The sequence below is a fragment of the Arthrobacter sp. NA-172 genome, from assembly GCF_043952055.1.
In the GTDB taxonomy this organism is placed as follows: Bacteria; Actinomycetota; Actinomycetes; order Actinomycetales; family Micrococcaceae; genus Arthrobacter.
The window spans coordinates 906,168-963,838 of record NZ_JBINOT010000003.1; the positions used below are offsets into that span (position 1 = coordinate 906,168).

At 63.2% G+C, this 57,671-nt stretch carries 48 protein-coding genes, 1 tRNA gene and 10 pseudogenes (2 of these 59 cut by a window edge); 48 read left to right on the top strand and 11 right to left on the bottom strand.

Annotated features, from left to right (window positions below; translation table 11 throughout):
- Positions 1-262: pseudogene (purU, locus tag ACF0H6_RS18340) on the bottom strand (formyltetrahydrofolate deformylase) (it extends 600 nt beyond the left edge of the window).
- Between the two features lie 212 nt (positions 263-474).
- On the opposite strand from purU, the gene glyA reads away from it, so the two are divergent.
- The 13 genes and pseudogenes from glyA (at position 475) to ACF0H6_RS18405 (ending at position 12,344) form a co-directional block, all read left to right on the top strand.
- Positions 475-1,794 (top strand): serine hydroxymethyltransferase, encoded by a 1,320-nt coding sequence (gene glyA, locus ACF0H6_RS18345; RefSeq protein ID WP_395251356.1) that lies wholly within the window; start codon positions 475-477, stop codon positions 1,792-1,794.
- Positions 1,795-1,796: 2 nt separating this feature from the next.
- The gene (locus ACF0H6_RS18350; protein ID WP_395250916.1) at positions 1,797-2,705 is read left to right on the top strand and encodes a bifunctional methylenetetrahydrofolate dehydrogenase/methenyltetrahydrofolate cyclohydrolase; all 909 of its coding nucleotides are present in this window, start codon (positions 1,797-1,799) and stop codon (positions 2,703-2,705) included.
- A 156-nt stretch (positions 2,706-2,861) separates the two neighbouring features.
- Positions 2,862-3,992 carry a histidine kinase gene (locus ACF0H6_RS18355; RefSeq protein ID WP_395250917.1) on the top strand — a complete coding sequence of 377 codons (1,131 nt, stop codon included), beginning with the start codon at positions 2,862-2,864 and terminating at the stop codon, positions 3,990-3,992.
- Positions 3,989-4,654: a response regulator gene (locus ACF0H6_RS18360; protein ID WP_395250918.1), complete on the top strand. Its 666-nt coding sequence runs from the start codon at positions 3,989-3,991 to the stop codon at positions 4,652-4,654. Before ACF0H6_RS18355 ends, ACF0H6_RS18360 begins: the two co-directional genes overlap by 4 nt.
- Positions 4,655-4,787: 133 nt before the next feature.
- The gene (locus ACF0H6_RS18365) at positions 4,788-5,087 is read left to right on the top strand and encodes an SHOCT domain-containing protein (protein WP_395250919.1); all 300 of its coding nucleotides are present in this window, start codon (positions 4,788-4,790) and stop codon (positions 5,085-5,087) included.
- A 248-nt stretch (positions 5,088-5,335) separates the two neighbouring features.
- Positions 5,336-6,265 carry an ABC transporter ATP-binding protein gene (locus ACF0H6_RS18370; RefSeq protein WP_395250920.1) on the top strand — a complete coding sequence of 310 codons (930 nt, stop codon included), beginning with the start codon at positions 5,336-5,338 and terminating at the stop codon, positions 6,263-6,265.
- Positions 6,266-6,275: 10 nt separating this feature from the next.
- Positions 6,276-7,130, top strand: a complete 855-nt coding sequence (locus ACF0H6_RS18375) for an ABC transporter permease (protein ID WP_395250921.1) — start codon at positions 6,276-6,278, stop codon at positions 7,128-7,130.
- Entirely contained in the window at positions 7,127-7,960 is an 834-nt protein-coding gene (locus tag ACF0H6_RS18380) for an ABC transporter permease (RefSeq protein WP_395250922.1), read from the top strand. Before ACF0H6_RS18375 ends, ACF0H6_RS18380 begins: the two co-directional genes overlap by 4 nt.
- Before the next feature lie 139 nt (positions 7,961-8,099).
- The gene (locus ACF0H6_RS18385) at positions 8,100-8,672 is read left to right on the top strand and encodes a hypothetical protein (protein WP_395250923.1); all 573 of its coding nucleotides are present in this window, start codon (positions 8,100-8,102) and stop codon (positions 8,670-8,672) included.
- Between the two features lie 10 nt (positions 8,673-8,682).
- Positions 8,683-9,517: pseudogene (locus tag ACF0H6_RS18390) on the top strand (exodeoxyribonuclease III).
- 114 nt (positions 9,518-9,631) lie between these two features.
- Positions 9,632-10,629, top strand: a pseudogene (gene trpS / locus ACF0H6_RS18395) (tryptophan--tRNA ligase).
- A 4-nt stretch (positions 10,630-10,633) separates the two neighbouring features.
- Entirely contained in the window at positions 10,634-11,302 is a 669-nt protein-coding gene (locus ACF0H6_RS18400) for a 2'-5' RNA ligase family protein (RefSeq protein WP_395250924.1), read from the top strand.
- Positions 11,247-12,344, top strand: a complete 1,098-nt coding sequence (locus ACF0H6_RS18405; protein WP_395250925.1) for a YihY/virulence factor BrkB family protein — start codon at positions 11,247-11,249, stop codon at positions 12,342-12,344. Before ACF0H6_RS18400 ends, ACF0H6_RS18405 begins: the two co-directional genes overlap by 56 nt.
- A gap of 9 nt (positions 12,345-12,353) precedes the next feature.
- Here ACF0H6_RS18405 and ACF0H6_RS18410 read toward each other — a convergent pair whose 3' ends face one another.
- The 5 genes and pseudogenes from ACF0H6_RS18410 to sdhC all read right to left on the bottom strand — a co-directional run bounded on the left by ACF0H6_RS18410 (position 12,354) and on the right by sdhC (position 16,799).
- On the bottom strand, positions 12,354-13,118 hold the full coding sequence (locus ACF0H6_RS18410; protein ID WP_395251357.1) for an alpha/beta hydrolase family protein: 765 nt from the start codon (positions 13,116-13,118) through the stop codon (positions 12,354-12,356).
- Between the two features lie 114 nt (positions 13,119-13,232).
- Positions 13,233-14,016 (bottom strand): annotated as a pseudogene (locus ACF0H6_RS18415) (succinate dehydrogenase iron-sulfur subunit).
- A 1-nt stretch (position 14,017) separates the two neighbouring features.
- The gene (gene sdhA, locus ACF0H6_RS18420) at positions 14,018-15,817 is read right to left on the bottom strand and encodes a succinate dehydrogenase flavoprotein subunit (RefSeq protein WP_395250926.1); all 1,800 of its coding nucleotides are present in this window, start codon (positions 15,815-15,817) and stop codon (positions 14,018-14,020) included.
- Positions 15,818-15,911: 94 nt separating this feature from the next.
- A complete protein-coding gene (locus tag ACF0H6_RS18425) occupies positions 15,912-16,415 on the bottom strand; it encodes a succinate dehydrogenase hydrophobic membrane anchor subunit (RefSeq protein ID WP_395250927.1) in 504 nt (167 codons plus the stop codon).
- Positions 16,416-16,418: 3 nt separating this feature from the next.
- Positions 16,419-16,799: a succinate dehydrogenase, cytochrome b556 subunit gene (gene sdhC / locus ACF0H6_RS18430; RefSeq protein ID WP_395250928.1), complete on the bottom strand. Its 381-nt coding sequence runs from the start codon at positions 16,797-16,799 to the stop codon at positions 16,419-16,421.
- A gap of 273 nt (positions 16,800-17,072) precedes the next feature.
- On the opposite strand from sdhC, the gene ACF0H6_RS18435 reads away from it, so the two are divergent.
- The 29 genes and pseudogenes from ACF0H6_RS18435 to ACF0H6_RS18575 all read left to right on the top strand — a co-directional run bounded on the left by ACF0H6_RS18435 (position 17,073) and on the right by ACF0H6_RS18575 (position 47,201).
- Positions 17,073-18,170 (top strand): mannose-1-phosphate guanylyltransferase, encoded by a 1,098-nt coding sequence (locus ACF0H6_RS18435; RefSeq protein WP_395251358.1) that lies wholly within the window; start codon positions 17,073-17,075, stop codon positions 18,168-18,170.
- Positions 18,171-18,248: 78 nt separating this feature from the next.
- On the top strand, positions 18,249-19,448 hold the full coding sequence (locus tag ACF0H6_RS18440) for an amidohydrolase (protein ID WP_395250929.1): 1,200 nt from the start codon (positions 18,249-18,251) through the stop codon (positions 19,446-19,448).
- A gap of 125 nt (positions 19,449-19,573) precedes the next feature.
- Positions 19,574-20,008, top strand: a complete 435-nt coding sequence (locus ACF0H6_RS18445) for a MarR family winged helix-turn-helix transcriptional regulator (protein WP_395250930.1) — start codon at positions 19,574-19,576, stop codon at positions 20,006-20,008.
- A 38-nt stretch (positions 20,009-20,046) separates the two neighbouring features.
- Complete coding sequence (locus ACF0H6_RS18450) at positions 20,047-20,478, top strand: organic hydroperoxide resistance protein (protein ID WP_395250931.1); 432 nt, start codon at positions 20,047-20,049, stop codon at positions 20,476-20,478.
- Positions 20,475-21,494 (top strand): NADP-dependent oxidoreductase, encoded by a 1,020-nt coding sequence (locus ACF0H6_RS18455; RefSeq protein ID WP_395250932.1) that lies wholly within the window; start codon positions 20,475-20,477, stop codon positions 21,492-21,494. The genes ACF0H6_RS18450 and ACF0H6_RS18455 overlap by 4 nt, the downstream gene beginning before the upstream one ends.
- A gap of 321 nt (positions 21,495-21,815) precedes the next feature.
- Positions 21,816-22,922, top strand: a complete 1,107-nt coding sequence (locus ACF0H6_RS18460; RefSeq protein WP_395250933.1) for a BMP family protein — start codon at positions 21,816-21,818, stop codon at positions 22,920-22,922.
- 163 nt (positions 22,923-23,085) lie between these two features.
- Positions 23,086-24,635, top strand: a pseudogene (locus ACF0H6_RS18465) (ABC transporter ATP-binding protein).
- On the top strand, positions 24,628-25,998 hold the full coding sequence (locus ACF0H6_RS18470) for an ABC transporter permease (protein WP_395250934.1): 1,371 nt from the start codon (positions 24,628-24,630) through the stop codon (positions 25,996-25,998). Before ACF0H6_RS18465 ends, ACF0H6_RS18470 begins: the two are co-directional and overlap by 8 nt.
- Before the next feature lie 235 nt (positions 25,999-26,233).
- Complete coding sequence (locus ACF0H6_RS18475; protein ID WP_395251359.1) at positions 26,234-27,487, top strand: ABC transporter permease; 1,254 nt, start codon at positions 26,234-26,236, stop codon at positions 27,485-27,487.
- Positions 27,488-27,489: 2 nt separating this feature from the next.
- Positions 27,490-27,900, top strand: coding sequence for a cytidine deaminase (locus ACF0H6_RS18480; RefSeq protein WP_395250935.1), 411 nt, complete (start codon positions 27,490-27,492; stop codon positions 27,898-27,900).
- Positions 27,897-29,207 carry a thymidine phosphorylase gene (locus ACF0H6_RS18485; RefSeq protein WP_395250936.1) on the top strand — a complete coding sequence of 437 codons (1,311 nt, stop codon included), beginning with the start codon at positions 27,897-27,899 and terminating at the stop codon, positions 29,205-29,207. Before ACF0H6_RS18480 ends, ACF0H6_RS18485 begins: the two co-directional genes overlap by 4 nt.
- Positions 29,208-29,271: 64 nt before the next feature.
- Positions 29,272-29,930: pseudogene (locus ACF0H6_RS18490) on the top strand (DedA family protein).
- Between the two features lie 244 nt (positions 29,931-30,174).
- Positions 30,175-30,834 carry a DedA family protein gene (locus tag ACF0H6_RS18495; RefSeq protein WP_395251360.1) on the top strand — a complete coding sequence of 220 codons (660 nt, stop codon included), beginning with the start codon at positions 30,175-30,177 and terminating at the stop codon, positions 30,832-30,834.
- A gap of 43 nt (positions 30,835-30,877) precedes the next feature.
- Positions 30,878-32,033 (top strand): annotated as a pseudogene (locus tag ACF0H6_RS18500) (adenosine deaminase).
- Positions 32,034-32,070: 37 nt separating this feature from the next.
- Entirely contained in the window at positions 32,071-32,730 is a 660-nt protein-coding gene (locus tag ACF0H6_RS18505; RefSeq protein ID WP_395250937.1) for a MazG nucleotide pyrophosphohydrolase domain-containing protein, read from the top strand.
- 121 nt (positions 32,731-32,851) lie between these two features.
- Positions 32,852-34,132 carry a phosphopyruvate hydratase gene (gene eno / locus ACF0H6_RS18510; RefSeq protein ID WP_395250938.1) on the top strand — a complete coding sequence of 427 codons (1,281 nt, stop codon included), beginning with the start codon at positions 32,852-32,854 and terminating at the stop codon, positions 34,130-34,132.
- Between the two features lie 157 nt (positions 34,133-34,289).
- Positions 34,290-35,012: a septum formation initiator family protein gene (locus ACF0H6_RS18515; protein WP_395250939.1), complete on the top strand. Its 723-nt coding sequence runs from the start codon at positions 34,290-34,292 to the stop codon at positions 35,010-35,012.
- Positions 35,013-35,069: 57 nt separating this feature from the next.
- Positions 35,070-35,813 carry a DUF501 domain-containing protein gene (locus ACF0H6_RS18520; RefSeq protein WP_395250940.1) on the top strand — a complete coding sequence of 248 codons (744 nt, stop codon included), beginning with the start codon at positions 35,070-35,072 and terminating at the stop codon, positions 35,811-35,813.
- Positions 35,810-36,757 (top strand): exopolyphosphatase, encoded by a 948-nt coding sequence (locus ACF0H6_RS18525; RefSeq protein ID WP_395250941.1) that lies wholly within the window; start codon positions 35,810-35,812, stop codon positions 36,755-36,757. Before ACF0H6_RS18520 ends, ACF0H6_RS18525 begins: the two co-directional genes overlap by 4 nt.
- Positions 36,757-38,139 carry a S8 family serine peptidase gene (locus tag ACF0H6_RS18530; RefSeq protein ID WP_395250942.1) on the top strand — a complete coding sequence of 461 codons (1,383 nt, stop codon included), beginning with the start codon at positions 36,757-36,759 and terminating at the stop codon, positions 38,137-38,139. The genes ACF0H6_RS18525 and ACF0H6_RS18530 overlap by 1 nt, the downstream gene beginning before the upstream one ends.
- A 72-nt stretch (positions 38,140-38,211) precedes the next feature.
- Complete coding sequence (locus ACF0H6_RS18535; protein ID WP_395250943.1) at positions 38,212-39,657, top strand: NAD(P)/FAD-dependent oxidoreductase; 1,446 nt, start codon at positions 38,212-38,214, stop codon at positions 39,655-39,657.
- Between the two features lie 134 nt (positions 39,658-39,791).
- The gene (locus ACF0H6_RS18540) at positions 39,792-40,712 is read left to right on the top strand and encodes an N-acetyltransferase (protein ID WP_395250944.1); all 921 of its coding nucleotides are present in this window, start codon (positions 39,792-39,794) and stop codon (positions 40,710-40,712) included.
- 42 nt (positions 40,713-40,754) lie between these two features.
- A tRNA-Leu gene (locus ACF0H6_RS18545) sits at positions 40,755-40,828 on the top strand.
- Between the two features lie 243 nt (positions 40,829-41,071).
- Positions 41,072-42,301 carry a branched-chain amino acid ABC transporter substrate-binding protein gene (locus tag ACF0H6_RS18550; protein WP_395250945.1) on the top strand — a complete coding sequence of 410 codons (1,230 nt, stop codon included), beginning with the start codon at positions 41,072-41,074 and terminating at the stop codon, positions 42,299-42,301.
- Between the two features lie 81 nt (positions 42,302-42,382).
- Positions 42,383-43,402, top strand: a complete 1,020-nt coding sequence (locus ACF0H6_RS18555; protein WP_395250946.1) for a branched-chain amino acid ABC transporter permease — start codon at positions 42,383-42,385, stop codon at positions 43,400-43,402.
- Entirely contained in the window at positions 43,399-44,601 is a 1,203-nt protein-coding gene (locus ACF0H6_RS18560; RefSeq protein ID WP_395250947.1) for a branched-chain amino acid ABC transporter permease, read from the top strand. The genes ACF0H6_RS18555 and ACF0H6_RS18560 overlap by 4 nt, the downstream gene beginning before the upstream one ends.
- Entirely contained in the window at positions 44,594-45,481 is an 888-nt protein-coding gene (locus ACF0H6_RS18565; RefSeq protein ID WP_395250948.1) for an ABC transporter ATP-binding protein, read from the top strand. The genes ACF0H6_RS18560 and ACF0H6_RS18565 overlap by 8 nt, the downstream gene beginning before the upstream one ends.
- A pseudogene (locus tag ACF0H6_RS18570) lies at positions 45,474-46,180 on the top strand (ABC transporter ATP-binding protein). The gene ACF0H6_RS18565 and the pseudogene ACF0H6_RS18570 overlap by 8 nt, the downstream one beginning before the upstream one ends.
- A gap of 133 nt (positions 46,181-46,313) precedes the next feature.
- Positions 46,314-47,201, top strand: coding sequence for a Bax inhibitor-1/YccA family protein (locus ACF0H6_RS18575; protein ID WP_395250949.1), 888 nt, complete (start codon positions 46,314-46,316; stop codon positions 47,199-47,201).
- An 82-nt stretch (positions 47,202-47,283) separates the two neighbouring features.
- Here ACF0H6_RS18575 and ACF0H6_RS18580 read toward each other — a convergent pair.
- From ACF0H6_RS18580 to galT, 3 genes and pseudogenes are all read right to left on the bottom strand, one after another.
- Positions 47,284-48,523: pseudogene (locus ACF0H6_RS18580) on the bottom strand (acetyl-CoA C-acetyltransferase).
- Between the two features lie 62 nt (positions 48,524-48,585).
- Entirely contained in the window at positions 48,586-49,755 is a 1,170-nt protein-coding gene (galK, locus tag ACF0H6_RS18585) for a galactokinase (RefSeq protein ID WP_395250950.1), read from the bottom strand.
- On the bottom strand, positions 49,752-50,885 hold the full coding sequence (gene galT, locus ACF0H6_RS18590; RefSeq protein WP_395250951.1) for a galactose-1-phosphate uridylyltransferase: 1,134 nt from the start codon (positions 50,883-50,885) through the stop codon (positions 49,752-49,754). Before galT ends, galK begins: the two co-directional genes overlap by 4 nt.
- Positions 50,886-51,010: 125 nt before the next feature.
- On the opposite strand from galT, the gene ACF0H6_RS18595 reads away from it, so the two are divergent.
- The 3 genes from ACF0H6_RS18595 (at position 51,011) to ilvA (ending at position 54,568) form a co-directional block, all read left to right on the top strand.
- Complete coding sequence (locus ACF0H6_RS18595) at positions 51,011-51,961, top strand: aldose 1-epimerase family protein (RefSeq protein ID WP_395250952.1); 951 nt, start codon at positions 51,011-51,013, stop codon at positions 51,959-51,961.
- Between the two features lie 41 nt (positions 51,962-52,002).
- Positions 52,003-53,079, top strand: coding sequence for an AI-2E family transporter (locus tag ACF0H6_RS18600; protein WP_395250953.1), 1,077 nt, complete (start codon positions 52,003-52,005; stop codon positions 53,077-53,079).
- 250 nt (positions 53,080-53,329) lie between these two features.
- Entirely contained in the window at positions 53,330-54,568 is a 1,239-nt protein-coding gene (ilvA, locus tag ACF0H6_RS18605) for a threonine ammonia-lyase (protein ID WP_395250954.1), read from the top strand.
- Between the two features lie 79 nt (positions 54,569-54,647).
- On the opposite strand, the gene greA is transcribed toward ilvA, so the two are convergent.
- The gene (gene greA / locus ACF0H6_RS18610; protein WP_395250955.1) at positions 54,648-55,142 is read right to left on the bottom strand and encodes a transcription elongation factor GreA; all 495 of its coding nucleotides are present in this window, start codon (positions 55,140-55,142) and stop codon (positions 54,648-54,650) included.
- Between the two features lie 153 nt (positions 55,143-55,295).
- Entirely contained in the window at positions 55,296-55,754 is a 459-nt protein-coding gene (locus ACF0H6_RS18615; protein WP_395250956.1) for a DUF4307 domain-containing protein, read from the bottom strand.
- 126 nt (positions 55,755-55,880) lie between these two features.
- On the opposite strand from ACF0H6_RS18615, the pseudogene mca reads away from it, so the two are divergent.
- The 3 genes and pseudogenes from mca to ACF0H6_RS18630 form a co-directional block, all read left to right on the top strand.
- Positions 55,881-56,788: pseudogene (mca, locus tag ACF0H6_RS18620) on the top strand (mycothiol conjugate amidase Mca).
- A gap of 70 nt (positions 56,789-56,858) precedes the next feature.
- On the top strand, positions 56,859-57,161 hold the full coding sequence (locus ACF0H6_RS18625) for a hypothetical protein (protein WP_395250957.1): 303 nt from the start codon (positions 56,859-56,861) through the stop codon (positions 57,159-57,161).
- Positions 57,133-57,671, top strand: partial view of a thioredoxin domain-containing protein gene (locus ACF0H6_RS18630; RefSeq protein WP_395250958.1) — the start only. The gene runs 1,726 nt beyond the window's last position; 539 of the gene's 2,265 nt are visible here — the first part of the coding sequence; the start codon lies at positions 57,133-57,135; the stop codon falls past the right edge of the window. Before ACF0H6_RS18625 ends, ACF0H6_RS18630 begins: the two co-directional genes overlap by 29 nt.

A 57,671-nucleotide genomic window follows, 5' to 3' on the forward strand; every position in this document is an offset into this window, starting at 1 on the left:
GTCCCACCGGGTTGATCTGCCATGTCATGCCGAACGCTTCCGCCACCGGTGCCAGCGCCGAGCTCAGCTCGGACTGGGCCGAGGAGGTAGTGGCTTCCACCCGCATGAAGAAGTTTCCCGTGCTGGGGCTGCCGTATTGCTGGGAATCGGCAATATTGCATCCAGCCTCCAGCAGGGCGCCGGCAACGGCGTGCACAATTCCAGTGCGGTCCGGGCAGGACAGAGTTACAACAAAAGACGTAGGCAGGGTGGAGTCAGTCACACGGTCAAGCCTACCGTCGCGCACCTGTTGTACTGTTTAAGTCGTCGCGACTGGCGTTGGGTGGTGTACCACCAGGGAGCGGCATTGATGAAGACCACGGATCGTACGCCTGGGCCGAGGGTCACGTTTTACTGTCGCTGTGCCATGCCCCGTAATCAAAGGCATGGAAAAAACCCAGCCGGTAGCCTGACCTGTAGAAATACCCGTTGTCTATCCAGGAGATCTTCGTGACCACCACCACCATCACCTCCGCGACCATCAGCAACCAACCGCTCGCCGAGCTCGACCCCGAGATCGCAGCGGTTCTGGACCAGGAACTCGGCCGCCAGCGCGGCACCCTGGAAATGATCGCTTCCGAGAACTTTGCGCCCCGCGCCGTCATGGAGGCGCAGGGGTCGGTCCTGACCAACAAGTACGCCGAAGGCTACCCGGGCCGCCGCTACTACGGTGGCTGCGAATACGTGGACGTCGCCGAGCAGCTCGCCATCGACCGCGTCAAGGCACTCTTCGGCGCCGAGTACGCCAATGTCCAGCCGCACTCGGGTGCGCAGGCCAACGCCGCAGCCCTGTCCGCCATGATCACTCCCGGCGACAAGATCCTCGGCCTTTCCCTGGCCCACGGTGGCCACCTGACCCACGGCATGAAGCTCAACTTCTCCGGAAAGCTCTACAACGTAGCTGCCTACCAGGTCGAAGAAGACAACTTCCGCGTGGACATGGACAAGCTCCGGGAACAGGCCATCGCCGAGAAGCCGCAGGTGATCATCGCCGGCTGGTCCGCCTACCCTCGGCACCTCGACTTCGAGGCCTTCCGTTCCATCGCCGACGAGGTTGGCGCGCTCCTCTGGACGGACATGGCCCACTTTGCGGGCCTCGTCGCAGCAGGCCTGCACCCGAGCCCGGTGCCGCACTCCGACGTCGTCACCTCCACGGTACACAAGACACTGGCGGGACCGCGTTCCGGCGTGATCCTCGCCAAGCAGGAATGGGCTAAGAAGCTCAACTCCAACGTGTTCCCGGGCCAGCAGGGCGGCCCGCTCATGCACGTGATCGCCGCCAAGGCCGTTGCTTTCAAGATCGCTGCCGGCGAGGAATTCAAGGAGCGCCAGGAGCGCGTCCTCGAAGGCGCCAAGATCATCGCGGATCGCCTCAACCAGGCCGATGTCGCTGAAGCCGGCATTTCCGTTTTGACCGGCGGCACCGACGTCCACCTGGTCCTCGTGGACCTGCGCAACTCGCAGCTGGACGGCCAGCAGGCCGAAGACCTCCTGCACTCCGTGGGCATCACCGTCAACCGCAACGCCGTGCCGTTCGACCCCCGTCCGCCGATGGTCACCTCCGGCCTGCGCATCGGTACACCGGCCCTGGCTACCCGCGGCTTCGGTGCTACCGAGTTCACCGAGGTTGCCGAGATCATCGCTTCCGCGCTGAAGTCCGGCTCCGCCGGCAGCGTCGATATTAATGCCCTCCAGGCCCGCGTTGACAAGCTCGCCGCCGACTTCCCGCTGTACCCGCAGCACGAGCAGTGGTAAGCGTGACAGAGGCAGGAACTGCTAAACGCGCGCAGCTACTCGACGGTAGGGCTGCTGCCGCGGAGATCAAGGCTGAGCTGAAAGTGCGTGTGGCTGCCCTTGAGGCCCGGGGTATCACGCCCGGGATTGCGACGGTGCTTGTCGGGGCGGATCCGGCGTCACAGCTGTATGTGTCCATGAAGCACAAGCAGTCGCGGGAGATCGGGATGAACTCGATCCAGCGTGAGCTGCCCGCAGATGCTACGCAGGCCGAGGTTGAGGGTCTCATTGACGAACTCAACGCCGATCCCGCGTGCCACGGTTACATCGTTCAGTTGCCGCTGCCCAAGCACCTTGACACGGACGCGATCCTTGAGCGGATCGATCCCGCCAAGGACGCAGACGGACTTCACCCTACGAACTTGGGCCGACTTGTGCTCAACGTCAACGGCGAGATTACTTCGCCGCTGCCGTGCACGCCCCGCGGCGTCATCGAACTCCTTGAGCGCAACGGTTACAGCCTCGCCGGCAAGCACGTGGTTGTGGTTGGACGTGGAGTCACTATTGGCCGCTCCATTGGTCTGCTTCTTACCCGGCGGGCAGTGAACGCGACCGTGACGCTCACACACACGGGGACGAAAAACCTTTCGGAGCTGCTGCGGCAGGCGGACGTCATTGTGGGGGCCGCTGGTGTGAAGCACATCGTCAAGGCCGCGGACATCAAGCCAGGCGCGGCGGTACTCGACGTCGGCGTTACCCGGGAGACCGATCCGGAAACGGGCAAGAGCACGGTCCACGGCGACATCGACCCGGCGGCTGCGGAGGTGGCCGGTTGGATTTCGCCCAACCCCGGCGGAGTCGGCCCCATGACGGTTGCGCTACTCATGACCAACGTGGTGGAAGCCGCGGAACGCCAAGCGGGCATCGCCTAGAGCATTCAGCTTCCCCATCTGACCGGCAGTAGATGCCGTTATGAGCCCTCAAAGCGACAACAACTGCTAGTAAGTTGGGCACCTACTCCCGCGGGAGTAGGTGCCCTACGCCGTTAACCCGACGACGCCGGAAGCCGCCGCGGCTAGGCTCGGAGCATGCAGCGGCGTTTCCAGGGTCCTCCCACGAGTTTCATCGTCATCGCGGCGGCCCTGATCCAAGTGCTGGGGACGGTCTTTTCAGCAAGCCACCAGGCAGCGCTGCGTCCCTTGGATCCGTTGGCGTTCATTTTGCTGTTGGCAGGACCCGCGGCCCTTGGCTTCCGGACCCGCCGGCCCGTGGTGATGCTGCCGGTTACCCTCGCCGCCACCTTTGGCTATGTGCTCCTCGGCTACCCGGGCGGCCCGATCGTGCTGTCCCTGGCCTTGTCCATCATCCTGACGGCGGCCGCGGGACTGCGCTGGCAGGCGTGGCTTGGAGCCGGGATCTGCGCAGCCGCCGTGATGATGTCCGCTGTGTTGGCCGGTAATGAGATTGGGCTTATCCGGGCCTCCGCCGGCGTCGCATGGGCGGCGATCCTTGTCCTGATCGGGGAAGGCTTCCGGCGGCGCGGCGAGCGGATGGCCGAATATCGGCGCCGGCGCGAAGCTGCGAAGCAGGCCGAACGGGACGAATACCGGCTCACGCTCGCCCGGGATATCCACGACGTGGTGGCCCACTCCCTGTCAATGATCAACGTCCAGGCCTCCGTGGCGCTCCACCTGGGCACCAACGATCCCGACAAGCTCCGCCCGGCACTGGAAGCCATCAAAGCGGCAAGCAAAGAGTCCTTGGCCGAGGTTCGCCAGCTCCTCGGTGTGCTCCGCGAAGACGCGCCGCTGAGTCCCGCACCACCCCCAAGCCTGGTGCGGATCCCGGAACTCGTGGAGGACACGCGGCGAGGCGGGCTGGAGGCGCGGTTCGAAAACGCCGTGGACCCCGAACGAGTGGGCACGCCACAGCAGGAAGCCGCCTACCGGATCGTCCAGGAAGCCCTGAGCAACGTCCGCCGGCACTCGGGCGCGGCGTCCGCCGTCGTACTTCTGGAAGTGGCGGGGAACTCGCTGAAGGTGCGGATCGACGACGACGGCGACGGCCTCCGGGACGCGGCCGACGGCAACGGGCTGCGGGGCATGCGCGAGCGTGTCGAGGCCCTTGGCGGCACGCTCGCCCTGAGACCACTGGACCCGGGCCTGCGCGTGGAAGCGAACCTCCCGTTGAACTTTACCCAGGGAGGACACCAGCCATGATCCGATTGCTGCTTGCTGACGACCAGACCCTTATCCGGGCGGGATTCCGGGCGCTCCTCGATGCCGAACCGGACATGGAAGTGGTGGCCGAAGCCGGTACCGGGAGGGATACAGTCAGGCTGGCCGAGATGGCGGCGCCGGACGTCATCCTGATGGACATCCGGATGCCCGACGGCGACGGGCTGGCCGCAACCCGTCAGATCCTCGCCAACCCGCGCCTCCCGCACACCCGCGTCATCATCCTCACCACGTTTGAGCTGGACGAATACATCGCTGAAGCCGTGCGCGCGGGCGCTGCCGGCTTCCTCGTCAAGGACACCGAACCGGAGGAGCTGATCCGGGCCGTACGTGTAGTGCACGACGGCGATGCCCTGCTTTCGCCGTCAGTGACTCGCCGCATCATGGCCCAGCTCGCCGTGCACAGCAAAGCTGCCTCGAAGGCGGTGCCGCTGGACCAGATCACCGAGCGCGAGCGGGAAGTCCTGGCCCTCGTGGGGGAAGGATTGAACAACGCCGAAATTGCCGAGCGCCTCTTCATCACTCCGCTGACGGCCAAGACCCACGTTTCCCGCATCATGACCAAACTGCTGGTCCGGGACAGGGCGCAATTGGTGGTGCTGGCGTATGAATCCGGCCTGGTCCGGCCGGGCTGGAGCAGCTAGTCCTTCGCCGCAGTCTCCCGCGGGAGTAGGCGGCGGGAGGTAAGTGACTCCTGGTGGCCGATGCGTTGGGAGGGGCCGAAAACCAAACTGGAACCAGAGCCGAGATACGGCCCGTTGAGAGTTTGGACTGGACATGTTGACATCACTGAGCACCACCCTCGGCGCCGCGGCCGCCCAGCTGCCCAACGACGTCGTCCATGGACCGGGAGGCGGGTTCGCCTTCTGGCCGTTTTTCCTCCTGATCCCGTTGTTCTGGTTCCTGGTGATCGGATGCTTCGTCTTTTTCGGCCGGCGGATGTGGCGCCGGAATCACCACTGGGCCGCCACCCAGGGCGCAGAAAGCGTGTTGAGAGAGCGCTACGCACGGGGCGAAATCGACGAGACCGAGTACCGCCAACGCCTGGAAGTGCTGCGGGCACATCCTGACAAGTAAGCGACCAGCGGATTCTGCTGGATCATTCGCCTGGCTAAACCATCAGGCCCTGGAACCGCGCGGGTTCCAGGGCCTGATGCGCGGAATGATCCAGCAGAATGTCACGGACACAGGTTTCTCCAGAAAATTGCGGAATACCTCTTTCACGTATTCCCTGGCTCCACTAGTCTGCTGAGGTGCACAATGAAGCCACTCGCTCTTTCCCCACATCAGCACCCACATCAGCACCCACGTCAGCCAGCATCCAGATGGACCCGTCTATAGTCATCACAGCCGAAAACCTCACCAAGACCTATGGTGACCTCACCGCGGTCGACGGGATCTCCTTCGAAGTTCCGGCAGGGGAGTCCTTCGGGCTGCTGGGGCCAAACGGGGCAGGCAAGTCGACCACCATGAAGATGATCGGCGGGGTCTCGCAGCGGACGTCGGGCAAGCTCAGCATCATGGGCCTTGACCCGGACAGCCACGGGCCAGAAGTCCGTGCGCACCTGGGGGTCGTACCGCAGCAGGACAATCTGGACGAGGAACTCAAGGTCCGCGAGAACCTGATTGTCTACGGCCGCTACTTCGGACTGCCGTTGAGCTACCTACGGCCCAAAGCCGATGAACTACTTGAGTTCGCGCAGCTGACCGACAAAGCCAAATCCAAAGTGGATGCCCTCTCCGGCGGCATGAAACGGCGCCTGACCATCGCGCGCTCGCTGATCAACGAGCCCAAGATTTTGTTGCTGGATGAGCCCACTACGGGATTGGATCCACAGGCCCGCCACATTCTTTGGGATCGGCTGTTCAGGCTTAAGGAACAAGGCGTCACCCTGATCCTGACGACGCATTACATGGACGAAGCCGAGCAGCTGTGCGACCGGCTCATCGTGGTGGACAAGGGCAGGATCATGGCCGAAGGTTCGCCTTCCAGCCTGATCCGCGAATACTCCACGCGCGAGGTCCTTGAACTCCGGTTCGGCTCGGAACGGAACGCGACCATCGGCGTCGAACTCCAAGGCATCGGCGAGCGGACCGAAACCCTGCCGGACCGCGTGTTGATCTACGCCGACGACGGCGAGGCCGCCCTGGAGCAGGTCTCGGCCCGGGGCCTCCGCCCGCTCACATCGCTGGTCCGGCGATCCTCGCTGGAGGACGTCTTCCTCCGGCTGACCGGCCGCAGCCTGGTCGACTAAGGGGGCTTGAATGACTGAAATCCAGAGCCCGACGGCGAAGCCGCCTTTGCGGGCACACTCACCTGCCGTTTCGGCCGCCAGGGCCAGGCGCTGGGGAGCCTTCTTCTACGCCGAGCAAGTGCTGCGGGTGATGCGTGGCTACGGATTGTCCGTCCTGATGTACAGCGTGGGCCAGCCGGTGGCGTATCTGTTCGCCATGGGAGTCGGCCTCGCAACGCTTGTTAACGCCAATGGAGGATCGGCCTTTGGCGGTGTCGGCTACCTGACCTTCATCGCGCCCGCATTGGTGGTGTCAGCCGCCATCATGACGGCTGCGGGAGAGTTTTCCTTCCCGATCATGGATGGTTTCAAATGGCGCCGGGTCTTTTACGGGCCGCATGCCTCGCCGTTGACGCCCCAGCAGATAGCCGCCGGGCACGTCATGGCCACAACCTTCCGCTTTTTCCTGCAGTCAGCGATCTACTTCGCCATAGTGGCGCTGTTTGGGGCCTCGCCGAGTGGCTGGGGTTGGATATCGATCTTCGTTGCGACATTGGCCGGGTTGTCCTTTGGGCTCCCGCTCATGGCGTACGCGGCCAGCGTGACGAAGGATGCCGGTCAATTTGCCTTGGTCCAACGCTTCATCGTCATGCCTCTTTTCCTGTTTTCAGGGACTTTCTTCCCGCTTGAATCCCTGCCCGTTGGCGTCCAGTGGATCGGTTGGATTTCGCCGGTTTGGCACGGGACCCAACTTGGCCGGGACCTGAGCTACGGACTTCAGGAGAACCCGCTGCTGACGATTGCCCATATTGTCTTCCTGACCGCAACGGCCTTGGTGGGTTGGATGCTGGTCCGTCGCCAATTCATCAGGAGGATGGGCCAATGAGCGCGCTTGCCGAAACCCACGGCGTCACGGAAGAAGTCCGGCAGAGGAAGTTCGGACCGCTGTACTCCCGCAACGTCCAAGCCGTTGTAGGCCGCGGGCTCATGGCGACCAAAAGCAGCAGCTGGCTGGTCATCGTGTCCGGGTTCTTTGAACCGGTTCTGTACTTGATTTCGATGGGCGTCGGGCTCGGCGCCATCGTGGGGACAGTCCAAGGACCCGGGGGCCAGGTCATCAGTTACGCCGCCTACATTGCGCCAGCGCTCCTGGCCGTGTCCGCGATGAACGGGGCCGTCTATGACTCCACGTGGAACGTCTTCTTCAAGATGAACTTCGCCAAGCTCTACCAAGCGATGCTCTACACCTCGCTTGGTCCACTCGATGTGGCCATGGGGGAGATCGTCCTGGCCCTGCTGCGAGGCCTGCTCTATGCCACCGGGTTCACGGCAGTCATGGGAATCCTGGGACTCATCACCACTCCCTGGGCCATCCTCATGATTCCGGCCTCACTGCTGATCGCCTTCGGGTTTGCGAGCTTCGGGATGGGCATCACCAGCTTCATGAAGACGTTCCAGCAGATGGACTGGATCAACTTCATCATGCTGCCGATGTTCCTGTTCAGCGCCACCTTCTATCCCCTGAGCGTCTATCCGCAGGACATCCAGTGGCTCATCCAGGCGATGCCGCTTTGGCATGGCGTCGAGCTCTTGCGGCAGATCAGCATTGGCTCGTTCAGCCCCGCCACGGCAGTCCACATCGGCTACTACCTCGTGATGGTCGCCCTCGGGGTCATGCTCACCACCAGGCGATTGCGCAAGCTCTTCCTGAAATAGCGAAAGAGCGGCTTTGAGTTTGTGTACAGATATTGACCCTTAAGCGCTCCCATAAGGGTCAATATCTGTACACAAACTCCGCTGTTCGCCGGCGGTGGAAGCGGCCGGCGGTTCGTCGGGAGTTTGCGACAATGGGTGCATGCAATCTCTCGGCGACTCTCCGTCATCTGTTCCTTCGTCCGCTTCCGCCAAGAGCCCTTTCAAAGGGTTCCGTGTGGGTGGACTCGGCATGACGGTAGTGCTCATCGCTTTCCTGGTAGCCGTGATCTTCGCGGCCAATCATAACGACGTCGTTGGTTGGGTTGTCGCTGTTGTCTCCTTCGGCTGGCTCGCGCTCGCTGCCTTCGTGGTCTTCAGCATCCAGAGGGCTGCCAAGCGGGCCGGGGAAAAGTTCACCGAGGCACAGAATGCGTTCAACGCGGCAACCGGCCGCGCGCCGTCGTCGTCCAGCGCCGACCACGGCGGCACCCGGGTGGTCCCGGAACGCAGTGAGGCGGAAGAAATGCGGGACCTGAAACTGGATCACTCGTTCAAGATTGTCCAAGTTCAGGTACGGGTTGTGGAGGTGGAGCGCGCCAAGGGCGACTCCGCCGATCAGGATACGATCAACCGGGCCCTGGAGACCATTGCAATCACGTCCAGCAATGCCAGGGACATGATCAGGTCTTCCGGCGGCAGCGACGAGCCCGTTTCGGGCACCATCATCGACTAGAGTAGGCGGGGTGAGCTCGGCATTGAAGAAGGACTTCCTTCGTATCGCAACGGTCAACGTCAACGGCATTCGCGCCGCCTATAAGAAGGGCATGGCGGAGTGGCTGGAGCCGCGCGACGTCGATATCCTGTGTCTGCAGGAGGTTCGCGCCCCCGACGAGGTAGTTCATCAGCTCATCGGCGAAGGCTGGCACATCCTGCACGCCGAAGCCGAGGCCAAGGGCCGCGCGGGCGTCGCGATTGCTTCGCGGCAGGAACCCACCGCCACGCGTGTGGGAATCGGCGACGACTACTTCGCCACCACGGGACGGTGGGTCGAGGCGGACTACGCCGTGAAGACCAGCGCAGGCGAGAACACCACACTCACCGTCGTGAGCGCATATGTGCACTCCGGCGAAGCGGACACCCCGAAGCAGGTGGACAAGTACCGTTTCCTCGACGTCATGGCGACCAGGGCTTCCGGAACTCGCCAAGCACAGCGAGCACGCCCTCGTTGTAGGCGACCTCAATGTGGGCCACTCGGAACTCGATATCAAGAATTGGAAGGGCAACACGAAGCGTGCCGGCTTCCTTCCTGAGGAGCGTGCGTACTTCGACCGCTTCTTCGGCGATGAGATCGGATGGAGGGATGTCCACAGGGGCCTGGCAGGAAATGTCGATGGCCCCTACACCTGGTGGTCCCAGCGCGGTAAGGCCTTTGATACAGACACAGGCTGGCGCATCGACTACCACATGGCCACTCCTGGACTCGCGGCTGGCGCTCTGTCGGCCGTCGTTGACCGGGCGCCGTCATGGGACACCCGTTTCTCCGACCACGCACCGCTGGTAGTCGACTACCAGCTCTAGGCTTTCGAAAGTTTCCTCATGACCAGTTCCACAACCACTGAACCTGCTGCGGCCGCAACCGTGGCGTCATCCACCAAACTGGCCGCGGGAGCGAAGCACCGCGTGCTCTCCGGCATGCAGCCGTCTGCTGACTCCCTCCATCTGGGCAACTGCCATGGGTGCCCTGGTCAACTGGGTTCGCATGCAGGACGAATACGACGCCATCTACTTCATCCCGGATTTGCACGCGATCACGGTGCCGCAGGACCCGGCCGTGCTGGCACGCCGCACGCGTGTCACCGCCGCGCAGTACATCGCCGGCGGAGTGGACGTCAACAAGTGCACCCTGTTCGTCCAGTCCCAGGTTCCCGAACACGCCCAGCTCGCCTGGGTCCTGAACTGCATCACGGGCATGGGCGAAGCCGGACGCATGACCCAGTTCAAGGACAAGGCCCAGAAACAAGGCTCGGAGCAGGCCAGCGTTGGCCTCTTCACCTACCCCATCTTGCAGGCGGCGGACATCCTGCTGTACCAGCCCCATGGTGTGCCCGTAGGGGAGGACCAGCGCCAGCACGTGGAGCTCAGCCGGGGCCCTGGCACAGCGCTTCAACAGCCGTTTTGGTGAGACGTTCCAAGTACCGCAGGCCTTCATCCAGAAGGAGTCGGCCAAGATCTACGATCTCCAGAACCCCACGGCCAAGATGTCCAAGTCCGCCGACTCTCCGGCAGGCTTGATCAACATCCTGGATGATCCGAAGGTCACGGCCAAGCGCATCAAATCCGCTGTCACGGATACCGAGACGGAAATCCGCTTCGATCGCGAAACCAAGCCGGGTGTGTCCAACCTGTTGAGCATCTACTCATCCATCAGCGGGCGGTCCGTGGACAAGATCGTGGCGGACTACGAGGGCAAGATGTACGGCCACCTGAAGGTCGATCTCGCCGAACTCGTAGCCGGCCACCTTGGACCCATCCGGGACCGTGCCAACGATTTGCTGGCCGATCCGGCAGAGCTGGACCGGCTCCTCGCCCATGGCGCGGACAAGGCCCGTGAGATTGCCTCGGCCACCCTGGCTGACGTTTACGCCAAGGTGGGCTTCCTGCCGTATGGCGGAGCGCAAGGAATCCGCTAACCACATGTGCGCTGCTGGCAAGCTCAGCGTCCAAGCCGGCTCCCATTCAACGGGAGCCGGCCAGACTGCTGATGCCCGCCGGGCCGCTGCTACGCGCAAGTCCGCAGGCGCCGCCGGGGAAAGCCTGTGCGTGGGGGTCATTCTGGGCTTTCCCCGGGAGGTCGCGCGGGAACTCCAGGAATGGCGGGCCTCCTTCGGCGACCCGATGGCTGACGTTATCCCTGCCCACATCACGCTCGTCACCACCACGCCCGCCCGGGATTGGGAGGCCGCCAGGGAGCATGTCCGGGACGTCGCGCGGCGGCAGGCACCATTCAATATCACCATTTCGGGTACGGGTTCCTTCCGGCCCGTCTCCCCGGTGGTTTTCCTGAACGTCGAAGACGGCTTCACGGAGTGTGTGGAACTGCACGAGCAGCTTCAGGCCGGCCCGCTGGAACGCGATCTTCCTTTCCCGTTCCACCCGCACGTGACAGTCGCCCACGATGTTGCCCCCGAAAGCCTGGACGAGGCCGAAACGGTGCTCAAAAACTACACCGCAACCTTCCCCGTGGTTAGCATGGGACTCTACGAGCACGACAACGACGGCATTTGGCAACTAAGGGAAGAGCTCGATTTTGGCGGGGACACTGACGAAGAACGCAAAGCGGCAGGACCAACGGCAGGCGGATAGGCCACCGCTGCCGACGGATGGCGCGCAGCTGAAGCTGCAGCTCATACAGCGGCAGGTCGAATGGGGCAAGGCGCGCCGCTCGCGCAAGGGCGGCCCGAACATTCCGGCGTTCATCAACCTTGCCATGGCCCGGTTGAACAATTTCCGGCCGATGCGCGCCTTCAGTCTCTACAACCTGCGCCACGGACCACTCATGAGTGCAGGCATCGGCTTCACAATGTTCTTCTCCATCACGGGTTTGCTGACCACGGGTTTCGCCGTGACCGGATTGGTCCTCAGCGGGCAACCCTCGTTGGTGGATTCGATCGTCTCCAGCGTGGCTACCGTCGCCCCCGGGCTGCTGAAGGTCAACGGCGGCAACGGGCTTGTGGATCCGCACGAGCTCCTGAACCCGTCCGGTCTTGGCTGGACGGCGGTGATTGCCGGCGTCGTCACCGTATTTACGGCCCTTGGCTGGATTGCAGGGATCAGGGAGGGCGTCCGCGGCGTTTTCGGGCTGGAACCCGTACAGGAAAACCCCATCCTGATGAAGGCTTTCGACGCCGGCACGCTCCTGCTGCTCGGTGCGGCGCTGGTGGTCAGCGCCGGAGCCTCCCTGGTGTTCGGGACGGCCGCCGGGTGGATCATCGGGAGCCTCGGCTTGACGGACGCCGTCGGAGGACCTGTCACGTGGCTGGTTCGCACGGCGGTCCCGCTCGTGTTGAATTGGGCGACGGCGGCCATCATGTTCCGCTTCGCCGGCCGCCTGAAGCTTGGCCGCCGCGCCTTCGTGGAAGGCACTGTGCTGGCCGCGGTCGGTACTACGATCCTTCAGATCTTCAGCACGCAGCTGCTGGCGAACGCTGGAAGGAATCCCGTCCTGGCCTCGTTCGCCATCATTATCGGCTTGCTCATCTGGTTCAATTTGGTCAGCCAGGTTTACCTGATCACCGCGGCATGGTCCGCCGTGCGGGAAGCCGACGAACACTCGGAAAGCGCCAAGCACAAGACGCTCGGCTCACGCCCGGTGCCGCCCCGGCCGTTCAACGCCAAGGACAGTTAGCGGCGGGTCCTAGTCGCCGAGGTATTGCCCGGCCCAGGCTGAGATGATCCTCGCAACCCTGAGGGCTTCTCCCTTGCCCGTCAACAGGTGATCACTGCCCTCCAGCGAGACGAAGCTGCGTGGATGGCGGGCAGTGCGGAAGATCTCGCTGGCGTTGTCGATGCCCACGGTGTTGTCCGTAGGGGAGTGCAGGACCATGAGGGGCCGGTGCAGGGTCCGGATGCAGTCGCTCAGGTCGGCACGCTCGACGTCTTCCACGAAGTGGCGGCGAATCTCCATCCGCCGTCCGCCCAGATTGACCTCGGCGCTGCCTTCGCTGAGGATCGTGCTCACTTCGGCGTCGAACATGTGTTCCACGTGCTTGGGCTGGAACGGGGCGCCCACGGTTGCAATTGCCCTCACCTCGGGAAGGCTGAGGGCGGCGGCAAGCACGGCCGCGCCGCCAAAGGAGTGACCCACCAGCAGGGAGATCTCCTTGTCATCGGCCCGCATGAAACCCGCGGCGCGGATGGTGTCTGCCACCTTGACGCTGAATGATCCCGCTGACCATTCGCCGGCCGAGTCACCTAGTCCCAGGTTGTCGAAACGAAGCATGCCGACGCCCTGTTCTGCGAGGCCTTTGCAGATGCGCGCGGCGGAGGGGCTGTCCTTGCCGAGGGTAAGGCCATGGGAGAACACGCCCCAGCCCCGGACCGGCCCCTCAGGCACGTCCACGATCCCCGCCAGGAGGTCCCCGGTGCTGCCTTCGAAGGTGATCTTCATGGATTTGGACACCTGTCCGCCTTTCGCTGATGCGAGCTGCCCGGCCATCGCCGGGCGAGTCTTAAACAACGACGACGGCGTGCCCCGCCAAGGGGGGACGCCGTCGTCGAACGCTTACTTCGGAAACTAGATCTTGCGGGCCAGGATGGCCTGCTTGACCTCGGCGATAGCCTGCGGTCACCTGGATGCCACGCGGGCAAGCCTCCGAGCAGTTGAAGGTGGTGCGGCAGCGCCACACGCCTTCCTTGTCGTTGAGGATCTCCAGGCGCATGTCGCCGGCGTCGTCACGGGAATCGAAGATGAAGCGGTGCGCGTTCACGATGGCGGCCGGACCGAAGTACTGGCCGTCCGTCCAGAACACGGGGCAGGACGAGGTGCACGCGGCGCACAGGATGCACTTGGTGGTGTCGTCGAAACGCGCACGCTCCTCAGCCGACTGCAGGCGTTCCTTGGTGGGCTCGTGGCCCTTGTTGATCAGGAACGGCATGACCTCGCGGAAGGACTGGAAGAACGGCTCCATGTCCACGATCAGGTCCTTCTCCACCGGGAGGCCCTTGATCGGCTCAACCGTGATGGGCTTGGACGTGTCCAGGTCCTTCAGCAGGGTCTTGCACGCGAGGCGGTTGCGGCCGTTGATGCGCATGGCATCCGAGCCGCAAACACCGTGTGCACAGGAACGGCGGAAGGACAGCGAACCGTCGATTTCCCACTTGATCTTGTGCAGGGCGTCCAGGATGCGGTCCGTGCCGTACATGGTCAGCTGGTGGTCTTCCCAGGCGGCCTCTTCCGAAACCTCGGGGTTGTAGCGGCGCACGCGCAGGGTGATGTTGAAGGTGGGGATTTCCCCGCCTCCGCCAATGTGTGCGGGCAGTTCGATCTTGGATGCTGGCTCAGCAAGTTCAGCAGACATCTTAGTACTTCCTCACCATCGGCTCGTAGCGCGTAAAGACAACAGGCTTGGTGCCAAGACGGATTCCCGCGATTGCTTCCGCAGATCCGTCCGCCGGGGCGTGCTCATCCTTATACGCCATGGAGTGCTTCATGAATTTTTCGTCGTCGCGTTCGGGGAAGTCCTCCCGGAAGTGGCCTCCACGTGACTCCTCGCGGTGCAGGGCCGCAACAGTCATGACCCTGGCTAGTTCCAGCAGGAAGCCCAGCTCCACTGCTTCAAGCAAGTCAAGGTTGAAGCGCTTGCCCTTGTCCTGGACGCTGATCCGCTGGTAGCGCTCTTCGAGGGACGCGATGTCGGTGAGCACCTGGTTCAGGGTGTCCGCGGTACGGAACACCTGCATGTTGGCATCCATGGTGTCCTGCAGTTCCTTGCGGATCTGTGCAACCCGCTCAGTGCCGGTTCCGCTCAGCAGACCGCCCAGCATGGCCCGCGTGTATGCTTCCGGATCTTCCGGCAGCTCGACGAAATCGGCTGTCTTGGAGTATTCCGCCGCGGCCACGCCGGCACGCTTGCCGAAGACGTTGATGTCCAGGAGCGAGTTCGTGCCGAGGCGGTTGGAGCCGTGTACGGAGACACAGGCAACTTCGCCGGCCGCGTAAAGGCCCGGCACCACGGTGTCGTTGTCCTGCAGCACCTCCGTGGTGATGTTGGTGGGGATGCCGCCCATCGCGTAGTGCGCCGTCGGGAACACCGGAACAGGCTCCGTGAACGGCTCCACACCCAAGTAGGTGCGGGCGAACTCGGTGATGTCCGGCAGCTTGGCCTCGATGTGCGCTGGCTCAAGGTGGGTCAGGTCCAGGAGGACGTAGTCCTTGTTCGGACCGCAACCACGGCCTTCGCGGACTTCGTTGGCCATGGCGCGCGCCACGATGTCCCGGGGGGCGAGGTCCTTGATGGTGGGGGCGTAGCGTTCCATGAAGCGCTCACCCTCGGAGTTACGGAGGATCGCACCTTCGCCGCGTGCAGCTTCCGAAAGGAGGATGCCCAAGCCTGCGAGGCCTGTCGGGTGGAACTGGAAGAACTCCATGTCCTCCAGCGGGATTCCGCGGCGGAAGGCGATGCCCATGCCGTCACCGGTCAGTGTGTGGGCGTTGGAGGTGGTCTTGAAGACCTTGCCTGCGCCGCCGGAAGCGAAGATCACGGACTTGGCCTGGAAAACGTGCAGTTCGCCGGAGGCAAGGTCGTAGGAGACGACGCCGGCAACGCGCTTCTGCTTGTACGGCGTGCCGTCTTCGCGGACGGCGTCTTCCTCGACCGTCAGCAGGTCCAGGACGTAGTACTCGTTGTAGAACTCAACGTTGTGCTTGACGCAGTTTTGGTAGAGCGTCTGCAGGATCATGTGGCCCGTGCGGTCAGCTGCATAGCAGGCGCGGCGGACCGGAGCCTTGCCGTGGTCGCGGGTGTGGCCACCGAAACGGCGCTGGTCAATGCGGCCCTCGGGCGTGCGGTTGAACGGCAGGCCCATCTTTTCCAGGTCCAGCACGGCGTCAATGGCTTCTTTCGCCATGACCTCGGCTGCATCTTGGTCAACGAGGTAGTCGCCGCCCTTGACGGTGTCGAACGTGTGCCACTCCCAGTTGTCCTCTTCGACGTTAGCCAGGGCTGCACACATGCCGCCCTGGGCTGCGCCGGTGTGGGAACGGGTGGGGTAGAGCTTGGTCAGTACTGCGGTGCGTGCGCGCTGGCCGGATTCGATCGCGGCGCGCATGCCGGCGCCGCCGGCACCGACAATAACGACGTCGTACTTATGGACCTGCATACCAGATGCTCTTTCTCTCTAAGTCAGATGGTCGGCGGAGCCTGCTCCGCTGTTTGCGCACCACCCGGGTGTTGCCGGTGGTGCTGCGAAGCGGTTACGCGGGGCAGAAACCGCCCGCGAGCTGGGCGCCGTTGACGACCGGGCACGGGTTGAACGTGAAGATCACGAGTGTGCCGAGGACGACGATGACAATGGTGGCCGCGTACAGGACGACTTTGAGCCAGAAGCGCGTGGCGTCCTTCTCGGCGTAGTCGTTGATGATGGTGCGGACACCGTTGGTGCCGTGAAGCATGGCGAGCCACAGCATTGCAAGGTCCCAGAACTGCCAGAACGGGTCGGCCCATTTGCCGGCCACGAAGCCGAAGTCGATGCCGTGGATGCCTTCGCCCACCATCAGGTTCACGAAGAGGTGGCCGAAGATCAGCACCACCAGCAAGACGCCGGACAGCCGCATGAACAGCCAGGCGAACATCTCGAAGTTACCCTTGGAACCGGCTCCGCGACGGTACTTCGGAGCGATCTTGCCGCTACCGGTTATTCGGCTGCCGTTTTGTCCACTGTTATTTCCGCTACGTGGGCTTTGAATCTCAGTACTCATGGCTTAGTGGCCTCCCAGAGCGAGGGACAAGTGGCGGATGGCGAAGGCTCCGAAAGTAACCAGCCACAATGCCAGGACAGTCCACAGCATTTGACGCTGGTACTTTGCGCCCTTCTTCCAGAAGTCGATGGCAATGACGCGCAGGCCATTGAAGGCGTGGAAGACGATCGCCGCGACGAGGCCCGTTTCGCCCAGGGCCATGAGGGGGTTCTTGTAGGCGCCGATGACGGCCGTGTAGGCCTCCGGGGACACGCGCACCAATGAGGTGTCCAGCACATGGACCAACAAGAAGAAAAAGATCACAACACCGGTAATGCGATGTCCAACCCAGGACCACATGCCTTCACGGCCGCGGTACAAGGTGCCAGCTGGTTTTGTCGGCACTGAATAAACCTTCCTGCAACACAGAGGCGCTGGCACGGGATCCATGCGGGGGAAACGCCAGCTGCGAGAGCACTCGTAGCTCAGCCTAAATCTAGGCTTCGCTCACAGCTTATTCAATTTAGGCGCCCCTTCTTGTAACGAGATTGCGGATGTTCGCCTGAATTCCGGACTTTTCGCCACGATGTGAGACGAAGACCACAAAGTGGGACTTGCGTCGGTGTCAGATAAGGTGTTGCGGTGAGTACAGACAACGCTGCAAGTCCCACATCGCCAATGCGCCACTTCCACGCCGTTATTCCGGCCGGTGGAGTGGGCACGCGCCTATGGCCGCTTTCGCGGGCTGCTGCGCCCAAATTCCTGCACGATCTCACAGGCTCGGGAAGCACTCTCTTGCGGGCCACGTACGATCGGCTGGAACCATTGGCCGGCAATCGCGTCCTCGTGGTCACCGGTGTTGCGCACCGCGCGGCTGTCTGCCGCCAGCTTCCCGAAGTGGGCGACGACGAGCTGGTCCTAGAAAGCGAACCGAAGGATTCGGGAGCGGCCATCGGCCTCGCCGCCGCCATCCTGTATCGCCGGGACCCGGACACCATCATGGGCTCCTTCGCGGCCGACCAGGTGATCAGCCCGGACGACCTCTTCGAGGAGACGGTGCGCGAGGCCATTTACACTGCGGCTGCCGGAAAGATCGTCACCATCGGCATCAAACCCACGCACCCCTCGACTGGATTCGGGTACATCCGCACCGGTGCCTTGCTGAATATCGACGAGGCGCCGAACGCCCACGCCGTTGTCGAATTCGTTGAAAAGCCGAGCGAAGATATCGCGAAAAAGTATCTTGAGACCGGCGATTACGTCTGGAATGCCGGCATGTTCGTCGCTCCTGTGGCACTCATGCTCAAGCACCTGGAAGCAAACCAACCGGTCTTGTTTACCGGGCTGCAGGAAATCGCCGAAGCCTGGGACACCCCGGAGCGCGATGAGGTGACGGCTCGGGTCTGGCCCACGCTGCCTAAAATCGCCATCGATTACGCCGTGGCAGAACCCGCCGCGGCGGCGGGGGATGTCGCCGTCGTGCCCGGTACTTTCCGTTGGGACGACGTCGGAGACTTCGCGGCGATCGGCCGCCTCAACAATGCGGGCGACGTCGACGAAGTGACGGTTCTCGGCGAAGGCGCGCGCGTCTTCACGGAGAATGCCAGCGGCGTGGTTGTTTCCGATACCAAGCGGGTGATCGCGCTCATCGGCATCAAGGACGTGGTCATCGTGGACACGCCGGATGCCCTGCTTGTCACCACCAAGGAGCATGCTCAGCGGGTGAAGGGTGCGGTAGACGCGCTCAAGGCCAGCGGGGATACTGACGTCCTGTAGCTCAGGTCGTTGCGGCGCAGTCCGTAACCAAGAGACCCCTTTCGCTATTCGGTGGGCGTGGATGGCTAGAGTTGTGAGGTGCGCAATTTCACTACCGAAACCGAGCCCACCCCCGTGGTGAAGCCGTGGCTTGACGATCTTTTGCCGGAGCTCCTCGAATTCCGGAGGGACCTGCACGCGCACCCGGAACTTTCCTTCAAGGAATTCCGCACCACGGACAAGTTGGCGGAACGGCTCGAAGCGGCTGGTCTGGAGCCCCGTAGGCTCGAAGGCTCAGGGCTGACGGTCGACGTTGGCGCTGGCCCCATTGCCACGGCCCTGCGCGGCGACATTGACGCCCTCCCGATCATCGAAGAGACCGGCCTTCCGTTCGCCTCGAAGAACCACGGCGTGACCCACGCTTGCGGGCATGACGTTCACACCACAAGCATGCTCGGAATCGCCTTGGTGCTGCACGCCATGCACCAGGAATCCCCGTTGGGCGGCACCGTACGCATCATCTTCCAGCCGGCGGAAGAGACCATGCCTGGCGGTGCTTTGTCCTGCATTGAGCAGGGCGTCCTTCAGGGGGTCCCGCGGATTCTTGCGCTGCACTGCGATCCCCGCATCAACGTTGGCCAGATTGGCACGCGCATCGGCGCCATCACCTCGGCGTCGGACACGATCAAAATCGAACTGACCGGGCGTGGCGGCCACACGTCCCGCCCGCATCTGACTGAAGACCTGGTCTTCGCGCTGGCCCAAATCGCCGTCAACGTCCCCGCGGTGTTGTCCCGCCGAGTGGATGTCCGGAGCGGTGTTTCGGTGGTGTGGGGCCAGATCGTGGCTGGTTCTGCGCCCAACGCCATCCCGGCCAGCGGCTACATGGCCGGCACGATGCGCTGCCTGGACCGCGACGCCTGGCACAGTGCGGGGGAGTTGCTCGACGACGTCGTCCAGCAGGTTGCCGCGCCGTACGGAGTGGATGTCCACCTTGAGCACACCCGCGGCGTCCCGCCCGTGGTCAACTCGGAACACGAAACGGCCCTCATCGAAGCCGCAGCCCGGGCCGAACTTGGGGAACACGCCGTCGTACTCACCCCGCAGTCCATGGGCGGCGAGGACTTCGCCTGGTTCCTGGCCGACCTCCCGGGCGCCATGATGCGCCTCGGAACCCACACGCCCGGCGGCGAAGAATACGATCTCCACCGCGGCGACTTCATCGTGGACGAGCGTGCCTTGGGCTTCGCGATCCAAGTCCTGGCCGCCGCCGCATTGCGCACCATCCGGGACCTCTGAGGGCTCCGCGCGAACTGGCAGCAGTTGCCCGCAAAATTCGATTTTGGGGGCAACTGCTGCCAGTTCGCGCTACTGCTTGGCCAATTGAGTTGTGCACAATTTAATTGTGAGCTATTGTTTCTGGTATGAGTGAAGCCCCCCGCCTCAACCACCAAGTTTGTTTCGCCCTGTACTCCGCATCCAAAGCGGCCACGGCGGTCTACAGGCCGGTACTTGAAGAGCTCGGACTGACGTATCCGCAATACCTCGTGATGCTCGTCCTCTGGGAAGACGAGCCGCGAAGCGTTCGCGAACTCGGCGCTGAGCTGGGGCTCGACTCGGGCACGCTGTCGCCGCTGCTCAAGAGGCTTGAAGCCCTGGGCCTCGTGGAGCGTAGGCGTTCGGCCGAGGACGAGAGGCGCGTCGAAATCCACTTGACGGATTCGGGGCAGGCCCTCAGCGCCCGGGCGGGGGCCGTACCGCAGCGGCTCGCCGATGCTGCCGGCTTGAGCGCCGCTGAGCTTTCGCAGCTTCATGACACCCTGGACCGGCTGACCGCAGCCCTTCACTCAGCCATTTGACCGCCCAACCACCGCCATTCCAAGGAAAAGGAACCACAGTGAAGACTCTCTACACAGCCGAGGCCCTCGCCTCCGGTGAAGGCCGCGACGGCAACGCACGCAGCAACGACGGCAAACTGGACGTGGCACTCGCCAGCCCGGTGGAACTGGGCGGAAACGGCCAGGGCACCAACCCTGAGCAACTTTTCGCTGCCGGTTACGCCGCGTGCTTCCACTCCGCCCTGCGGCTGGTGGGCCGCAAAGCCCGCGTCGATTTGAGCGATTCCGCCGTCGCTGCCAAGATCCATTTCGGTGCGCTCGAGGGCGGCGAAGGATATGGACTCGCCGCCGAACTTGAGGTCGCCTTGCCGGCCCTCGACCGCGAAACAGCCGAGCAGCTCGTGGCCAAGGCCCACCAGATTTGCCCTTACTCCAACGCGACCCGCGGCAACATCGCCGTCGACATTACCCTTGTGGAGGTGGCAGCATGAGCGCCGTAGTACCTAACAGCACCCGCGAAATCCAGTTGGCATCCCGACCGCAGGGACGCCCCGTCTTGGATAACTTCCGCCTGGCGGAAACCGATCTGCCGGAATTGCAGGACGGCCAGATCCTGGTCCGCAACGAGTTCATGTCCGTGGACCCCTACATGCGCGGCCGCATGAACGACGTGAAGTCTTATTCGGCACCGTTCCGCCTCGATGCAGCGCTCGACGGCGGTGCGGTGGGCGAGGTTATCGCGTCCCGTTCCGAGGCACACAAGGTGGGCGACGTCGTCGTACACTCGCTCGGCTGGCGCGAACTCGCCGTGGTGGATACCGCAAGCGCGACGCCGGTCCAGGCTGGACTGGCGCCGACGTCGGCATTCCTCGGCGCGCTCGGGATGACGGGCCTGACGGCGTATGCGGGTCTGCTCAAAGTGGCTGAGTTCAAAGCCGGCGACGTCGTCTTTGTTTCCGGCGCCGCGGGCGCGGTCGGCTCCATGGTAGGCCAGATTGCCAAGGCCATGGGCGCCTCCAGAGTGATCGGCAGCGCCGGCTCTCCGGAAAAAGTGGCGCGTTTGCTGGAACTCGGCTTCGACGCAGCCTTCGACTACCACGACGGTCCGGTGGTGGAGCAACTCCGTGAAGCAGCGGGGGAGCGGGGCATCGATGTCTACTTCGACAACGTGGGTGGGGAACACCTCGAAGCTGCGTTGTCGGTCCTGACGGTGGGAGGCCACGTGGCCATGTGCGGTGCAATCTCCCAGTACAACTCAATGGAGCCGGCATCCGCACCCCGCAACCTTGCCGTGGCGATTGGAAAGCAACTCACGCTCCGCGGATTCCTGGTAGCCGGGCAGCGCCAGCACGCCGCCGAGTTCGCCGGACGGATGGCCGGATGGCTGGCCGATGGAACGGTCCGCTATGACGAGACGATCGTTGACGGACTGGAAAATGCGCCGCAGGCCTTCATCGATCTCCTCGATGGAGCCAACACGGGCAAGATGCTGGTCCGCCTGCACTGAACAGCTCCAGGGACTGGCGCGAGCTGGCAGTAGATGCCCGTAAAATCGGATTTTTAGGGCATCTGCTGCCAGTTCGCGCGGATCCTAGGGCCGTTGGCTGGGAGTTCCACTACTAGTTGGTAACAAAAGCTCAACAATCTCCGGGTTGTTGGGCTTTTGTGTTACCCGAGTGTGTTCCATCCCACTAAAGTTGGGGCATCAGTGCGCTCAGGCGCAGTGCTGCGAAGCATCAGTGAAAACAGAATTTCAGCCTCGAGTTTTCGAAACGGACACTCATTGACCGACTGTCGTAGCATCAATCCCTTTCTTCCTGGAGGAAAATTGAAGCAATCACTGCGTGCCACTTTAAAGCGCGGTTCATTTGCAGGCGTCGCAACTGCGGGCGCCGCTGCTCTTTTGCTGGCAGGCTGCGGTACCGCACCGTCTGCTTCGAGCTCAGGCAGCGCCACCAAGTCGGACTACACCGCTTGCATGGTGTCAGACTCCGGCGGCTTCGACGACAAATCGTTCAACCAGTCGGGCTATGAGGGCCTTCAGGCGGCAGCCAAGGACCTGAACATCCAGGAGAAGCACGTCCAGTCCAAGGCCGACACGGACTACGACCCCAACCTTCGTTCCATGGTCCAGCAGGGCTGCAAGCTGACCGTTACGGTCGGCTTCCTCCTGGGCGATGCAACCAAGTCGATCGCCACGGCCAACCCGAACAGCCACTTCGCCATCATCGACTACTCGGACCCCACCTTCCCCAAGAACGTCAAGCCGATTGTCTACAACACGGCCCAGGCCGCGTTCATGGCCGGTTACCTGGCTGCGGGCACTTCCAAGACCGGCAAGGTTGCGACCTTCGGCGGACTCAACATCCCCACCGTGAGCATCTTTATGGACGGTTTTTCTGACGGTGTGAAGTACTACAACCAGAAGAAGGGCAAGTCGGTCCAGCTGCTTGGCTGGGACAAGGACAAGCAGGACGGCACGTTTGTTGGCGACTTCAAGCAGATCGACAAGGGCAAGGTCCTGACCCAGGGCTTCCTGCACCAGGGCGCTGACGTCGTCCTTCCGGTCGCTGGCCCGGTTGGCGCCGGTGCAGGCAGCGCAATTCTTGAGGCCAAGGCAAAGGGCCAGGACGCAAAGCTCATCTGGGTTGACTCGGACGGCTACCTGACTGCCCCCGCCTACAAGTCGGTCATCCTGACCTCGGTCCAGAAGACCATGGCAACCGCCGTTGAGACGGTCATCAAGGACGACAAGGACGGCAAGTTCGACCCCACCCCCTACGTTGGGACCCTCGACAACGGCGGCGTGGCACTTGCCCCGTTCCACGATCTCGACTCCGCAGTCCCGGCTGACATGAAGAGCGATCTCGACCAGCTCAAGAAGGACATCATCTCGGGCACAGTCAAGGTCGATTCGAAGTCCAGCCCTAAGTAGGAATCCGGGCTAACCACGTCGCGCTGCCCTTCAGCCGAGTTCTGGCAGAGGGGCAGCGCGTTCTGCGTTGCCTTCCATTCTGCCCTTCGACACACCCCTGCCGAGCACTATGCTGGGAGCACGGAGATGACGAGGGGCCATCCTTTTATAGATGGGTTGGAGTTTGAAACTCGAACTGAAAGGGATCACGAAGCGCTTCGGATCCCTCGTAGCCAATGACCACATCGACCTCGTGGTTGAACCCGGCCAAGTCCATTGCCTCCTGGGCGAAAACGGTGCCGGAAAGTCCACCCTGATGAATGTCCTCTACGGACTCTACGATCCCAGCGACGGTGAAATCCTGGTCGACGGCAAGCCCGTCGTCTTCAAGGGCCCGGGCGACGCCATGGCGGCGGGGATCGGCATGGTCCACCAGCACTTCATGCTGATTCCGGTTTTCACCGTGGCCGAAAACGTCGCGCTGGGGAACGAGGCCACCAAGGCGGCCGGTTTCCTGAATTTGGACGAAACCCGCAAGAGGATCCGCCAGATTTCGGAGCAGTACGGATTCGACGTCGATCCCGACGCCAAGGTGGAAGACCTCCCCGTGGGCGTCCAGCAGCGCGTGGAGATCATCAAGGCACTCGTGCGGGACGCCGAGGTCCTCATTCTCGACGAGCCGACGGCGGTCCTCACTCCGCAGGAAACCGACGAACTGTTGGCCATCATCCGTCAACTCAAGGCTGACGGAAAGTCAATCGTCTTCATCTCGCACAAGTTGCGTGAGGTCAAGGAAATCTCGGACACCATCACTGTGATTCGCCGCGGCAAAGTGGTGGGCTCGGCTGATCCCTCGGCTTCCCCCACCGAGCTTGCCTCGGCCATGGTGGGCCGTGCGGTTAGCTTGACCCTGGAGAAGAAACCCGCCGAGCCCGGCGAAGCCACGTTCAAGGTCAAGGACCTTACGGTCATCGACCACAACGGCCAGCATGTAGTTGACGGACTCAGCTTTGACATCGCAAAGGGCGAAGTCCTGCAATTGCCGGTGTCCAAGGCAACGGACAAACGGAACTGACCGAAGCCATTCTCGGCGTCCAGGCCCACGCAACAGGCTCAATCACCCTCAACGGTGCGGAGTTGCTCGGCAAAAGCGTTAAGGAAGTGCTGAGCGCCGGCGTCGGATTCGTTCCCGAGGACCGGAAGATCGACGGTTTGGTGGGCACGTTCTCGATTTCCGAGAACATGGTCCTCGACCTCTACGACAAGGCTCCGTTCGCCCGCGGCCTGGGCATGAAGCCATCGGTGATCGCGGAACACGCGGAGAAGAAGGTGGAAGAGTTCGACGTACGGACTCCGTCCATCAACGTCGCCGTCGGCACCTTGTCCGGTGGTAACCAGCAAAAAGTCGTGTTGGCGCGCGAATTGTCCCGCCCACTTAACCTGTTCATTGCATCGCAACCTACCCGTGGCCTCGACGTAGGCTCCATCGAATTCGTCCACAAGCGGGTCATCGCCGAGCGGGACCACGGAACTCCAGTGATGATCGTGTCCACGGAGCTCGACGAGGTGCTTGAACTCGCCGACAGAATCGCCGTTCTCTATCGCGGGAGGCTCGTAGGAATCGTTCCTGCCGGCACGTCCCGCGACGTGTTGGGGTTGATGATGGCCGGCGTTCCGGAGCACGAGGCAGAACTGACTGCGCACAAAACCCTCGAGGGAGGAACACATGTCTGAGGTCAATACCCCTCGACACAAGCACGGGGTCGAGCCAGTCCGTTCGGAAGCTGACGACGACGTCGTCCTGGATGTCGCGCTGGACACGGCCGACGGTACCATGGCCCCGTCAGCGGTTCCGGCTGCCAGCCAGGGCGGAAAGATCCCGCACGCTTCCGGTGATTCGCTCTTCCGGCAGATCGCAACAGGCAACGCCATGGTGTCCGTGCTCTCGGTCCTCCTCGCGATTGTGCTGGGCGGAATCCTGATGGCCGTGACCAACCCCAAAGTGGCCGAAACGGCCGGATACTTCTTTGCGCAACCAGGCGACATGCTCACCGAGGTCTTCAAGCCATACGTGGCACTGGTTCAGGGCTCACTTTTCAACTGGACAGGGGCCGACCTCGCAGCCCAGCTGTATCCGATCACCGAGACCCTCACGGTTTCCACGCCCCTGATCTGCGCGGGGCTTGGTGTCGCTTTGGCGTTCCGCGCCGGGCTCTTCAACATTGGTGCCCAGGGCCAAATCATTTTCGGCGCCTTGTTCGGTGCCTACGTGGGCTTCACCTGGCATCTGCCGTTCCTGATCCACCTTCTGGTGGTCATCGTTGCCGGCCTCATCGGCGGCGCGGTGTGGGGCGGCGTCGTCGGGCTTCTCAAGGCCAGGACCGGCGCGCACGAGGTCATCGTGACCATCATGTTGAACTACATCGCCAACTTCCTCCTGCTGTTCCTGCTGACCACCCCGGCTTTCCAGCGCAAGGGTTCGACCAACCCCATTTCGCCCTTCCTGGACCAGTCGGCGCTGTTCCCGGAGCTCCTGGGACCGCAGTTCCGCCTTCACGCGGGCTTCATCTTGGCCGTGCTTGCCACGGTGTTCGTTTGGTGGCTCCTGAACCGCTCCACCGTGGGCTTTGAATTCAGGGCCGTCGGTGCCAACCAAAGCGCAGCCCGGACCGCGGGAATCAACGTTCCCCGGACCGTCATCCTCGTGATGGCCATCGCGGGTGCGCTCGCTGGCCTGGCTGGCATTGCACAAGTTTCCGGGACGGAAAAATACCTCTCGGGCGGCGTAGCAGCGTCTATTGGCTTCGACGCCATCACCGTCGCCCTGCTGGGCCGTTCGACGCCGTGGGGAACCTTCTTCGCGGGGCTCCTGTTCGGCGCTTTCCGTGCGGGCGGTGTCGCAATGCAGGCACAGACCCAGACACCGATCGACATCGTCCTGGTCATCCAGTCGCTGATCGTCCTGTTCATTGCCGCACCGCCCTTGGTGCGTGCGATCTTCGGACTGAATCCCCGCAAAAAGAAGAAGGCCCCAGGCGGCCCCGGATCCGGAACTATCCCGTCTGGAAAAATTGAGAGCGGAGCTGCAACAGCATGAGCACCACCACAACACAGACCGGCAGCGGCTCACCTGCCGGGGATGCTCCTGCGCGCGCCGGAAAGAGCGGTACCAGCGAACTGGTGAGCTGGAAGGCCGGAATTGGTCTGTCCCTGCTCGCCGTCCTGGAACAGTGCTGTTCGGATTCACGTCCAATGCGAAGTCAGCCGGTTTCGGAATTGTGGAAGCAGCAAACGAAGAGGCCTCCAACCTCGCTGCATGGGTCACACTGGTCTTGGCCCTTCTTCTGTCAGCCGGGCTCGGATACCTGTGGTTCGTCCGACGCCGTTCGGGCCGCGTTCCGCGCTGGCTGCCCGCTTCCACCGTCGTCGCCGTTGTGGTCCTGGGCCTTGCCGCGCTCGGCGTAGCGAAGGTTGTCAAAATCACGCTTCCCTCCGCGGCGATCGGTTGGATCAGCGCAGTAGTTCTCCTGGGCCTTGCCGGCTACTCGGTGTACCTGACGCGGGCAAAGAAGTCCACGCCGGGTTGGGTCGGAGGTACCTTTGCCGCGGTGTTCCTCATCGGGTTCATGGTCTGGATCGTGGCCGGAGGGAACGGCCCTGAGCCGTCCATCTCCCTTGCCGGACTTATTGCCGGATCCGTGACCTTGGCCGTACCGCTGGTGTTCGGATCACTATCCGGCGTCCTGTGCGAACGCGTCGGCGTGGTCAACATCGCCATCGAAGGGCAGCTCTTGCTCGGGGCGTTTTCCGCGGCCGTCGTTGCCACGGTGACCCACAACGTCTACGCCGGGCTGGTTGCGGCGGCCGTGGCGGGAGCACTTGTTTCCCTGGTTCTGGCCGTCGTCAGCATCAAGTACCTGGTCAACCAGATCATCGTCGGCGTTGTGCTCAACGTCCTGATCAGCGGACTGACGAGCTTCCTGTTTTCGACCCTGCTCACGGCTGACCCCGATGGCCTCAACAAGCCGGGGCGCTTGCCTCCGGTGGACATTCCTTTCCTGTCTGATATCCCCATCATCGGCCCGATCCTGTTCCACCAGTCCTTGGTGGGCTACCTGATGTACATCGCCGTGGTTGTTGTCTACCTTGGCCTGTTCCACACGAAATGGGGCCTTCGGGTGCGGGCCGTCGGCGAGCACCCGCAAGCAGCCGACACAGTGGGCATCAACGTCAACCGGACCCGTTTTTGGAACGTGCTGATGGGCGGCGCGATCGCGGGCATCGGCGGCTCGTTCTTCACGCTGGTATCCGTGGATGCGTTCAGCAAGGACATGTCCGGTGGCCGTGGGTACATTGCTTTGGCAGCATTGATCTTCGGGCGTTGGAATCCGATCGGCGCATTCCTGGCGGCATTGTTGTTCGGTTTCGCAGACAACCTCCAGAGCGTCATCACCATTATCGGATCGCCGGTGCCGAGCCAGTTCATGGCGATGCTGCCCTATGCGTTGACGGTCTTCGCCGTCGCCGGATTGGTGGGCAGGTCGCGGCCGCCTGCCGCAAGCGGCATACCGTACGTCAAGGGTTGACCGTGACGCTCACGGAAATCGAAGTGGACTGGGCGGCCCTCGAGGCCGCCGCGGTGGCCGCCGTGGAGAAGGCCTACGCTCCGTATTCGAAGTTCCCGGTGGGGGCGGCTGCCCTCACCGAGGACGGGCGGATCGTCAGCGGCTGCAATGTGGAGAACGCCAGCTACGGCCTCACGCTGTGCGCCGAGTGCGCACTTGTGGGTGACTTGCATATGGGCGGTGGCGGCAGGTTGCGTGCGTTCTACTGCGTTGACGCCAAGGGCAACGTCCTCATGCCGTGCGGCCGCTGCAGGCAATTGCTGTATGAATTCCGCGCACCCGGCATGCAGCTCATGACAACACAAGGCATCAAGACCATGGACCAAGTGCTGCCCGATGCCTTTGGTCCTGACAACCTGGAGGAGAACCGGTGACACAGACTGAAGCGTTTGATGCTGTTGAGATCATCAGCATCAAGCGGGACAAGGGCACCTTGAGCCCGGAACAGATCGACTGGACCATCGATGCCTACACCCGCGGCGTCATCGCCGACGAACAAATGGCTGCCCTGAACATGGCGATCCTGCTCAACGGGATGGACCGAGCCGAGATTTCGCGATGGACCGCGGCGATGATCGCCTCGGGCGAGCGGATGGACTTCTCCAGCCTTCGGCGTCCCGACGGCGGCGTGAAGGCCACCACCGACAAGCACTCCACCGGCGGGGTCGGGGACAAGATCACCCTTCCGCTGGCACCACTGGTGGCAGTCTTCGGTGTAGCGGTGCCCCAGCTTTCCGGTAGGGGACTGGGCCACACCGGCGGTACCCTCGACAAGCTCGAAGCGATTCCCGGATGGCGGGCGTCCCTCAGCAACGAGGAAATCATGGCCCAGCTGCAGGACGTTGGAGCTGTCATCTGTGCTGCCGGCACCGGACTGGCTCCGGCGGACAAGAAGCTCTACGCACTTCGCGACGTGACGGGCACCGTGGAAGCCATTCCGCTGATTGCCTCGTCCATCATGAGCAAGAAGATCGCCGAGGGTACGGGTTCTTTGGTGCTTGACGTGAAGGTGGGTTCGGGGGCGTTCATGAAAGACGAAGCCCGGGCCCGGGAGTTGGCCGAAACCATGGTGGCGCTGGGCAAGGACGCAGGGGTCAACACGGTGGCGTTGCTCACCAACATGAGCACACCGCTGGGCCTGACCGCAGGCAACGCGATCGAGGTCGAGGAATCAGTGGAGGTACTTGCGGGCGGCGGTCCGGAAGACGTCGTCGAACTCACTGTCAGGCTCGCCGAAGAGATGCTCGCCTGCGCCGGAGTGCACGACGCCGATCCCGCCGCCGCCCTGAAGGACGGGCGGGCAATGGATGTCTGGAACCGTATGATCGAAGCCCAAGGCGGCGATCCGCGTGCTGCCCTGCCAGTGGCCAAGGAGGCCGAGGTCATCGTGGCGCCGGCCGACGGCGTCCTGGTGGAACTGGACGCTCTGTCCGTCGGTGTTGCGGCGTGGCGCCTTGGCGCCGGACGCGCCCGGAAGGAAGACATGGTCCAGGCCGGGGCAGGGGTGCGCATGCATGCCAAGCCTGGCGCCTTGGTACGGGCGGGCGAGCCGCTGATGACGCTCCTGACGGATACCCCGGAGAAATTCGACAGGGCAAAGGAAGCCCTTGAAGGCGCCGTGGTCATCGCGCCCGAGGGCTCGCGGCCGGCGCAGCGGCTCATCATCGATCGGATCTCCTAGCTAGTTCTCCCGGGCATTTTCGGATGCCCGGGAGACTATCCGGCTGGCCGTTCGTTAGGAAACCGTGCAGGCCATCAACGACTTCATCCTCGCAGCAGCCGGGCAGCCCTGGGTATTGCTCCTGCCTTTGCTTGTTGTGTGATCGACGGCTTCTTCCCACCCATTCCCAGTGAGTCGGTAGTGGTGGGCCTCGCTGCAGTCTCCGCGACGGCGGGGGTGCCCAACGCGTGGCTGCTGATTCTTGTGGGCGCACTCGGAGCCTTCACCGGTGACAACATCGCCTATTTGATTGGCCGCAAAATAGGTGTCCGCCGCTGGCGGTGGATGCGCTCGCCAAGGATGCAGCGCGCCTTCGGCTGGGCTGGAAAGGAACTTCGACGCCGGTCTGCGTCCCTGATCATGGTGGCCCGGTTCATCCCCATTGGCCGGGTGGCAGTCAACCTCACGGCCGGAGCCACGCGGTTCTCTCACGGCATGTTTGTGGCGCTCACGGCCATGTCGGCCGTCGTCTGGGCCGGGTATTCGGTGGCGATCGGGTTGTTTTTCGGTCAATGGTTCGAGCACAACCACCTTCTCGGGGCGATCATCGCGATCGTCGCGGCCGTCATCCTGGGTATCATCGTGGACCGGATCATCAGCACAGTCGGGGGTGCGGCGCCCTCTCCCGAAGATTCGAACGAGTCCGAAGGATCCGAAGAGTCCGAGGAGGAACCCGCCACCTAACGACGGCGACAGTCACCTCACCGGGCAGCCGTCTCCGCCCAAGGGATGAGGCCTTCAGCGCCTGAAAATCCTTCCATGGGGTGATGACCACCATGTGACTTGCGGGATACCGTTAAGTTGTGTACTTCTCCGGCGGGGGCGTAGCGAACGACGCTCCAGCCGTGGGACACTGGATAGCGATCTATGTCACCCAACCGAGTGACTTTCCTTGAGGAGCAATGCCTGCGTGGAATTCATGAACCACATGCTCGAGCACGCCGCCGGGCAACCGTGGATCTACCCGGTGCTCCTGGTTTTCTTTTTCATCGACGGCTTCGCCACGATCCTGCCCAGTGAAACCGCGATCGTCGGGCTCTCGGCCTTGGCGATGCACCGCGGCGAACCCAATCTGTGGTTCCTCGGCGCTACCGCTCTCGTTGGTGCCATGGCCGGCGACAACGTGGCCTTTTTGCTGGGCCGCAAGATTGGCCTGGACCGCTGGAAATGGATGCGCAAGCCCAAGGTCAAGAAGATGTTTTCCTGGGCGCACTACGAGCTGGACAAGCGCGGCGCAGTGCTCATCTTCACCGCCCGGTACATCCCTTGGGGCCGCGTGGCGGTGAACTATGTCGCCGGACAGACAGGATTCCGGCACAGGACATTCTTCCTGCTGGACGCCTTCGCCTGCCTCACCTGGGTCGGTTATTCGATCGGGATTGGCTCGCTGGCCGGCCACTGGGTGCACAACAACCCGCTCCTCGGCGTGGGGATTGCGGTGGCATTCGCCGTGGTGCTCGGCGTGATCGTGGACCACTCCCTGCGTTGGTGGCACAAGCGCCTTGAGAAGAGGGACGCCGAGAAAGAAGCGGCATCCGCGGAAGGTGCAGGTCCCGCCGTCAACGCGGCGGCCGGCCGCGACCGCTAAAAGCCTGCTGGCTAAGCTCCTTCCGTCCCCCTAGAGTTGAGACGTGACTGAGCCTATTGTTGATGCCGCCCCTGCCCTTGACTTCGACCTGAAGAACCTGCCGAAGGTTTCCCTTCACGACCACCTGGACGGGGGACTGCGCCCGGCCACGATCATTGAGCTGGCGGAGACCGTCGGCCACACCCTGCCTTCCACGGATCCCGTAGCGCTCGGTGAGTGGTTCCGGGAGTCTGCAGACTCCGGTTCTTTGGTCCGCTACCTCGAAACCTTTGATCACACCATCGCCGTCATGCAGACCAAAGAAGGCCTCGCGCGCGTCGCCAAGGAGTTCGTCGAGGACCTGGCTGACGACGGCGTCGTGTACGGCGAAGTCCGTTGGGCACCGGAACAGCACCTCCAGAAGGGCCTCACACTGGATGAGGTTGTCGAAGCCGTCCAGGACGGGCTCGACGCCGGGGTGGAAACTGTCGAGGAGTCCGGCCGCCAGATCCAGGTGGGCCAGCTCATCACCGCGATGCGCCACGCTGACCGCGGGCAGGAAATCGCCGAACTGGCCGTGCGCCACCGCTACAACGGGGCTGTCGGCTTCGACATAGCAGGAGCCGAAGACGGCTTCTTGCCTTCCCGTTTCAAGGATGCTTTTACGTACTTGGCCGAGCACAACTTCCCGGCCACCGTGCATGCCGGCGAGGCAGCAGGCCTGGAGAGCATCCAGTCCGCCCTGGTGGACGGCCGCGCCCTGCGTTTGGGCCACGGCGTGCGCATCGCGGAGGACATCACCGTTGACTTCGAGGACGCTGAGGGCGACGAAGCCAACGACGACGGCGACGACACCGTCGGCATGGTCACTTTGGGTGAGGTTGCTGGTTGGGTTCGCGACCGCGGAATTGCGCTGGAAATCTGCCCCTCTTCGAACCTCCAGACCGGTGCGATCGCGAACTTCGGCGAAGGCATCGAGAACCACCCGTTGGACATGCTTTACCAGCTGGGCTTCAACGTCACCATCAACACGGACAATCGCCTCATGAGCGGTGTGACACTCACTGACGAGTTCGAGCTTCTCGTGGAGACTTTCGACTACGATCTCGACGATCTCCTGGAGGCTAACCCTTAACGCGGCCGAGTCCTCTTTCCTGCCGCTGGATGAGAAAGAGGCGTTGGTGGAGTACATCAACGACGCTTACGCCAACCTTGCCTGACAAGGGTCCTGCAAGCGCTGGCGCCCCTGACGGATCCATGGCGGTGCTTGTGCAAAAGATTGCCTCTTTGCGCGAGCACTGTCCGTGGATGGGGGCGCTGACGCACGAATCCTTGGTGGAGTACTTGATCGAGGAAGCGTACGAGGTGGTGGACTCCATCGAGGCCGGCGCGTCCGGTTCCGATACTGCCGACGAACTCCGTGGTGAGCTGGGCGATGTGCTGCTCCAGGTGGTGCTGCATGCCCGGCTTGCTGAGGAGCAGGGACGGTTCACCTTCGACGACGTCGCCCGCGCCATCACCGACAAGATGGTGCGGCGCAATCCGCACGTCTTCAGGCCGGACGGGTCCTTGCAGGACTCCTTCCCGGCCACCGTGGAGGAAATCGTCGAAAAATGGGACGCGGTGAAAAAGGCCGAAAGACCTGAGCGCACGGATCCCTTCGAAGGGATTCCTTCCCACCTTCCGGCCCTCGCCTTGGCTCAGAAGTCCTTGGACCGTGCCGAGCGCGCGGCACGCCCGGGCAGTCCCTCAAGCAGCCGCACCATTGCGGCCGCGGAGGTTCCCGAGTCCGAAGCCGCGCTAGGCGATTTGCTGCTTGCCGTCGTCGCGGGCTCGCGGGAAAAGGGATTCGACGCCGAACGTGCCCTCCGCGCCGCCGTCCGCCGCTACCAGGCACCCGACGGCGAAGCCACATAACGTGAAGACCCCGACGCCATTCTGTAACGTTGGCCGGTCTCGACTACGCTAGTAGCGACGAGGACGTCGAGAATTTCCCTCAAAGATTCCCTGTAAATCGCTTCACCATAAGGAGCAGTCCATGGCGCTTATCGATGCCATCCACGCCCGCGAGATCCTTGATTCCCGCGGAAACCCGACAGTAGAAGTTGAAGTTCTGCTTTCCGATGGCCAGATCGGCCGCGCTGCAGTTCCGTCCGGCGCTTCCACCGGTGAGCATGAAGCCGTTGAACTGCGCGACGGTGACAAGGGCCGCTACCTCGGCAAGGGCGTCCAGAAGGCCGTTGACGCGGTCATCGACGAAATCGCCCCGGCCCTGATTGGTTTCGACGCGACGGACCAGCGCAGTATCGACCAGGCCATGATCGACCTCGACGGCACCCCGAACAAGGGCAAGCTCGGCGCCAACGCCATCCTCGGCGTCTCCTTGGCCGTTGCCAACGCAGCCGCAGCCTCGGCCGATCTGCCCCTCTACAAGTACCTGGGCGGCCCGAACGCCCATGTCCTGCCCGTCCCGCTGATGAACATCCTCAACGGTGGCTCCCACGCCGACTCCGACGTCGACATCCAGGAATTCATGATCGTTCCGATCGGTGCCGAGACCTTCTCCGAAGGCTTGCGCTGGGGCGTTGAGGTCTACCACAACCTCAAGTCCGTCCTGCAGGCCAAGGGCCTTTCCACCGGCCTCGGCGACGAAGGCGGCTTCGCACCGAACCTGCCTTCCAACCGCGCTGCACTGGACCTGATCCAGGAAGCCATCAAGAACGCCGGCTACACCCCGGGCAAGGACATCGCCCTCGCGCTGGACGTCGCCTCTTCCGAGTTCTTCAAGGACGGTGCCTACCAGTTCGAAGGCAAGGCCCTCTCCGCCACCGAGATGAGCGCCTACTACGCCGAACTCGTTGCCGACTACCCGCTGGTCTCCATTGAAGACCCGCTGGACGAGAACGACTGGGAGGGCTGGAAGACCCTCACCGACACCATCGGAGACAAGGTCCAGCTGGTTGGCGACGACCTCTTCGTCACCAACCCCGTGCGCCTTCAGCAGGGCATCGACGCCGCTACGGCGAACTCCCTGCTGGTCAAGGTCAACCAGATCGGCTCCCTGACTGAGACCCTGGACGCCGTTTCCCTGGCCCAGCGTTCCGGTTACACCACCATCACCTCGCACCGCTCCGGCGAGACCGAGGACACCACCATTGCTGACATCGCCGTTGCCACCAACGCGGGCCAGATCAAGACCGGTGCCCCGGCCCGCTCCGAGCGCGTCGCCAAGTACAACCAGCTGCTGCGCATCGAAGAAGAACTCGACGACGCTGCACGCTACGCCGGCCGCAGCGCTTTCCCGCGTTTCAAGGGCTAGCATCCGCGGAAACAGCTGACCGGTGGCTATGGTGGAAAGACCATAGCCACCGGTTCTGTTTAACGAAACGCGCGAGACTTCGGCAAACCGCCGGCTCCGTGAGGCATGAAACGCGCAGCAACCCGCCAGGGCAAGCACCAGGCATTACAGGAGTGTCATGGCAACCCGCCGCCCCAAGGTCCCCCGGGCAGATGCCCTGGGACGGTCGCCCCAAAAGAACCCCGACGGCGGCCACGTTATCCGTGCCGACTTCGGTGACTCCCGTAAAGCAACCCCGCCTCAACAAGAGACGGCTCCACAGGGGGCGACCCCACGGGAGGCTGCTCGCACGGGGACCGTTCAACAAAAGGCCCCAGCGGCCGGTTCGGCTTCGGCGAAGTCCGGGCGTTCGGTCCCCGGCCGGCCGGGAAGCACTTCGGCCGGCGGCAAGGCGTCCACCAAAGCCTCTGATGCTGACGCCACCCACCGCAAAGACGGAGCCAGCGGTCCGGTGCCCGCGAAAGCTTTCTCGGGGCGCATGCTGGCACTCGCCGTGGTGATGGTCGCCATCACCATCATGCTCGCGCCCACGGTCAAGATCTTCTTGGAGAAAAAGGCGGAAATCTCTGCCCTTGAGGCAGACATCGCGAGCAAACAGGCCGAGCAGGCGGGCCTCAAGAAGCAGATTACGCGATGGCAGGATCCCAACTACGTGAAGCAACAGGCCCGCGACCGCATTAACATGGTTATGCCGGGTGAAGCAGGCTACTGGGTGTTCGGCGGCGATGTTCCCGCTGGTACCCCAGGCGGGCGCACCAGCTCGGGAGCTTCCGGAAGCCCTACCAATCTGCCTTGGGTGGATGGGCTGTGGGAATCCATCCGGCGCTCGGCAACAGACTAGACGCGGCGCCCGCCGCCGTCGTGCCCTGAGGGGCACGGCTGAAACAGGGCAGGAAGGATGGCAGCGCCAGTGGAAGACAACTCGGCACCTGCATCGCAGGAGTCCCGCAAGCCATCAGCACACGATCTTGAAATCCTGAGCCGCCAACTCGGACGGCCCGTGCGCGACGTCGTCGAGATTCCCGCACGCTGCGTGTGCGGGAATCCGCTGGTAGCCGCCACGGCTCCGAGGCTGAGCAATGGCACGCCGTTTCCCACGACGTTCTATCTGACGCACCCCGTCATTACGGCCGCAGTGTCGCGGCTGGAAGCCGGAGGGCTCATGAATGAGATGAACGAGCGTCTCGCGGCAGACGAGCCCTTGGCAACGGCTTACCGGAGCGCCCACGAGGCTTATCTCCACGCACGCGATGAGATCGCCGGACGCTCGGGGACCGGAGACGTTCCTGAAATCGCGGGGGTCTCCGCCGGCGGCATGCCCACCCGTGTCAAGTGCCTGCATGTCTTGGTCGGCCACTCGCTGGCCGCCGGTCCCGGAGTGAACCCGCTCGGCGACGAAGGCATTGAAGCCATCAGCGAATGGTGGACCGCGGACCGTTGCTACTGCGACGGCGCCTGGGACAGTGCGGGGGAGGCCCCGTCCCGGGAACTCAGCCGGCACGGACCACAGGGCTTGCCGGATATCGTGGGCCGTCCCGCGCCGGTCCGCAGGTCGTCGTCCGCAGGACAGAACGGCGCAGGAGAGCACGGCGCAGGACAGAACGGCGTAGGAGAGCACGGCGCAGGGGAGCACGGCGCATGAGCCGCGTCGCAGCCATCGACTGTGGCACCAACTCGATTCGCCTCCTCATCGCGGACGCCCTCCCCGGCGACGGGGGTTCTCCGTTGCGCGACGTTGTCCGCGAGATGCGCGTGGTGCGCCTCGGACAAGGGGTGGACGCCACCGGCGAGCTCGCCCCCGAGGCACTCGAACGCACTTTTGCGGCCACGGCCGACTACGCCGAGTTGATCCGCCGTCATGGCGCCGGGAGGCTTCGTTTCGTGGCTACATCCGCGAGCCGCGACGCCCGCAACCGGGACGTTTTCGTTGAGGGGATCCGGGACCTGTTGGGTGTCGAGCCCGAGGTCATCTCCGGCGACGAAGAAGCCGCTTTGTCCTTCGCCGGCGCAAGCAGCGTGCTTCCTTCCCGCGGCAAAGACCCCGTCCTGGTGGTGGACCTCGGAGGCGGAAGCACCGAGTTCGTCCTGGGCGATTCCGACGGCGTGATTGCCGCCAAGTCTGTTGACATCGGCTGCGTGCGGCTCACTGAAAGGCACCTGCGCAGCGACCCCCCGACGCCGGAGCAGATCGCCGCCGCGGAAGCCGACGTCGACGCGGCGATTGACCTCGCAGCCCGCACGGTCCCGCTGGAGCGGGCCACCGCCGTCGTGGGCGTCGCCGGTTCGATCACCACCATCACGGCACATGCCCTGGGCCTGGACGAGTATGATCCCGCGCGGATCCACGGCGCCAGCCTGGAGCTCGCGACTATCATCGACGCCGCCACGAGCCTGTTGGAAATGACCCGCGAAGAGCGTGCCCGGCTGCCTTACATGCACCCCGGTCGCGTCGACGTCATTGGAGCGGGGGCACTCGTATGGCGCCGCATCCTTCAGCGCCTGGCTGAGCTCGGCGATGGTGCCATCAGCGTGGCGATCTCCAGTGAGCACGACATTCTCGACGGCATCGCCCTGAGCATTAGCTGATGACGTTGCCCCACCGTTGGCGCCGCCGAACCGTGTCGGCCACGCTGGCCACCCTGCTGGCGGGCGGGACATTGGCCGGGGCGCTGCTCAATGCGCCTGCGGCCTTCGCCGACTCCTGGCGGGACAAGGAATACTGGCTCAACGAATACGGCATCTCCGCGGCCTGGCAGGTGTCCAAGGGTGCGGGCGTGAAAGTGGCCATCATCGACAGCGGCGTGGACGGACAACACCCGGATCTCAAGGGCGCAGTTACAGGCGGGACCGACGTCTCCGGCTCAGGGGATCCGAACGGACAAAAGAGCATCGGGGCCAAACCGGAGCACGGTACGCTCGTCGCCACGCTCTTGGCCGGGCGGGGACATGCTCCGGCCGGGGCCACCGCTACTCCCTCCCCGTCGCCGTCGCCGTCGGACTCGGTTGGATCGGACGGGATTGTGGGCGTCGCCCCCGAAGCCCAGCTCTTGTCCGTGTCCGCCTGGCTCGGCTCGCCGAACCCCTCGGGCAAGACCGACCAGGAGCAGATTCCCGAGGCCGTGCGATGGGCAGTGGACAACGGGGCCAAGGTCATCAATATTTCCCTGGGCAGCACGTCGCCGGATTGGCCCCAGAGTTGGGATGCGGCCTTCCTCTATGCCGAACAAAAGGACGTAGTGATAGTGGCCGCGGCGGGCAACCGGATCGGCGGAAATGTGCAGGTCGGCGCGCCTGCCACCATTCCGGGAGTGTTGACCGTGGCTGGGCTTGACCGGAACCGTACCGCCAGCGTGGATGCCTCTTCGCAGGGGATCAGCATCGGCGTTTCGGCGCCCGCGGAAAAGCTGGTCGGCGGGCTGCCCGGCGGGAGCTACGAAGATTGGGCCGGTACTTCCGGTTCCGCGCCCATTGTCTCCGGCGTCGCCGCACTTATCCGTTCGAAATGGCCGGACATGAGCGCCAAGCAGGTGATCAACAGGATCGTGTCGACGGCGCAAGACGCCGGAGCGCCTGGCAAGGACCCGATCTACGGCTACGGCATCCTGAACGCGGAGGCCGCGCTCAAGGCGGACGTGCCCGCAGCCACGAGCAACCCCGTGGGTTCCATCGCGGACTGGATCCGGGTCCACCGGCGCGGAGACCTCAGCAGCCCGACGCCCCAGCCAACGTCCACACCGAGTATCCCGGCGGCCGCTTTGCCGGATCCCACGATTCCCGTAGCGAAGGCGCCATCGCAAGGCGATTCAGCTGTTCCCGCTACCGTGGTGATCGGCTTTGGCGCGCTTTTCGTGGCCATCCTTGCCGGCGCCTCGTTCCAGTTGATACGCACTTACCGGACCTCGCCGGAACGGCCTGACGACGCGGGAACCGGGCTGGTTGACGTCGTGGATCCGGGTCCCCCTCAATAGCGCGCCGTACCAGTGTGGCAGCCCCGGGAAATAGTTAGTGAAGATTTTCACAAGGTGCTGTACCCTATTCTTATGGCAACCACCCCTGAGCTCATTGACCGTCCCCGTGTTCTCGTTGTCGGCGGCGGTTACGTCGGCCTGTACGTAGCACTCAAGCTGCAGAAGAAGATCGCGAACGCCGGCGGAATCGTCACCGTCGTCGATCCCCTTCCCTACATGACCTACCAGCCCTTCCTTCCCGAGGTGGCCGGCGGCAACATCGAGGCACGCCACGCCGTCGTCTCGCACCGCCAGCACCTCAAGCAGACGGAACTCATCCAGGGCCGCGTCACCAGCATCGACCACCAGAACCGCACCGCGGTTGTCGCTCCGGCTGACGGTGGCGAGCCTTTCGAGATCCCTTACTTCGACGTCGTGGTTGCCGCCGGCGCCATTACCCGCACCTTCCCCATCAAGGGCCTCGCGGACGCAGGCATCGGCCTGAAGACCATCGAAGAAGCGGTTGCACTGCGCAACAAGGTCCTTGAGCGCCTTGAGGTCGCCTCCACCATGACCGACCCTGCCGAGCGCGCCAAGGCCCTGACCTTTGTGGTTGTGGGTGGCGGATTCGCGGGTATCGAGTGCATCACCGAGATGGAAGACCTGGCCCGCGCAGCCGTCAAGACCAACCCGCGCATCCGCCAGGAGGAAGTCCGCTTCGTTCTGGTTGAAGCCATGGGCCGCATCATGCCCGAGGTCACCGCAGCCCAGGCTGAGTGGGTTGTTGGCCACCTGCGCAGCCGCGGCATCGAGGTCCTGCTCAACACTTCGCTCGACAACGCAGAGGGCAGCCTCAAGCTCATCAACCTGCCGGACAAGACTCCTGCCCAGGAATTCGAAGCGGACACCCTCGTGTGGACTGCAGGCGTGCAGGCCAACCCGATGATCCGCTCCACCGACTTCCCGCTCGAGCCGCGCGGACGTGTCCGTGTCCTCCCGGACCTGCGCATTGCCGGCGACGAAGGCATCATCGACAACGCCTGGGCCGCCGGCGACATCGCCGCCGTGCCGGACCTCACGGGCAGCGGCCTGCCGGACGGTACCTGCGTTCCGAATGCGCAGCATGCCCTGCGCCAGGCCAAGCGTCTCGCGAAGAACCTGTGGGCCTCCCGCTGGGACAAGCCCATGGCCGACTACAAGCACAAGAACCTCGGCGCGGTTGCCGGATTCGGTGAGTGGAAGGGTGTTGCCAACATCAACCTCCTGGGCCGCATCGGCCTCAAGGGCGGCCTCGCGTGGCTGGCCCACCGTGGCTACCACGGCTTGGCCATCCCCACCGGTGAGCGCAAGGTCCGCGTGATCCTCAACTGGATCCTCGGTATGACCATGGGCCGCGACACCACCCAGTTGCTGGACCTCGACAACCCGCGCGGTGCTTTCGTGGCCGCGGCGACTCCGGCCCCGAAGCCGGCTGCGGCACCCGCTCCTGCGGCTGAGTCCGCCGAGGCCAAGGCCCCGGTTACCGCTGACGCCAAGTAACACCTCAAGCAGTCCGACGACGGCGGCCGTCTCCCACACGGGAGGCGGCCGCCGTCGTAGTTTGTGTACACCTCGCGCCCTCAAAACCCCCTCATAAGGGCATGACGTGTACACAAACTCCTAGACTGGTCAGCATGGCTGGCGAAAGCGATCTGGCGACCCTCCTGAAGTCCATGCACCCGCTGCTCCGGGATGGCGACTACGTGTACGCGCTGTGGGCGCACGGGAAGCCGCTGGAGGGCAATATCGAAGCGGCGGTCCGCGAAGCTGAAGGACTCACCGTGGTGTTACGCCGCGAAGAAGCGGACCGTCTGGGACTGTCCTATGACTTCGTGGCCGCGTGGATCACCCTTCAGATTCATTCTGCTTTGGAAGCTGTGGGCTTGACCGCTGCCGTGAGCTCCGCTCTGACCGCGGCGGGAATCAGCTGCAACGTCCTGGCCGGTTTCCATCACGACCATTTGCTGGTTCCGTCGGCCGGGCGCAGACGCGCCATGGAGGTCCTGGAACTTCTCGGACGCGGTGTGGTGCTGCGGACGGAAAGGCAGCCGGACCGCGAGGAAGTGCTGGCGCTGACTGCCAGCGCTTTCTCGATCAGCCCGGTCACCGGGCTGCCGGTCGACGGAGTACCTCCGGAGGTGAACTTGCTGCGGGAGCTGTTCGAATGCGAAGAGTATCTGCCCGAACTCAGCATCGTGGCCGAGATCGGCGGCGAGATCGTGGGGCACGTCATCAGCACCCGTGGATGGGTCGGTGACCTCGAACTCCTTGGGCTCGGACCCCTCAGTGTCCAACCCCATCTGCAAAGGCGCGGCATCGGATCTGCGCTCTTACGCGAAACCGCCCGACGCGCCGAGGACGCGGGCGAACCGGGCATCGCTTTACTGGGCAGCACTGAGTTCTATCCACGCTTCGGATTTTTGCCTGCCCGCACGCTGGGCGTGACTGCGCCGGACCCCGCGTGGGGAGATCATTTCCAGCTATTGCCCCTCAAAACATGGCCCGACGGCGTCAGCGGTACCTTCCGTTATGCCTCGCCGTTCCGGGCGGCCTAGAAAGTCCGCGGGCAGGGCGCGTTGGGTTACCATTATCCGGGCGCCCCAGTAGCCCAATTGGCAGAGGCAGCGGACTTAAAATCCGCGTGTTGTGGGTTCGAGTCCCACCTGGGGCACGCACGCAAATTGCGTGCCGTGCCAATCTCTCCTGTTTGCGCCAAGCCGCGACGTGACAACAATTTAACCGCGCGTTCACCCGAAGAGTTATCTCCGCGCGGCGGTGACACACCGTTATTAGATCCTGACCTGCATATATGTGTTCTAGGACACATATTTGGTAGTACTCTCATGGAACATGTTCGAAGTGAAAGTGACTTCGGGCGAATGACCACGAATCATACGCACCGCGGAGGCAATTTATGTACAGGAAGCAAGTCATTTCGGCGATAGCAGCAGCTGCCACTCTTGGCATGCTGGTGGCTGGTTGTGCCAACCAGACCGGTCCAAGCAGTACCGACACTTCGGGGGCCAGCAGCCGGATCAATATTCCTGCGATTTCCAAAGTTGACGTTCCTGCCGGCGCAGTCTTGCCTGCAGGCAATGGCAAGGGAACTTGCGCGTCTACCACCACCCTTGCCTATGCGGGTGCCGAGACGGGACCCAATGCCCAGCTTGGTATCAACATCTTCAACGGTATCCAGCTGGCCATCAACCAGCACAACGCCGCCAACCCGGGCTGCCAGGTCCAGTTCAAGAAGTTCGACACCGAAGGTGACCCGAACAAGGCAACAGGTCCCGTGACGCAGATCGTTTCCGAAGCGGACATCGTCGGCGTGGTGGGCTTGCCCTTCTCCGGTGAATCCAAGGCCACAGGCAACATTTTCGAGCAGAAGGGCTTGGTGCACATCACGCCCTCCGCTACCAACCCGGGCCTGACCAAGAACGGCTGGACCACCTTCTTCCGCGCCCTCGGCAATGACGCCGTCCAGGGTCCTGCGGCAGCAAAGTTCCTCACGGACAAGCTGCAGGCAAAGAAGGTCTACCTGGTCCAGGACGACTCTGACTACGGCATCGGTTTGGGCACCACCACCTCCGGTGCGCTTGGCTCCGCGATGGTGGGGTCCGACAAGGTCATCACTGGCCAGAAGGACTTCTCGGCCGTGATCTCCAAGATCATGAACGCCAAGGCAGACACCGTCTACTACGCCGGCTACTACGCAGAAGGCGCTCCCTTCGACCAGCAACTTGTTGCAAAGGGATTCACCGGCTCCTTCGTGGGCCCGGATGGTGTGAAGGATGATCAGTTCATCAAGCAGGCGGGCGACGCTTCGTCCAACGCCTACTTCACCTGCCCCTGCATCCCCGGCGAGCTGATCCCGAGCTTTGAGTCCGAGTACAAGAAGCTGGCCAACGCTGAGCCGGGAACCTACTCCATTGAAGGTTACGACGCAGCCACCGTCCTGCTCTCAGGTATCGACAAGGGCAAGCAGTCCCGTGCGGACCTTCTTTCCTGGGTCAAGTCCTACGATGCAGATGGCCTGTCCAAGCACTACAAGTGGGACGCAACCGGCGAACTGGCAACACCGGATGTCTACGGATACAAGGTCGAGAACGGCAAGATTGTTCCGATCGGTGTCATCGGCAAGTAATACCGGCAGCCCATGTGAATGCTGGGGGTCAGCATCCGTGCCGACCCCCAGCATTTCTCTTGAACGCATCAGGAAGTGCCCATGATCAGTGAAGTAATTCCCACCCTTCTCCACGCCGTTCCAACAGACGACACGTGGATCAGCTTCGACGTAAATTCCTTTGTCCAAAACTTTTGGAGTTCCACCTTTGACGGCCTGACCTTCGGGGCGATTTACGCATTGGTGGCCCTCGGCTATACCCTCGTCTACGGTGTTCTCAACCTCATCAACTTTGCCCACTCCGAAGTCTTTATCGTGGGCTGCTACGGGGTGTTCTTCACCCTCAGCGCCCTCAATTTTGGCCCATCCGCCCCAAGACTTGCATTCTGGGCCATTGTGGGAAACCTTGTCCTCGCACTCATCGTGGCGGTTATTGCCTCAGCATTGATGGCCGTGATCGTGGAACGGGTGGCTTATAAACCTTTGCGTCAGCGCAAAGCGCCTCGCCTGGCATTCCTGATTACCGCCATCGGTGTTTCCTTCGCCATTCAGTACACCATCTACTGGTGGCGCGGTCCCAGCCCCGAAGCAGCGCTGACGATGTTCCGGCCGGCAGCAATATTCGACGTCTTCGGGACAATTGTTGATTCGCAGCAGGTTGTCATTGTCATCGCCGCGATTATCCTGATGATCGCCACCGACCAGTTCATTAGGCGTTCCCGGACCGGCCGAGGCATCCGTGCTGTCGCGCAGGACCCTGACACCGCAACCTTGATGGGGGTCAACAAGGAAAAGATCATCGTGACCACCTTCATTATCGGCGGTATTTTGGCTGGCGCGGCTGCATTGTTCTACGTCATGAAAATCCCTTCAGGTGTGCAGTACAACGGCGGATTCATCCTGGGCGTCAAGGCCTTTGCGGCCGCTGTGCTCGGCGGAATCGGCAACGTGCGCGGCGCCTTGCTGGGTGGCCTTCTGATCGGTTTGATTGGAAACTACGGCCAGGTGCTCTTGGGCAGTTCGCAGTGGACGGACGTTGTAGCCTTCGTGGTCCTGGTGTTGGTGTTGATTGTGCGGCCCGAAGGTATCTTGGGTAGCTCGCTAGGAAAGAGCAAGGCATGAGTACTACAGACGGCCCCACCCTTATTCCGGACGACGCATCGGCTCAGGTAATCGCTGATCGTGAAGCCAAGATGCGGCGACGTAAAAGCTGGTTCCCTGGGCTCGGCGACAAATGGAATGCGCTCCCGCGGCAAACTCAGTGGCTGATCCTCATTGTTGTGGTTGTCATTGCGTACTTGCTCCCGATTCTCAACCCGCCGTTGATCACCACGGAGCCGGGTAACAACTGGCAAATTGCGCTCGCCCAGATGTCCGTCTATGCGCTGGTTGCCGTTGGCCTGAACGTGGTGGTTGGCTACGCCGGCCTGCTGGACCTGGGATATGTGGCATTCTTCGCGTTGGGTTCCTACACCGCCGCAATGTTTACCAGCCCCGACTCGCCGTATGTGCACATTCCCTATCTGTGGACCCTTCCGCTGGCGATGGCAGTCACCATGTTCTTTGGCGTGCTGCTGGGTGTGCCAACGCTCCGCCTGCGCGGGGACTACCTGGCCATCGTCACCCTCGGCTTTGGCGAAATCGTGCGCATTTTGGCAACCATCATTCCGGCGATGAAAGGCCAGGTTGGTTTCCAGAATGTCGGACACCCTCCGGGAACGGATTCAACAGGCCAACCAATCTTCCTGAACTCCAACGGAACTCCGTGGTACTGGTTCACGCTGACCATCATCATTGTGGTGCTTCTGGCTGCCGGAAACTTGGAACGCAGCCGTGTGGGGCGCGCGTGGATTGCTATCCGTGAGGATGAAGACGCAGCGGAAATCATGGGTGTTCCGACGTTCAAGTACAAAGTGTGGGCTTTCGCGATTGGTGCTTCCGTTGGCGGACTCTCGGGTGCTTTGTTCGCCGGCCAGGTAGGTTTTGTCAACAACCAGAAGTTTGATATCGCCACCTCGATTTTGTTCGTCGCGGCTGTTGTCATGGGCGGCACCGGAAACAAGGTCGGCGCGATTCTTGGTGGTTCACTGGTGGCATATATTCCGCTCCGTTTCACCGCGATTGCAGAGTTCAAGTATCTGATCTTTGGTGCGGCGTTGGTGATCATCATGATCTTCCGGCCCGGGGGACTCCTCCCGGCACGTCAGAGCCTGCTTGCGTACGGCCGGTTGGCGTATAACAAGATCAAGGGCGCAGTGAGCAGTAGCCCAGCTTCCAGCCAACTAGCCACGGAACCTGGGAAGGGGGCCGGCAATGACTGAAGCGGTTGAACCGGAGATTGACGTTGACGCGCTCAAGGAACAGGGCGTGGACCTTGAGGTTGCCGAGAAAGTGGCGCCTGAGAGGGACATTGTCACCAAAGTGGGTGAAGCCTTGGTCCAGGTGCAGGACCTCACTGTTAAGTTTGGTGGCCTGGTCGCCTTGGATAATGTCACATTTGATATCAACCGAGGTGAAATCCTGGGGTTGATCGGCCCTAACGGTGCTGGCAAGACCACCTGTTTCAACGCCATGACAGGAGTGTACAAACCAACGTCGGGAAAGGTGATGCTGGAAGGCCAGTTGCTCAACGGACTGCCGCAGCACAAGATCACCAGGCGTGGTTTGGCCCGGACTTTCCAGAACATCCGCCTTTTTGGTGAGATGACAGCCTTGGAAAATGTTGTTGTTGGTCTCGACGCACGTCACCGCACGAGCGTCGGCGGAGCACTCCTGCGCCTGCCGACCCATGTCCGGGAAGAGAAAACGGCCATTGAGCGGGGCATGGCGTTGCTTGAGTTCGTGGGCATCGCCGATCATGCGCACTTCTTATCGCGGCACCTGCCTTACGGGTACCAGCGTCGCCTGGAAATTGCACGGGCACTTGCCACGGACCCCAAGGTCCTCTGCCTGGATGAGCCCGCAGCAGGGTTCAACCCAGCAGAAAAAGAAGAGCTCATGGCCCTTATCCGGACCATCCGTGACGACGGCTACACGGTCTTGCTCATTGAGCACGACATGAAGCTGGTCATGGGCGTGACCGATCGGATCGTCGTCCTGGAATTCGGGAAAAAGATTGCGGATGCGGAACCGAGGATTATTCGCGACGACCCGAAAGTAATTTCCGCCTATCTCGGGGAGCCTGAAGATGACATTGCTTGAGCTGAAGAACATATCCGTCCACTACGGCCGGATCCAAGCCATTTCCGACATGTCCTTCAGTGTTGAAGAGGGCGAAATCGTCTCGCTCATCGGCGCGAATGGAGCTGGTAAAACTACCACCATGAGGACCATCTCGGGATTGCTGAGCCCATCAACCGGCTCAATCACATTCGAGGGTGAGGACATCACCCGGATGAAAGCGCACATCCGGGTTGTCAGGGTATTTCCCAGGCACCTGAGGGGCGCGGCATCTTCCCTGGTATGACGGTGATGGAGAACTTGGATATGGGTTCCTACGGCCGTAATGACAGGACCAAGGTGGCGGCCGACTTGGAGCGCGTGTTCGACCTGTTTCCACGTCTGAAGGAGCGCATCAAGCAGTTTGGCGGGACCATGAGCGGTGGCGAACAGCAGATGCTCGCGATTGGCCGGGCGCTGATGTCCAACCCCAAGCTGCTGCTGCTGGATGAACCGTCCATGGGGCTCGCGCCGCAGTTCATTCGCCAGATCTTCAAGATTGTCACCGAGATCAACAAGCAGGGCACCACGGTGCTTCTTGTGGAGCAAAACGCCAACCAGGCTCTCGCCCGTGCCCACCGTGCATTCGTCCTTGAGACAGGGTCGATTACGCACCGAGGCACCGGCAAGGAACTGCTCGCAAACCCGGCGGTCAAGGAAGCGTACCTCGGCGTCGGATAGCTGTACCGGCCGGCACCCTCAACGCAAGTGGGGGTGCCGGCGTCGGCGGTCATGGAACTTTCGCTGCAGACCAAGCGTGGGAATTGGTAGCGTGAACTATCACTTCGCACCCACAGCAAGAAGGACACACACCATGGCACTCGGAGGCAACCCGATCTTCAACGGAAAGAATTTCCGTGGAGCAACACAGGCCCCGCCCATCCCCCGCTACTCACAGGGCCAAAACCAGTACGGCCAGCCCCAGTACGGCCAGCCTGCCTGGGCGGCGCAGCCGCAGATGAGCAGCGATCAGCTGCAGCAGATGTACAACCAGCCCTCAGCCGGTCCCGTAGAGACCGGCCGCATGACGTTCGACGACGTCATCGTCAAGACTGCCGCCTGCCTCGCCGTGCTGCTGCTTGGTGCAGCGGTCACGTTGTTCGTGGCCCCGGGAACGGCCAACCTCCTCATGGTGGTCGGCGCGTTGGGCGGCTTTGTGTTGGCCTTGGTCAACACGTTCAAGAAGCAGCCGTCGCCTGCTCTGATCCTCAGCTATGCCGGCCTTGAGGGCTTGTTCCTCGGCGGCCTGACGCGGCTGCTGGACGGTTTGTACCCGGGCGTCGGCCTGCAGGCCGTAATCGGTACGCTTGCAGTATTCGGCGTGACCCTGGTGCTCTTCAAGAGCGGCAAAGTGCGCGCCACTCCCAAGGCTGTCCGCTTCTTCATGATCGCCACGGTCGGCTACCTCGTCTTCGCAGTGATCAACATGCTCATGATGTGGACGGGTGCTGTTGACTCGCCGTTCGGCCTCCGCAGCAGCGTCCACATCTTCGGCATTCCGTTGGGTGTCTTCATCGGGATCCTCGCGATTGGGCTTGCCGCCTTCTCTCTGGTCATGGACTTCACGACCATCGAGCAGGGCGTCCGTCAGGGTGCCCCGCAAAAATACTCCTGGACGGCCGCTTTCGGCCTGACGGTCACCCTCGTGTGGCTTTACGTGGAGATCATCCGCCTGCTGGCGATCCTGCGCGGCGACGACTGACGCTATCCGGAGTTTGTGTACAGGTCATGCCCCTTAAACGTCGGTTTAGGGGGCATTACCTGTACACAAACTCCTCGGAAGGCTAGGAAAGCCGTTCGAAAACCACAGCCATGCCCTGGCCGCCGCCGACGCACAAGGTGGCCAGGCCCAGGGTGCCGTCGCGTTCGCGGAGGCCATTGAGCAAGGTGGTGGTCATCCGGGCACCTGTCATGCCGAAAGGATGGCCGAGGGCGATTGCGCCACCATGAACGTTGAGCTTGTCCGGATCGATCCCCAGTTCGCGGGCACTCGCCACCACTTGGACAGCGAAGGCTTCGTTGAGTTCCACAAGGTCGATGTCCGCCATGCTCAGTCCGGCCAAGGCCAGCGCCAGGCGGGAGGACTCCACGGGCCCCATGCCCATGAGTTCGGGGGACAGCGCGCTGACGCCGGTCGAGACAATCCGGGCCAGCGGTTCGAGGCCCAGTTCCCTTGCCCTGGAATCACTCATGACGACGACGGCGGCGGCACCGTCATTGAGCGGGCACGCGTTGCCGGCGGTGACGGTTCCTTCCTTGCGGAACACCGGTTGCAAAGCGCCGACTGCTTCCAGGGTGACGCCGGCACGCGGTGAATCGTCGCGATCCACCACAGTGCCGTCCTTGCGGGTGTATGGCGTAATTTCCCGGGCGTAGAAACCGGACGCAATGGCAGTTTCGGCCCGGTTCTGGCTCTGGACCGCCCACTGATCCTGCTCCTCCCGGCTGATCCCATGGCTGGTGGCCACGTTCTCCGCAGTCTGTCCCATGGCGATATAGACGTCCGGCATCCGTCCGCCCAGGCGGGGATCCGTCCACGGTGTATTGGACGCGGCCCGGGCGGCGGTGCGGGCCTGTGCGGGGCGGAACAGGGGGTTGTGGAGGCTCGTGTCTGTCTCCCCGGCGCCCGCCCAATTCTGGTAGCGCGAAACCGACTCGACGCCGGCAGAGACGAAGGCGTGGCCCTCTCCGGCTGTGATGGCGTGGAATGCCATCCGGAGGGTCTGCAGGCTCGAGGCACAGAACCGGTTGATCGTGGCAGCGGGGACGGTGTCCAGTCCAGCCAGGGATCGTCACCACCCGCGCCATGTTCGAGCCAGCTTCACCACTGGGCTCTGCGCAGCCAAGGTAAAGGTCATCGAGGCCGCGGCCGTCCAGTGCTCCGGGATCAAAAGCCGGAATCTTCGCCAGCGCGGCAGTCACCATCGCCGCCGCGAGGTCATCGGGACGTTCGTCCTTGAGAGACCCTTTGAAGGCCCGTCCAATGGGGCTTCTGGCGGTGGAAACAATGACAGCGTCAGCCATGACCCCAGCTTACGCCGGGCATTGCTTGCTCAATCCGGCGAACGCTGCCGGTGGCGTCGACGTCAGGCGAGGCGTGTGGCCCCGGCAGCCGGGGTCACGGTGAAGATGTCCGGCGTCGTGAATCCGGCCGCTTCGAAGGCGCGTACGACGGCGTCGCGCACTTCCTGCTCATGGCCCACCGGGGTGAGGGCGATGGCTGAGCCGCCGAATCCGCCACCCGTCATACGGGCGCCGATGGCGCCATGGGCGCGGGAGGTTTCCACCGCCAGGTCCAGTTCAGGGCACGAGATCTCGAAGTCATCCCGCATGGACACATGGCTCGCATCAAGGAGCGGGCCGATGTGGGCCGGCCCGTCGGTCGTGAGCCGCTCCACTGCCTGCAGCACACGGTCATTTTCGGTGACAATGTGCCGTACCCGGCGGAAGGTAGTGCTGTCCAACAGCCCGCTGGCTTCCTCCAAGTCGCCGATGCCGACGTCGCGAAGGGCGGTGACCCCCAGGACCTGGGCACCCAGTTCGCACGACTCCCGGCGGGAGGCATAGCCGCCGTCGGTATGCGAATGGGAGACCTTGGTGTCGATGACCAGCAGGACGAGGCCTGCTTCCTCGGCGTCGAACGGGACCAACTGAACGCTCTGGTCGCGGCAGTCCAGGAAGACGGCATGGCCTTTGGACCCGCGAAGCGACGCCGACTGGTCCATGATTCCAGTGGGAGCACCGACGAAGTCGTTTTCGGCACTCTGGGTCGCGAGGACCATGTCTTCGGCGCGCAATCCCGCGCCGGTGAGGTCGTTGAGTGCCGAGATGACGGCGCATTCGATGGCGTGCGAGGAGGACAGCCCTGCGCCGAGCGGGACATCGGAATCCATGAGCAGATCGAAGCCCGGAATCTGGATCCCGCGCTCTTGCAGGGCCCAGGCCACGCCGAGGGGATACTTCGTCCAGCCCTTGGCGGATTCGGGGGCCAGTGTGGTCACGTCGGCCTCCACGAGGCCTTGGCCCCCGAACGTGGACAGCAGCCGGATGCGGGAATCGTCGCGGACCCGGACCGCAACCTTCGCCGTCTTGTCGATCGCGAAGGGCAGCACGAAGCCCTCGTTGTAATCGGTGTGTTCGCCAATCAGGTTCACGCGCCCCGGAGCCTGCCACACGCCGTCGGGGGCTGAACCGAAGATCGACTCGAACTGCCCGGTTAGGGCACTCAGCGCAGGGGCGTCGGGCGTGGAGGTCATGCTGTGGCCCCTTCCGGGATGGCTCGTGGGGAATCGCTGGCGACGGCGCGAAGCCGCTCGGCCACCGATTCGGGGGTGGTGTCGTTGATGAAGGCTCCCATCGCGGCCTCTGAACCGGCAAGGTATTTGAGTTTGTCGGCGGCGCGGCGCGGGGAGGTGAGCTGGAGATGCAGGTGGCCGGACGGGCGCAGGGCCGCATCCAGGGCGGCCTGGTGCCACGCGGAAATGTAGGGCGTGGGCGTTGGGTACAGTGCGTCCATGCGCTTGAGTAGCTCCAGGTAGACGTGGGCGAGTTCGTCGCGCTCTTCGCCGCTCAAGGCGGCAAGGTCCGGAACTTGCCTGTGCGGTACGAGGTGAACCTCCAGCGGCCAACGCGCGGCGAAGGGTACGTAGCCGCTGAAGTGCCCGGCCTCCAGAACCATGCGGCTGCCATCCTGCCGTTCGGCCTTGAGGATTGACGACGTCAGCGATTCCCGGCCTTTTGAGTCGTCGAAATGCCGGCCGGCAGCAGCGCCGAGCCTTGCCGCGCGGGGCGTGACGTAGGGGTACGCGTAGATCTGTCCGTGCGGGTGGTGGAGCGTTACTCCGATGTCCGCGCCGCGGTTCTCGAACGGAAAAACCTGCTGGATTCCCGGAAGCGCGCTGAGGGCCTCAGTCCTGTGCGCCCACGCCTCGATCACGGTGCGTGCCCTGGCTTCGCCAAGTTCAGCGAAGGATCCAGTGTGGCTTGGGGTAAACGAGACCACTTCGCAGCGGCCATAGGCGGGGCCAGCGGTACCCCACGCGGGTGTACCGGGGATCGTGCCGACGGCCGGTCCGAGTGAGGGGAAGCGGTTCTCGAAAACCACGACGTCGTAGTCCGGCGCAGGGATTTCGGACGGGTTCGCCGGGGTGGTGGGGCAGATCGGGCACTGGTCCGCGGGTGGCAGATGCGTGCGGCTTTGCCGGTGGGCCGCGACCGCGACCCACTCGCCGGCCAGCGCGTCATAGCGCAGCTCGCCCGGGTCGGCGCGTGGCGGCAAATCCCGGTGATCCGTCAGCGACGCGGCTTCGCGCTCCGGTGACCCGGCGTCGTCGAAATAGATCAGCTCCCGACCATCGGCGAGGCGTGTGCTGGTAAGGCGAGTCATGGATTCATGGTGTCATAGAGTGCTCAAAAAGACAAAATATCTAACAAAAAAGAACATTAAGCGACGTGGCCACGTATCGTCCGGGGGATCCGAGAATCGCCCAGGGGATGCAGTACGGTGGTGCCATGCCTCCCACCACACCGTTTTCCGCGCCCGGCGACGGGACCATATCCCGCCGTTTCGCCAGTGGCCGCCAGTTCGAGATCCGCCGAGGTGACGCGCTCGCCGTCGTCACCGAGCTTGCCGCCGGCTTGCGCCTGTTCAGCCGCGACGGCGTCCAGCTCACCGAGAGCTACGGTGACGGGCAGCTTCCACCCGGCGCCACTGGAATCACCTTGGCACCGTGGGCCAACCGGATCGAGGACGGGGTTTGGTACCTCGACGGCAAGAAGCAGCAACTGGACATCACCGAAGTGTCCCGCAACAATGCCAGCCACGGACTGCTGCGAAACTCGTCCTATGCCCTTGTGGAGGAAGACGAGTTTTCCGTGACCCTGGAAGCCGTAATCTTCCCGCAGCATGGCTACCCCTTCCTGGCCCGCCACCAAGTCCGGTACGGGATAGACGCCGAGCTTGCGTTGCGGGTCTCCCAGACGTTCATCAATGACTCGGCGGCTCCCGCGCCGTTCGTGCTGGGGGCCCACCCATATTTGCGCGTGGGCGACGTTCCGCCCGAAGAGACAGTCCTGACTGTCCACGCAGGCACCAGGCTCATTGCCGACGGGCGGCTCATACCGCGCAGTTCGGCGGTAGTCGAGGGTGAATTCGATTTTGGCGCCGGCCGCGCTGTCGGCACGCTGAACGTCGACGTAGGGTTCACGGACTTGGAGTTCGACGGCGGCGTCGCCCGCCACACACTGTCGGCGCCCGATGGCCGGAGCGTTTCCCTGGAGCAGGACGAAAACTGTGCCTACGTCCATGTCTTCGTCACGGATACCTTCCCGGGCCGCTCAAAAGCCGTCGCCATCGAGCCTATGACCGGTCCGGCGAACGCCTTCAACTCCGGGGATGGCCTCAGGTGGCTTGAACCGGGCGAGAGCTTCACCATGACGTGGGGAATTGTGGGCGCGCTGTAATCAGGTTTCCAATCCGGCACTCCCTACGGAATTATGGGTGAATGACGCCAGAACAGGACGCCGCACCAGCAGTTGCCCCCGTTTCGGCCGGTCTTAAGCCGGTCTCGGAGCACCCCATTGCGCAGGACATTCCGTACGGAGTCCGGATTGCGTCCGCCTGGGCTTGGCGGGTGGGACTCATCATGGTGGTTGTCGGGGGCGTTATTTGGCTGTTGGGGAAGGTCAGCTTCCTCATCATTCCGCTTATGGTGGCAGCGCTTCTGTCCGGCTTGCTCTACCCGGTCACTGTATGGCTCAGGAAGCTCAAGATGCCCCAAGGAGTGGCTGTCGCCATCACGGTGCTGGGGTTCCTCACAGTCATTGCGGGAGCTTTGGCTTTGGTCGGCAGGCAACTGGCCGTGGGGTTCGGCGAACTGTGGCAGGAAGCGCTCGCCGGGATCCAGCAAATCCAGACCTGGCTCGCCGAGGGGCCACTCCATCTGACAGCGGCCCAGATCGACAAATACGTCCAGGACGCCACCGCAGCCTTGCAGAACAACAGCAGCAGCATTCTCAGCGGCGCCCTGTCGTTTGGCAGCACCGCCGGGCACTTTGCCGCGGGCATGGTCCTGGCCCTCTTCATCCTCATCTTCTTCCTTCTCGAAGGGTCCAGGATCTGGCGGTTCCTTGTCGGGCTCTTGCCGCGCACCGCGCGGGCAGCCGCGGACGGCGCCGGACGGCGCGGTTGGTCGTCCATGGTCAGCTATGTGCGCATCCAGATGTTCGTGGCTTTCGTGGACGCGGTGGGCATCGGCGTCGGCGCGGCGATCATCCAGGTTCCCCTCGCCTTGCCCTTGGGAGTCCTGGTGTTCATCGGTTCATTCATCCCCGTGGTTGGTGCCCTCGTGACGGGAGCCATCGCCGTACTCCTGGCCTTGGTGGCCAACGGGCCCGTCAACGCGCTCATCATGCTGGCCATTGTGCTTTTCGTGCAGCAGTTGGAAAGCCATATCCTCCAGCCGCTCATCATGGGCAAAGCCGTGTCACTGCACCCTGTTGCCGTGATCTTGTCCGTCGCCGCTGGTTCCTACCTTGCCGGAATCCCGGGGCGCTCTTTGCCGTTCCGTTGCTCGCCGTAGTAAATACGGCGGTTCGCTATATTGCCGCCCGGACGTGGGAACATGATGAAGGACTGACGACGGCGCAGGCGCTCGTGGGGGATGGGACCAGGGGATCCGGTGCGGACCCGACTATCAAGGAAATCCACCTTCCCGGCGCCCTGGCCGGAGTGCGGTCCAACCAAGGCAAAGGTGCCGCCGGTCAGCAAACGGCCGCGGAGCGGACATCCCCAAGGATGCCGCAGGCCACACCAACAAAGGAGAATAACCCGTGAATACCCTCGATACACTGCCCGTCACGCTGGACGATGTCCTTAAGGCGCGGGAGCTGCTCGAGGGCATTATTACCAAGACCCCTATCGAGTCCTCACGGGCCCTGGGTGCAATGGTGGGCGGCGAAGTCTTCTTCAAATGCGAGAACCTCCAGCGGGCCGGTTCCTTCAAGGTCCGCGGCGCCTATGTGCGGATGTCACGCCTTTCTCCTGAGGAAAAGAAGCGCGGCGTCGTCGCGGCTTCAGCAGGTAACCACGCGCAAGGCGTGGCAGTGGCGGCGAAAAGCCTGGGAATCAACGCACGCATTTACATGCCGCTCGGCGTGGCACTGCCGAAGCTGGCGGCCACCCGGAGCCACGGCGCAGAGGTAATCCTGCATGGGCACAACGTTGATGAGGCCCTGGCGGAAGCCCAACGCTACGCGAATGAGACGGGCGCAGTCTTCGTCCATCCCTTCGACAACGTCGACGTCGTGGCCGGTCAGGGCACAGTCGGCTTGGAAATCCTTGACCAGATCCCCAACGTGGACACTGTCCTCATGGGCGTGGGTGGTGGTGGCCTCCTGGCCGGGGTCGCCGTCGCGATCAAAGCCCGGGCCAGGGAGCTGGGACGGGAGATCCGGATCATCGGCGTGCAGGCCGAGAACGCCGCTGCCTACCCGCCGTCGCTGGCAGCGGATGCTCTGGTGCCGCTCAAGAAGGTTTCCACCATGGCGGACGGCATCGCCGTCGGGCGCCCCGGCCAGCTGCCGTTCAGCATCATCCGCGAGCTCGTGGACGACGTCGTGACCGTGAGTGAAGACTCCTTGGCCCGTGCGCTCATCTTCCTGCTGGAGCGCGCCAAGATGGTGGTCGAGCCGGCTGGTGCTGTTGGCGTCGCTGCGCTCATGGACGGCAAGATCGAAAACCCGGGAACCACTGCGGTCATCCTCTCCGGTGGCAACATCGACCCCATGCTGATGCTCAAGGTGATCCAGCGCGGCCTCTCAGCGGCTGGACGCTACATGACTGTGCGCATGATGCTGGATGACCGGCCCGGTTCCTTGGCCACCATCGCCCGCATCATCGCCGAAAACGATGCCAACGTGACCGGTCTGGACCACACCCGGGTGGGCGGCGCAATCAGCATGGGCGACGTCTCCATCACGGTCAACCTGGAAACCAAGGGCCATGAGCACAGTGAGCAGGTCCTGGCAGCCCTCCGCGCCGAAGGCTTCCACCCGATCGTGGTGCACTGACCGGCGGACGCAAAACGCCGGCCCTCCCGCGAAGGGGAGGGCCGGCGTCGTTGGTCTTGCAGAGCTGCTTTTCGCGCTGTTAGCCGGAGAACGGCTTGGCGGAAACGATCTCCACCGGGATTTCCTTGCCGTTGGGGGCGACGTAACTGATCTTGTCGCCTTCCTTGTGGCCCATGATCGCCACGCCGAGCGGGGACTTCTCACTGAAGACGTTGAGATCGGAATCTCCGGCGATTTCGCGGGAACCGAGCAGGAAGGTCTCTTCGTCACCGGCGATGCGAGCGACAACGACCATGCCCTGCTCGACGATTCCGTCATCGGCCGGAGCTTCGCCTACCTGAGCATCGCGCAGTAGCACGGTGAGCTGGCGGATGCGGGCCTCGATCTTGCCCTGCTCTTCCTTTGCGGCGTGGTAGCCGCCGTTTTCCTTGAGGTCGCCTTCTTGGCGGGCGGCTTCGATCTTCTGCACGATGTCCGCACGGCCCGGGCCGGAAAGGTGGTCCAGCTCTGCCTTCAGGCGGTCAAATGCGTCCTGGGTAAGCCAAGCTGCAGGTGCGCTGTTGGTGGTCGACACGGACTTCTCCTTATGGATCTGACATGCAAAGACCCCGCCGGTGCAGGCCACTCGTGGAACTCAGTAACCAACTCAGCGGGGTAAAGGTATTGATCCATTGTAGTCAATCCTGTGGACAAACCCAAGCTCGCTGAGGCGCGCGTCACACCTTTGTTATTTACTGTTGTCGACAATCCAGCAGTTATCCACGACAGCGGACACGGCCTCGGACTCGGTAAGCAGGACTGTTCTCTGGCTGGTTGTCTGACCGCCGTCGGCGCCGGCTTTGGGGTCATTCGGGCCGATCTGAACCACTTTCCACCCCACCACGGCGAACTTGGAGTCCATGGCCTTGACGGCACACTTCGCAGTTGCGTCAGGGGATTTGGTGACCTGGAAATCGACCTCGGACTGGGTGGCGTCCGTGGCGCTGTATCCGAGGTCTTTGAAGGAGACAGATGACTGCGCGGATGACGTAACAAACCACGCCAGGAGCCCGATCGCCACGATGAGCGCGGCGATCACCACGTTGCGTCTTGTTTTCCCTTTGAAGGCGCGCTTTTGGCTGCCGTAGCGATTGGCTAGGCTGGTACTTGCCGGCAGCGCCGTGACCGAGGGGTCTTCCGAACTCACCCACCTAGTTTAGTGGGCTTCCGGAACCGTGTTGCACACGGTCGTTGCAGTCCGGCAATACCAGGCAGCAGCAAGCAGTCAGCTAACTCCAGCAGAGCATTACCCCGGAAAGAGGAACCGCACCGGATGAGCACATCCACTTCTCCCGACACCCAGCTCCGGCTGCTCGCCGTCCACGCGCACCCGGACGACGAGTCAAGCAAGGGCGCGGCAACCATGGCGATGTACGCGGCTTCAGGCGTCGAGGTCCGTGGTGGCCACGTGCACAGACGGTTCCCGGGGCGACATCCAGAATCCCGCCATGGAATCCGCGCCGCACCCGAAGCGGGACATGGCGGGCGCACGTCGCCTTGAAATGAAGAATGCGGCTGCAGTGCTGGGAGTCCAGCAGCGCTGGTTGGGTTTCGTGGATTCCGGACTGCCCGACGGCGATCCGTTGCCACCCCTGCCCGCCGGCTGCTTTGCGCTTCAGCCCCTTGAGCGGGCGGCGGCGCCGCTCGTCCGCTTGATCCGCGACTTCAAGCCGCACGTCGTGGTGAGCTACGACGAGAACGGCGGCTACCCGCATCCGGACCACATCATGGCCCACAAGGTTGCCGTCGAGGCATTCCACGCTGCCGGAGACCCGGAGCGCTACCCCGGGACGGGCGAAAGCTGGGCGCCCAGCAAGCTGTACTACGATCGCGCCTTTAGCCCCGACCGTTTCCGCGCCTTGCATTTCGCACTCGAAGAGGCAGGCCTGCAATCGCCTTATGCCGAACGCCTGGCTTCCTGGCTTGAAGCCGACGCGGAAGGACATACTCCACCCAGGCCGATGCATCAGACCACTACGCAGGTGGATTGCGGTGACTACTTTGAGGCCCGTGACGACGCACTCCGGGCCCACCGAACCCAGGTCTGATCCGCTCGGCTTCTTTTTCGCGGTATCCCCGGAGATGCAGCGGAGGGCCTGGCCGTGGGAGGACTACACGCTCATCCACTCCCGGATCCCGGCCGAACTGCCGGAAAAGGACCTGTTCGCAGGGCTAAGATAGGATCGCCGGCGTTTTCTATCACGCGTAGAAATCGCCAACCGGCTGGAAACTCCCATAGAAGGTTTGAACCGTGCACCACTTGCTCATCGCCCTGGCCACGACCCCGTCGCCTACCCCGACCCCGTCGCTGCGCCCCGGCTTGTCGGAAGACCAGGTGACCCCTGGAGCCTGGGGCTTCGTCCTGACGGCCTTCATCGTGGTGCTCACGACCTTCTTGATCGTGGACATGGTCCGCCGGATCCGGCGGGTCCGCTACCGCGCCCAGGTTGAAGAAGCGCAGCTGGGCACCGAGTCCGGTGACGCTGACGGCGTCGTCTCGGGCAGGCCGAGTGCGGAAGACTCCGATGGCGATTCCGGCGCCGGAGCCCGCTGACCAAGGCACCACCCGGAACTGGCCGGGGGCATCAAACGCCCTCGGCTCCGAACCGTCTGCCTATTTGCGCCAGCACGCGCGCAACCCGGTGCATTGGCGTCCTTTCGGGGACGAGGCCTTTGCTTTTGCCGCGGCCCGCGATGTTCCCGTCTTCCTCTCCATTGGCTACGCAGCGTGCCACTGGTGCCATGTCATGGCCCACGAGTCCTTCGAGGACCAGGATGCCGCCGACTACTTGAACGCCAACTTCGTCGCCGTCAAAGTGGACCGCGAAGAACGCCCGGACGTGGATTCGGCCTACATGGCAGCCACCCAGGCCATCAGCGGCGAGGGCGGTTGGCCGATGTCCGTTTTCCTGACTCCAGAGGGCCTGGCCTTCCATGCGGGCACCTATTTCCCGCCCGTGCCCCAACCCGGCCGGCCGTCCTTCCGCCAAGTGCTTGAAGCGGTCCATGAGGCGTGGCTGGAACGCCGGGACGCCGTCGAGCAGAACGCCCGTCGGCTCGCCGT

Coding starts and splice junctions, on each gene's coding strand:
- ACF0H6_RS18550 (WP_395250945.1), top strand. CDS start 41,072: ATGTACAGGAAGCAAGTCATTTCGGCGATAGCAGCAGCTGCCACTCTT.
- eno (WP_395250938.1), top strand. CDS start 32,852: ATGGCGCTTATCGATGCCATCCACGCCCGCGAGATCCTTGATTCCCGC.
- ACF0H6_RS18520 (WP_395250940.1), top strand. CDS start 35,070: ATGGCAGCGCCAGTGGAAGACAACTCGGCACCTGCATCGCAGGAGTCC.
- ACF0H6_RS18375 (WP_395250921.1), top strand. CDS start 6,276: ATGACTGAAATCCAGAGCCCGACGGCGAAGCCGCCTTTGCGGGCACAC.
- sdhA (WP_395250926.1), bottom strand. CDS start 15,817: ATGCAGGTCCATAAGTACGACGTCGTTATTGTCGGTGCCGGCGGCGCC.
- ACF0H6_RS18370 (WP_395250920.1), top strand. CDS start 5,336: ATGGACCCGTCTATAGTCATCACAGCCGAAAACCTCACCAAGACCTAT.
- ACF0H6_RS18495 (WP_395251360.1), top strand. CDS start 30,175: ATGCTCGAGCACGCCGCCGGGCAACCGTGGATCTACCCGGTGCTCCTG.
- ACF0H6_RS18470 (WP_395250934.1), top strand. CDS start 24,628: ATGTCTGAGGTCAATACCCCTCGACACAAGCACGGGGTCGAGCCAGTC.
- ACF0H6_RS18400 (WP_395250924.1), top strand. CDS start 10,634: ATGTGCGCTGCTGGCAAGCTCAGCGTCCAAGCCGGCTCCCATTCAACG.
- ACF0H6_RS18530 (WP_395250942.1), top strand. CDS start 36,757: ATGACGTTGCCCCACCGTTGGCGCCGCCGAACCGTGTCGGCCACGCTG.
- galT (WP_395250951.1), bottom strand. CDS start 50,885: ATGACTCGCCTTACCAGCACACGCCTCGCCGATGGTCGGGAGCTGATC.
- ACF0H6_RS18535 (WP_395250943.1), top strand. CDS start 38,212: ATGGCAACCACCCCTGAGCTCATTGACCGTCCCCGTGTTCTCGTTGTC.
- ACF0H6_RS18555 (WP_395250946.1), top strand. CDS start 42,383: ATGATCAGTGAAGTAATTCCCACCCTTCTCCACGCCGTTCCAACAGAC.
- ACF0H6_RS18515 (WP_395250939.1), top strand. CDS start 34,290: ATGGCAACCCGCCGCCCCAAGGTCCCCCGGGCAGATGCCCTGGGACGG.
- ACF0H6_RS18505 (WP_395250937.1), top strand. CDS start 32,071: ATGGCGGTGCTTGTGCAAAAGATTGCCTCTTTGCGCGAGCACTGTCCG.
- ACF0H6_RS18435 (WP_395251358.1), top strand. CDS start 17,073: ATGCGCCACTTCCACGCCGTTATTCCGGCCGGTGGAGTGGGCACGCGC.
- ACF0H6_RS18445 (WP_395250930.1), top strand. CDS start 19,574: ATGAGTGAAGCCCCCCGCCTCAACCACCAAGTTTGTTTCGCCCTGTAC.
- galK (WP_395250950.1), bottom strand. CDS start 49,755: ATGACCTCCACGCCCGACGCCCCTGCGCTGAGTGCCCTAACCGGGCAG.
- ACF0H6_RS18365 (WP_395250919.1), top strand. CDS start 4,788: ATGTTGACATCACTGAGCACCACCCTCGGCGCCGCGGCCGCCCAGCTG.
- ACF0H6_RS18360 (WP_395250918.1), top strand. CDS start 3,989: ATGATCCGATTGCTGCTTGCTGACGACCAGACCCTTATCCGGGCGGGA.
- ACF0H6_RS18355 (WP_395250917.1), top strand. CDS start 2,862: ATGCAGCGGCGTTTCCAGGGTCCTCCCACGAGTTTCATCGTCATCGCG.
- ACF0H6_RS18525 (WP_395250941.1), top strand. CDS start 35,810: ATGAGCCGCGTCGCAGCCATCGACTGTGGCACCAACTCGATTCGCCTC.
- ACF0H6_RS18600 (WP_395250953.1), top strand. CDS start 52,003: ATGACGCCAGAACAGGACGCCGCACCAGCAGTTGCCCCCGTTTCGGCC.
- ACF0H6_RS18565 (WP_395250948.1), top strand. CDS start 44,594: ATGACTGAAGCGGTTGAACCGGAGATTGACGTTGACGCGCTCAAGGAA.
- ACF0H6_RS18385 (WP_395250923.1), top strand. CDS start 8,100: ATGCAATCTCTCGGCGACTCTCCGTCATCTGTTCCTTCGTCCGCTTCC.
- ACF0H6_RS18595 (WP_395250952.1), top strand. CDS start 51,011: ATGCCTCCCACCACACCGTTTTCCGCGCCCGGCGACGGGACCATATCC.
- ACF0H6_RS18380 (WP_395250922.1), top strand. CDS start 7,127: ATGAGCGCGCTTGCCGAAACCCACGGCGTCACGGAAGAAGTCCGGCAG.
- ACF0H6_RS18560 (WP_395250947.1), top strand. CDS start 43,399: ATGAGTACTACAGACGGCCCCACCCTTATTCCGGACGACGCATCGGCT.
- ACF0H6_RS18540 (WP_395250944.1), top strand. CDS start 39,792: ATGGCTGGCGAAAGCGATCTGGCGACCCTCCTGAAGTCCATGCACCCG.
- ACF0H6_RS18575 (WP_395250949.1), top strand. CDS start 46,314: ATGGCACTCGGAGGCAACCCGATCTTCAACGGAAAGAATTTCCGTGGA.
- ACF0H6_RS18425 (WP_395250927.1), bottom strand. CDS start 16,415: ATGAGTACTGAGATTCAAAGCCCACGTAGCGGAAATAACAGTGGACAA.
- ACF0H6_RS18455 (WP_395250932.1), top strand. CDS start 20,475: ATGAGCGCCGTAGTACCTAACAGCACCCGCGAAATCCAGTTGGCATCC.